Source organism: Streptomyces sp. TAA204, assembly GCF_000424965.1.
In genome coordinates this window covers 343,434-401,104 of the sequence record NZ_AUKW01000003.1, presented here as the reverse complement: position 1 = coordinate 401,104, position 57,671 = coordinate 343,434, and the positions used below count along the sequence as shown (strand labels likewise).

Sequence of the window (57,671 nt, the reverse complement as noted above, 5' to 3'; positions counted from 1 at the left end):
GGGCGGAGCGGGTCGACAGGCTCCGCAGCAACGAGGTCGACGGCGTCTTCACCCCGCTCCGTCCCGGCGCGGACGAGGAGCCCGGCCTGCTGCCCTGGATGAAGTACTCCGACGACGTCTACCGGCAGGCGGCGGTCGGCCTGCGCGGCCCGGGCACCAACGCGACCATGTCGGAGGCGGCCGCTGCCGTCGGCCTCGTCCAGCTCGAATCCCTGGACCGCTTCACGGAACGCCGCCGCTGGATCGCCGGCCGGCTCGACGCCGTCGTGTCCGCGTTCCCCGGCACGCGCCTCCAGCGCGCCCCCGAGGGCTGCACGCACGCCTACCACCTCTACGCCTTCTTCCTCGACCAGGGCCCCGAGGCGCGGGAGCGCTGCGTACGGGCCCTCGACCGGATGGGCGTGCAGGTGGAGCTGCGCTACTTCCCGCTTCATCTGACGCCGGAGTGGCGGCTGCGCGGCCACGGCCCCGGCGAGTGCCCGGTCGCCGAGCGGTCGTGGTTCAACGCGCACGTCAACGTGCCCTGCCATCCCGGTCTGGACGACGGGCAGGTGGACGAGCTCGTGGCCGCGCTCACCGCAGCGCTCGACGAGGCGCACCAGGCAACCGCCAATCACGCATCCGCCACGGAAACGGCGCCCGCGCCGGGCTCCGGACTCACGGCCGCCGCCGTGTCCGCCAACAGCTGAGGAGGAACACACCGTGCCCTACATCGACGTGAAGATCTTCGAGAGCCGGCTCGACGAGGACAGCGAACGCGCTCTCGTGGAGCGCCTGACCGACGCCGTGGCGGACGTGTTCGGCGAGTCCGCCAGGGACCAGACCTGGGTGACCCTGACCGGTCTGCCGCCACGCCGCTGGGGCATCGGCGGCAAGCAGGCCGGCTGACGGGAGCGACTCGCGCCTGCCGGTGGACAGTTCGCGGGGCCCGGGAACGCACCACGCCCCGGGCCCCGCTCTCGCATCCGCGTGCCGCCCGGAAGCGGCACCCTCACGCGGCGCTCGTACGCATCCCCGCGATCAGCCATTCCAGCGCACGCTCGAAATCCTGGTCGCGGACCTGCTGCACGGACAGCCCGGCACGGCGGCCCACCAGCCCGCCGGGGGCGTCCATGCCCGGCACCTCGGCCACAGTCCCGGCGATCTCCGCGAGGAAGTCGTCCGCCGTTCCGCCGGCCTCACGGCCGTACTCGATGAGGCGACTCTCCATGGAGGCGAATCCGTAGGTGTACTGGAAGACGGCGGCGAGCGCCGCGGGCCGCTGATCCTCCGGCAGCGGCGAGCGGGCCACGACGGCCTGCGCGCGGTGGGAGAAGCGCATGCTCTGCGGGCCGATGTTCAGGTACTCGCCGTAGCAGCGGATGGCCCACGGGTGCGCCACCATGACGCGGCGCCAGGCGCCCGCCAGCGCGCGCAGCTCGTCGCTCCAGTCGCGGCCCGCGTTCAGGTCGGGCAACTCGACCTCACCCGCGACGGCGTCGAGCGCGAGCTCCAGCAGGTCGTCCTTGTTGGCGACGTACCAATACACGGACATCGGGGTGACGTTGAGCTCTCCGGCAAGGCGCCTCATGGAGAACCCGGCCACTCCGTCCGCGTCCAGCAGCCGGACCGCCACTTCCACGATCTTGTCGCGGCTCAGGTTGCCTGCCCCGACTTCGTCGTCGCCGCCCCGCCGCCGCCGGTCGGCGGGGGCCGGAGTGAGCCACACGCTCTTCCGTGGCTGCGCTGCCCGCTTACCGGCCACATCGACCCCTTGCTGTGTAGTGGATGTCACATGCGCTCCAGGTTACGCGGCCGATTCCGCACCCGGTGGTACGGCCGGGTGCGGGCTGGGGGAAGCCCGCACCCGGCCTGTTCCGGGGGATGGTCGGGATGCCGAGGGTCAGGAGGCGTCGGACGGGGGCTTCGGCGCCCGGTCGGCGGCCTCGGCGGAGCCCACGGACACCGAGTCCGCCTGCTCACCGTCCACCTGATCCCTCTGAGCCCCGTTGTCCGTCTGATCCGCCTGAGCCACCTGATCCGTCTGCGAACCGGGCCCGGCCTCCTGAGTCTTGGCCGCCTCGGCCGCCGCCTCCGACTTCGCGGCCCGCTGCAGCAGCAGCCCGGCCAGGCACCCACCCGCGAAGACCGCCACAGCTCCGACCAGTTGGCTGGTGCTCACGCTGGACGCGAACGCGTCGTACACCTGCTCACGCTCCGCCGCCGTCGAGGTGGCCCCGAGGGCCTCGTACAGCGAACCGGCCGCGCCGGCGCCCAACGCCGGCGGCACCAGAGCCGCGAAGCGGGCGTTGAGCACCGCACCGAGGATCGCCACACCGAGACCACCGCCGAACTCGGTCACGGTGCCCTGCACGCCGGCACCGGCACCGGCCTTCTCCGGCGGGATGGAACTCATGATGGTGTTGGCCATGGCCGGCATGGCCAGGGCGATGCCGCAGCCCATCACCAGCAGGCCGACGAACATCCCGGCGTACCCCTGACCATTGCCGCCGAGGAGCGCGACGACGGCGAGGCCGCCCGCGAGCAGTGTCATGCCGCTGACGATGGTCCCCGAGGCACCCAGCTTGGGCTGGATCTTCGCGCTGAAGCCCTTGAGGTTGAGCGCGACGATCATCAGCGCCAGCGGTGCAATGCGCAGGCCGGCCTCCAGGGGGCCGTATCCCATCACGAGTTGCAGGTGCTGGGTGAGCAGGAAGAGCGAGCCCGCCATGCCGAAGGCGACCAGCAACCCGCCGGCGACGGCACCGTTGAAACGGCGGTTGCGGAAAAAGCCCATGTCCAGCATCGGGTACGGGATGCGCAGCTCCCACAGCACGAAGAGGGTGAGGACGGAAAGTCCCACCACGGCCGGGAGCAGCACCCCGGTCGAGGTCCAGCCGCTGTCGGGTCCCGAGGTGATGGCGTAGACGACACCGACCATGCCGATCGTGGAGAGCACCGCGCCGACGAGATCGGGGCGCTTGCCCTGGGGGTTCTTCACCTCGGGCACGAGCTTGGCGACCGCTGCGATGCTCACCGCCGCGACCGGGACGTTGATGAGGAAGATCGACCCCCACCAGAAGTGGTTGAGCAGCCCGCCGCCGAGCAGCGGCCCGCCGGCGAAGCCGACCGAGCTCACCGCTGCCCACACGCCGATGGCCTTGGGCCGCTCCTCGTTGTCGAACGCCTGGGTGATGACCGCCAGCGTGGTGGTCATCAGAAGCGCACCGCCGACGCCCATGCCGGCCCGGGAGGCGATCAGTTCGGCCGGCGACTGGCTGAACGCGGCGATCAGGGAACCCGCGCCGAACAGCAGCAGCCCCGTCAGGAGCGCCTTCTTCAGGCCATACCGGTCGCTGAGGCTGCCCGCGGCGAGCAGCAGGCCGGACTGCACCAGCGCGTAGGCGTTGATCATCCACTGGATCTGCTCGGTACTCGCGTCCAGGTCCCTGGTAAGGGAGGGGATGGCGACGTTGAGCACCGTGTTGTCGAGCAGCACGACGAGCTGGGCGAGGCAGACGACACCGAGGATCACCCACCGCTGCGGGTTGCGGGCACTCGGCTCCGCGACGGCGGCGTTGGTTTCTGACACGAGGCCTCCCGGCGGAGAGAACAGTTGCGGTAGCGGTTCGTTGTACAGCGTCGAGTTTATTATGCACTGTATAACGTCTCTCGTGCACCGTATAACTCGCCGTGTCTCCGGCGACTTGAAAACGGGCCCGAACTGCGTCCGCCCGCCCAGCACTTGACTGAGCGGGCGGCGGAGCGCCGAGGTGCCGTGGCGCCTCACAGCGGGTCGGACTCGGACACCTCCCCGTCGAGCTGGAGCCAGCGCGTGATGCCGATCTCCCGCAGGAACGGCACGTCGTGGCTGGCCACGATCAGCGCTCCCTCGTACGACTCCAGGGCGTCGGTCAGCTGCTGCACGCTGGCCATGTCCAGGTTGTTGGTCGGCTCGTCCAACAGCAGCAGCTGCGGCGGCGGTTCGGCCAGCAGCAGGGCCGCGAGCGTGGCCCTGAAGCGTTCGCCGCCGGAGAGGGTGTCCATCCGCTGATCGGCGCGCCTGCCCCGGAAGAGGAACCGTGCCAGGCGGGCGCGGATCGTGTTGTCGGTGGCCGAGGGAGCGAGTGCAGCGACGTTCTGCGCCACCGTCAACTCCTCGTTCAGCACGTCGAGTCGCTGCGGCAGGTAGCGCTGTGGGACGGCCGCTTCGACAGTGCCCGAGACGGGGGCGAGCTCGCCGACGACGGTACGCAGCAGCGTCGTCTTGCCCGAGCCGTTCCGGCCCACGAGAGCGATCCGTTCGGGGCCGCGTACCTCCAGGTCGGCACGGGCTCCGTAGCGGGTCTCCAGGTCGTGGAGCGCGAGCACGGTGCGGCCCGCGGGCACAGAGGTCTCGGGGAGGTCGATGCGGATCTCCTTGTCCTCCCGTACCGCCTCCTCCGCCTCTGTGAGGCGCTCCTTGGCCTCCTCCAGGCGGTCGATGTGCATGTTGCGGTGCTTGCCCGCGGCGACCTGGGCCTGCCGCTTGCGCTCCTTCATCACCACCTTGGGTTCGCGTTTGTTCTCATACATCTTCTTGCCGTAGCGCAGCCGCCGGTCGAGCTTGATCCGGGCATCCGCCAACTCCCGCTTCTGGCGCCGCAGATCGGACTCGGCGACCCGGACCATGCGCTCGGCGGCCTCCGTCTCGGCGGCCACGGCCTCCTCGTAGTCGGTGAAGTTCCCGCCGTACCAACGCACTTCGCCGGAGCGCAGGTCGCCGATCTGGTCGACCAGCTGCAGCAGTTCGCGGTCGTGGCTGACGATGACCATGGCGCCGCGCCAGGACTCGACGGCGTCGTAGAGCCTGCGGCGTGCCGCCAGGTCGAGATTGTTGGTGGGCTCGTCCAGCAGCAGCACATCAGGGCGGCGCAGCAGCTGCGCCGCCAGGCAGAGCAGCACGGACTCGCCGCCGGACAACTGGTCGATCCCGCGGTCCAGCGTCACATGGCCGAGGCCGAGCCGGTCGAGGGTGGCCCGCGAGCGCTCTTCGACGTCCCAGTCGTCACCGACCAGGGCGAAGTTCTCTTCGCTGACGTCTCCCGCCTCGATCGCGTGCAGCGCGGCGCGCACGGAGGCGACGCCGAGGGCTTCCTCGACACGCGCCGTCGTGTCGAGCACGAGGTTCTGCGGCAGGTAGCCCAGCTCCCCGTTGACCTTCACCGACCCGCCGGCCGGGGCCAGTTCGCCGGCGATCAGGCGCAGCAGCGTGGACTTGCCGGAGCCGTTGACCCCGATCAGGCCGGTTCGGCCAGGGCCGACGACGAGGTCGAAGCCGGTGAAGACGGGTGTGCCGTCCGGCCAGGAGAAGGTGAGGTCCGAGCAGACGATGGAAGGGGTCGGCGTTGACATGCGCAGCCTCCGGTTGGATCGCGGTCTGGGGAGCTGGAAGACACCGGGACTGCGACATCGAACGAAGGCCGTGGGAGGGAACCCGCAGAGTCCGGCCGTTTCGCTCCGAGAGGACGCACGACGCCCGTGTGACCACGGGCACGGTGTCGCGGAACCTCACAGGAGCAACGGACTTCTCCAAGCGACGGCGGCAGGAACTTATACATCGTATACCTGACGTACGGATCACGCAGCTACCCGTCGGCCCGCCCGGATCACCGCGGCCGGCAGGGGAGACCGAACGAGCCCTGTCCGGAGTCGGTGCCTGCTCCTCACCCCCGCGCCGCCGGGCGGTGGACACCGAACCGCACGGCCCGATTCCCGGCGCACTCCTATGCCCTGGGCTCAACGGGCCCACCCACCACTTGCCGGGCGGGCCGGGCATGACGCCGTCGACCGCCACGACGTCAGCGGATGTGGCAGGCGGGCGACCGTTCGGCGGTACGCCAGGTGAGACCGGGACCACCCCGTGGCCACGTGTGGACCCGTCATCCCGCCCTCCCTGCTCTGACAGTGATGACGTCCGTGGTGACGCCGATGGCGGGTCCGGCCCGTGCTGTGACAGTGCGGATGATGCGGTCGCTCTTTCACGGCGCTCGGCTTCTTGAATCCGCGACTCACACAGCCAACCCGTGGCAAGATAGTATCGCCAGCGATACTATCTCTTACGTAACCATGTGAGGTGACGGTCATGCGCCGGTTCGTCGGCCGAAGGCGCGAGCTCCAGGCCTTGGATGCCGCACTTCGCGAGGTTCACGAAGGCATCGGCACAGCGACGCCCGGCCGCTGCATCCTGCTGCGCGGGCGGCGCCGGGTGGGGAAGTCGAGCCTCGTCGAGGAGTTCCTGGAACGGTCCGGCGAACCGAGTCTCTTCTTCACCGCGGCCGGCAGCCCCGCCGAGGACGAGCTGCGGGAGTTGCACGATGCCGTGGCCGCGTCCACGCTGCCGGACCGGGACCAGTTCGCCGAGGAGGTGCCCACCCAGTGGAGCGCCGCCCTCCGGCTGCTCGCCGACCTCCTGCCCGACGACCGTCCGACCGTGATCGTCCTCGACGAGGTCCCGTACCTCATGGACCGGGTCGACGCGTTCGAGGGCATCCTCCAGCGGGCCTGGGACCGGCACTTCTCCCGCAAGCCGGTACTCCTGCTCCTCATCGGGTCGGACCTCTCGATGATGGAGGCGCTGAACAGCTATGAGCGCCCTTTCCACCAGCGGGGAACGGAAATGGTGCTCGGCCCGCTCAACCCTGCCGACCTCGCCGACCTGCTGGACCTGGAGCCTGCCGAGGCGTTCGACGCCGCGCTGGTGACCGGCGGCCTCCCGCTGATCTGCGCCGAATGGCGGCCCGGCGCCCCGCTAGGGGAGTTCCTGGCCGAATCGCTCGGCAACCCCATCTCCGCCCTCCTGGTATCCGCTGAGCGGTCGCTCTCCGCCGAGTTCCCCCCGCAGGCGATGAGCCGTGAGGTGCTGCGCGCAATCGGCAGCGGGGAACGCACCTTCACGAATATCGCCCGGGCTGCCGGCGGCATCGCCCACACCACGCTGACCCGGGCCACGGACCTCCTGACACGCAAGGGAGTCGTCGCCGCCGAACTCCCGCTCTCACTCCGGCCGTCGAAGGAACGCCGCTACCGGGTCGCAGACCCCTACCTGCGCTTCTGGCTGGCGTTCCTCGAACCGCACATGCCCGAGATCGAACGCATGCGGGGCGATCTCACGCTCGGCCGCATCCGCGAAAGGTGGACAAGCTGGCGCGGTCGGGCCGTCGAACCACTGGTCCGCGAATCGTTGGCCCGCCTGCTCCCCGACAGCGGGCTGCCCGCCTCACCAGCCGTCGGTGGCTACTGGACCCGTGGCAACGACCCCGAGATCGACTTGGTCGGCGCCGACCGCGCGCCCGTCGCCAAGCAGCTGCACTTCCTCGGCTCGGTGAAGTGGCTGGAGCAGAGCGCCTTCGACGGCCACGACCTGGCAGCCCTCCACAAGCACCGGGCGGCACTCACGGACGACCCCGTCCCACTACTGGCCGTCTCCCGTAGCGGAGTGTCCTGCGCCGGACTCCAGGCTGCTTACGGTCCGGAACAGCTGCTCGCGGCATGGCGCGACGTCTGACAAGGAGGAGGTCCGCCAGGCTCGCCGATTCCTGGACGATGCCAAGCTTCACGGGCACAAGTACGCGATCGGCCCCGTGCTCGGCTTTGCCGCACGTCAGCACGAGGGACGAGTCGCGCTCTTCACTTCGGACACGGCCGAAGTGGACGAACTGGTCGCGGAGCGAAGCGTCGAGGCGGTCTGACGTGTGCCCGCGGCACCAGCCGACACCGACCCGGTCACCTCTCACCGCGGCCTGGTCGCGGAGCGGCGAGCAGGGAGGCGGTTCCGGGCTGTCACCAAGGCCCCGACCCACCTGCGGGCGGGACCTGGAGGTGCACATGAGTCGCACAGTGACCGACCTGGATGACCAGCTCCTGGCCGCCGTGTCTCAGGCACCGGGTACCGGCAGCAAGAAGGGACGGCTCCCCACCTCGCCCTCTCGGCGCGGGTGTTCAGTCGAGACAGAACTCGTTGCCCTCGACGTCCTGCATCACCAGGCACGACTCGTTGTCCTCATCGGCGGTCAGCAGCCGTACGCGTACCGCGCCGAGCGCGACCAGTCGTGCGCATTCGGCCTCGAGCACGGCCAGGCGCTCCTCACCCACGAGCCCGGTGCCGACCCGCACGTCGAGATGCAGCCGGTTCTTCGCGACCTTGTCTTCGGGAACGCGCTGGAAGAACAGCCGCGGGCCCACACCTGACGGGTCGACGCATACGGACCACGATCCCCGCTCCTCAGGCGGCTGGGAGCGGTCGAACTCCTCCCAAGTGGCGAACCCCTCCGGGGGCGGCGGCACGACATACCCCAACACCTCGCACCAGAAACGAGCGACGCGTTCAGGGTCCGCGCAGTCGAAGGTGACTTGGAACTGTTTGATCGACGGCATCGCCGCACCGTAACAGGGGCTCTGTCACTCATCGAGCGCTTTATCGTCCGGGCGGGGACACGTCCTTGATCTCGACCACGTCCGCGAGGTCCACCGGCGAAAACACAACCAACACCTCGGATCGGTCTTCCGGTTGGGGCCGTGCCGCAAAGATTTCGACGAGGTCTCTCCTCGATCGCCCACGTCCGGTAGGTGTGGAGGGTGGGACTGCTGGGACGGCCGTCACGAGATGCCCGGAACGGCGGGCCCGGGGAGGCCGCCGCCCGGCCGACCCCGTGTCCGGCACGGGCGTCGGACACGGCCATCCGGAAGCAGTCCGGCGACGAATGCAACGAGACCCTGTCCGTACGGGCCGCCGGCCCTGACCCTCCGCGGAAGTGACCCCCATGCGCCCCGTGTCCCCGACCACTCGACGGGCGGCATCGTCCGCCCCGACCGCAGACCCGGACGGCAGAGCAGCGGCCGGAGCCGAAAGCCTCGGCTCCGGTCCGCAGCACGGTGGTTCGCCCGAGCCACCGGTCGGCTCCTTCTGTCGCGCCCGGCGTTCCTGACGGCGCTGACATGGCGGACGCGGAGCGGAACACGGGCCGGACGGGAGACGACGTCCAGCTGGTACGGGAGAGTTTCGAGCGCGTACGCATGCGCGCCGACCACGTGGTGAAGTACTTCTACGCGCATCTCTTCTCCAACTGCCCTGAGTCACGGGCTCTTTTCCCCACCGACATGAACGAGCAGTTCGACCGTCTCTTCGGTGCGCTGGGGCACGTCGTCTCACGGCTCGACGATCCCGGGCTGCCCGACTACCTGGCGCGTCTCGGCCGGGACCACCGCAAGTTCGGAATCACGCCCGACCAGTACGACGCGGTGGGCCGGAGTCTCATCGCGGCCGTGGGTTTCGGCTGTGGCCGCACCTGGGACGGGCCCACCGAGGCGGCATGGTCGGCCGCGTACGAGGCGGCAGCCCGCGCCATGCAGCAGGGCGCCGATCAGGCGGCGTCCCGGGCGGAACCGGCGTGGTGGGACGCCACTGTCGTCAGCCACCGGCTGCACAAGGACCACACGGCAGTGCTCGAAGTCCTGCCGGGCGAGCCCTATCCGTACCGGGCGGGCCAGTACGCCACCCTGCACAGCCCCCTGCTCCCCGGCGTCTGGCGGCCCTACTCCCTCGCACGCACCCCGACGCCCGGTGCTCCGCTGGAGTTCCACATAGCGCGGGCCGGGGGCGGCCGTCTCAGCCCTCTGCTGTGCGACGGTACGGGCGCCGGCGACCGGCTCCACCTCGGGCCGGCCTCGGGCGCCGCGACTCTGGGGGACGTCCCCGACGGACACGGCATCACGCTGATCGCCGCCGGCAGCGGCTGGGCGCCGATGAAGGCGCTTCTGGAGTCCGTCGTCGAGCGCGAGCCACGGCCCGCTACGCGGGTGTACCTCGCCGCCCGCAGCCGTCAGCACTTCTACGACATCGACGCGATGACCGAGTTCGCCGACCGCTGCCCCGACCTGGAGCTGTCCTGGTGGTGTCCCTGGTCCGGGGAGTCCCAGGACGTCGCCGACCAGCGTCTGCGGGCCGCGCTGGCCGCGCGTGACGGCTGGGAGCACCAGCACGTCCGGCTCAGCGGGCCGGCCCCCTTCGTCACCGGCATCCGCGCCCTGCTGCTGGACGAGCTCGGCGTCCTCCCCGGACATCTGCGGCACGATCCCCTTCCTCCGCGCGCCGCCGAGAGGAAGCAGCACACCACCCACGCCGAGTACTTCCTCTCTCCGCGGCCGGTGCCCTGGATCGACCCGGCTCAGCGCGCCGGCGCGGTCGAGGCCGACGCGGAGACCTCCGATTTCTCCACCGGCTGACTCCGGCCTCCCGGGGCCGCCTCCCGCGCGCGGACGAGCGTCTCGAACCGCCGGCAGCGGATCGAACAGGACTTGCCGGGCGCAGTCAGCTTCGCGGCGTGTTGTGACTGGCGACTGCACAGGTCACGCCTACGGTGAGTTACTGCCTGAACACGATCAGTGGTCGGTTCGCTGGTCGCGTCAAGCCTCTTTCGGAAGTGGAGAAGGAAATGCGCAAGCTTCGCGAAGCCGCACTCGTGGCCGCCGTGGTCGGCAGCGTCAGCATGTTCGGCGCCGGCGTCGCCTCCGCCGTCGAGCAGGTTCCCACCGTCACCTGCAACCAGGAGTCCGACACCAGCACCGAGAGCTCGGGCGGAGGCGTGGCCAGCGGTGGCGAGTCGACCTCGACCACCACTCCGCAGGTCTGCGGCCTGGGCAACGAGGGCAACACCAACACGGCGGGCGACGCCACAGGCGGTGAGGCCGGAACCTCGGCCATCTCGGTCAGCCTGGCGGAGATGGCTCCGTGACCTGAGTCGTGCGACCGATCGACCCGAGGGGCCGAGTTCTCGACTCGGCCCCTCGGTTCTGCTCACCCCACGCCGTCACAGCAACTGCCCACCTTGCCGGCGAATCGGCCTCACCGTGGAGCAGATGAACCGGCACTAGAGGGCAAAAGTCATGAATCGGCGTGTTGCTCACAGAACAGGGAAAATCCCCTAATACCGTTCGTGACTGCCTACATGCGATCAATCACTGATCGTGTCAAGCCCTCACGGAAGTGGAGAAGAGATGCGCAAGCTTCGCGAAGCTGCTCTTGTGGCCGCCATGGTCGGTAGCGTCAGCATGTTCGGTGCCGGCGTCGCCTCCGCCGGCGGAAACGGCGAGATCCCGACCGTCGCCTGCGAGCAGGACGCCGACGCCAACAACGTCGTCGTTCAGGACGGCGAGCAGAACGTCGAAGGCGGCGTGGCCAGCGGCGGCGACGGAACCTCGAGCGCCACCCAGCAGATCTGCGGCCTCGGCAACGACGAGAACGCGAACACGGCCGGCGACGCCACCGGCGGCGCGGGCGGCTCGGCAGGCATCGCGGTCACCCTCGGCTGATCTGAGCGACAGCGGAACATTCGTGCAGGGGACCGGGGACCGACCCGGTCCCCTGCACTGCGTCGCGGGGTGGACAGAGGCACCAGGGTGAATGCGGTCCGGCGAACGTCGCCACCGGGCCTGCCGGGCGGCCGGGCGGCGTGACAGGACATCACCCAGCGCGGTCAACAATCCCTGACGAACCGGCGTGTTACGGACAAAATTCCAATCTGCGCGAATAGCGTGTGCGACGACTCACGTGCGATCGCTCACTGATCGTGTCAAGCCCTCACGGAAGTGGAGAACTAATGCGCAAGCTTCGCGAAGCTGCACTCGTGGCTGCCATGGTCGGCAGCGTCAGCATGTTCGGTGCCGGCGTGGCGGCCGCCGGCGGCCACGAGGAGCCCCCCACCGTCGCCTGCGAGCAGAGCGCCGACGCCAGCAGCACCGTCACGCAGACCGGTGACGAGAACGTCGAAGGCGGCGTCAGCAGCGGCGGCGACGCGACCTCGCGGGCCACCCAGCAGATCTGCGGCCTCGGCAACGACGACAACACCAACACGGCCGGCGACGCCACCGGCGGCGCGGGCGGCACCGGTGCCATCAGCGTCAGCCTGCTCGACGGCCTGCTGTGACCTGAGAGACCGGCAGTCGTTCGCAGGGGCCCGGGCTGATCCAGTCCGGGCCCCTGCGGCGTGTCCGCGGCCGACAGCGTGGGCGACTTCCGTCGGCACCCGCTCACTCCGGCCCGCACGGAATCCCCTCACCCGGATCTCTTCGATGAGCAATTCGGACAAACGGCGTGTTGCGAATGGGAATCTCCATCGGCGCAATACCGTGTGTTACTGCATATCTGCGTTCAGTGACTGACCGCAACAAGCCCTCACGGAAGTGGAGAAGGAAATGCGCAAGCTTCGCGAAGCTGCACTCGTGGCTGCCATGGTCGGCAGCGTCAGCATGCTCGGCGCCGGCGTGGCGGCCGCCGGCGGCCACGAGGAGCCCCCCACCGTCACCTGCACCCAGGACGCCGACGCCAACAGCGTCGTGACGCAGACCGGTGACGAGAACGTCGAAGGCGGCATCGGCAGCGGCGGCGACGCGACCTCGCGGGCCACCCAGCAGATCTGCGGCCTCGGCAACGACGACAACACCAACACTGCCGGCAACGCCACCGGCGGCGTGGGCGGCGACGGCGGCATCACCGTCGGCCTGCTGTGATCTGAGAGACCGACAATCGCCGCAGGGGCCCGGGCTGATCAGCTCGAGCCCCTGTGGCGCGTCTGCACCGCGCCGGCAGACGGCACCACGAAGGAGACGGGGAACTCCGGCATCCGGCGCCGCAACGGGACTACTCGGAATTACCTGCGCGAGCGCCCGTTCCGCCTAATCGGAACAAACGGCGTGTTGCGGGTGAAAAGAACCGGACGCGCAATACCGTGTGTTACTGCCTGGATGCGATCGATTGCTGATCGTGTCAAGCCCTCATGGAAGTGGAGAAGAAATGCGCAAGCTTCGCGAAGCTGCACTCGTGGCCACCGTGGTCGGCAGCGTCAGCATGCTCGGCGCCGGCGTCGCCTCCGCCGGCGGGCACGAGGAGGAGCCGCCTCCCACCACCATCGTCTGCAACCAGAGCGCCGACGCGAGCAGCACGACGACGCAGACCGGCCTGATCAACGTCAACGGCCCCATCGCGGGCGGCGGAAGCGCGGACTCCGGCGCGGTGCAGCAGATCTGCGGCATCGACAACGACAACAACACGAACGAAGGCGGCAACTCCGCCGGTGGCGACGGCGGCTCCGCGGGCATCGCCGTCACGCTGCTCGAAGCACTGCCTGTCATCTGAGCAGAGCCGTACGGAGCGGTTCAGGAAGCGGGCCTTCACGGGCCCGCCTCCTGAACCGCTTCTTCGTGTCCGGGCCCGTTTCCGAGCCCGAGCCCGAGAAGCGTTACGCGGCGGTCCTGAAGCGGTCCAGTTCGCCGTGCGGGTCCAGCACGTACTTGCGGCTGGCTCCCTTGTCGAACTCGGCGTAGCCGCGCGGGGCGTCCTCCAGGGAGATCACCTGAGCGTGGACGGCCTTCGCGATCTGCACGCGGTCGTGGAGGATCGCCATGGCGAGCTGCCGGTGGTACTTCATCACGGGGCACTGGCCGGTGGTGAAGCTGTGGCTCTTGGCCCAGCCCAGGCCGAGGCGCACCTTGAGCGATCCGGTCTGTGCGTCGTTGTCGACGCCGCCGGGGTCCTCGGTGACGTACAGGCCGGGGATGCCGAGGGAGGCGCCCGCCCTGCTGACCTGCATCAGTGTGTTGAGGACGGTGGCGGGGGCCTCACCGGCGTCCTTGCCGTGGCCCCGCGCCTCGAAGCCGACGGCGTCGACGGCCGCGTCCACCTCCGGTTCTCCGATCAGGTCCTCGATCTGGTCCTCGGGGGCTCCGCGCGTGAGGTCGACCGTCTCGCAGCCGAAGGAACGTGCCTGTGCGAGCCGCTCGGGGTTGAGGTCGCCGACGATGACGACCGCGGCGCCCAGGAGCTGCGCAGATGCCGCCGCCGCGAGACCGACCGGCCCGGCGCCCGCGATGTAGACGGTGCTGCCCACACCCACACCGGCGCTGACGCAGCCGTGGTAGCCGGTGGGGAAGATGTCCGAGAGCATCGTCAGGTCCAGCAGCTTCTCCCGGGCCTGGTCGCGGTCGCGGAATCGCAGCAGGTTGAAGTCCGCGTACGGCACCATCACGTACTCGGCCTGGCCGCCGACCCAGCCGCCCATGTCCACGTACCCGTAGGCCGACCCGGGGCGGGCGGGGTTGACGTTGAGGCAGATGGCGGTCTTGCGCTCCTTGCAGTTGCGGCAGCGTCCGCAGGCGATGTTGAAGGGGACCGAGACGATGTCGCCGTTCTCGACGAACTCGACGTCCGGGCCCCTCTCGACCACCTCGCCCGTGATCTCGTGGCCGAGCACGAGGTCGGAGGGGGCGGTCGTGCGGCCGCGCACCATGTGCTGGTCGCTGCCGCAGATGTTGCTCGCGAGGACCTTGACGATCACTCCGTGGCGGCAGTGGCGGCCCACGTTCCGGGGGTCCACTCCGGGACCGTCGTGCACTTCCAGGTCGGGATAGCCGATCGACTGCACTTCGACGACGCCGGGTTCGACGTAGGCCACGGCCCTGTTTCCAGTCATGTAACTGTCCCTCCGACCACGCACATGGATGCCATCGTCCCTTTTGTGGCAGTTTGGGGTACAGGTGGGCGCCCTGCCAGCCCGGACCCGGAAGACCCCCGCGACCTGCGCGGACGCGGTGGATGCGGTCGGCAAGGGCCCGGAGCGGACCGGCTGAGGAGTGGACCGGCTAAGGGGCGGGCTGACAGCGCGGGCACCACACCGTTCCCCGTCCGGCGACGCGTCCCCGGCACAGCTCCGTGCCGCAGCGCGGGCACCGGGCGTCAGGGGCGTCACGGTGCCCGGTCAGCCAGGACGCGCGGGGCGGTACGCAGTGGGCCCGCAGCGACGAGCGCAGCACGCGGCGCATGTCCGTGTACAGCCGGGACCGCTCGTCGCCGGTGAGCTCACGGGCCTTGCGGGCCGGGTGGAGCCGTGCGCGCCAGAGGATCTCGTCGGCGAGCAGATTGCCGATCCCCGCCAGTACGGACTGGTCCGTGAGGGCGGACTTGAGGCCGCCGCGGCGCGGGGAGAGCAGCTCGCCGAACTCGCCAGGACCGACCGCCGCCGCGTCGGGGCCCTGTCTTTCCAGGGTGCGGGCGAGTGCCGCCTCGTCGGCCAGCCAGAGTCCCTTGAGCTTGCGCTGGTCGCGGTAGCGGAGCTGGCGGTCGCGGTTCACCGTGAGGACGACCCGGTCGTGGACGTGCGTCTCGTCGGCGGGGCGGCAGCACAGCAGGCCGCCGGTCATGCCGAAGTGCAGCAGCAGCGCGGGGCCGTCGGTGCGGGCGATCAGCCACTTCCCGTGCCGGCCGGGCTCCTTGAAGCGGCGGCCCTCCAGCTCCCGGCGCAGGCGCCGCGCGCTCACACCGTGCAGGACGTCCGTGTCGTACACCTCGACGTGCCGGATGAGCCTGCCGCGGGCGCAGGAGTCCAGAACCTCGCGGAAGCCTTCCACATCGGGCAGTTCGGGCATCCTTCTCGACCGCCAATCCTCGGTGCCGTGGCGGCAGGTGGGCCGGTGCGGTCCGCGGTCTCTTCCGAGCGTATCGGCGGCCGGTGCCTCCGGCATGCGGGGCACGGGCGGGTGCGGACGGGCGGGCGGGCCGACCGGGCGCGGGCGCGGCCGGGGAGGAGCGCTTGCCGGCGGAGACGGACGCGGCCGGGACCACCGGCTCGCGGAAGGGGGACGCAGAAGGGGCACGCGGGAGATGCACGCGCCCAGGAAGAGCGGAACAGCCCGACCGCCGGTGTGCGGAAGGGCTGATCCGGCTCACCGGCTCCGCTGCGGGCTCTCGCGTCCCGTGCCGGCACAGGGAGTCGGGCCTCAAGTGGCCGTGACGTCGAGCGCGGACGAACGCTCGTCAACGCTCACGGTCTGCCGGCGCCTGCGCGACGCGGGGCGGGCGTGATGTCGCTCGAGAGGAGCGACAACGGTGGTGCAGAACCTGTCGACTGCCTGATCGACACTGCGGATGAAGCCGGACTCCGCGTTGCCGCGGCTGCCTCCCATCCCCTTGAAGAGGGAAAGCCGGAAGCCGACGATCTGGGCACCCTCCTTCGGGAGGATGTCTCCAGGCTCGGGCCGCAGCCTCTCCAGGGTGCCCCGCGGTCCGGCGGCCCCGCCTGACACGAGTGTTTCCACATGTACATCGGCAGGGGCATCGGCCAGTTGCCGGACCAGACGTTTGGCCCAGGTGAGCGGATAGCCCTGCTCGGGAGCCGGCAGGTCGATCGACGTGCGCAGCTTGCCCGTCCGCAGATCAGCCGTGAGGGCGAGGACGCCCCGCATGCCCTCGATGCGGAACTCGGCGTAGAGGCAGCCCCGTTCGCAGAGCCGGTCGGCCAGGGCAGCGCGGCGCGCAATGGGGTCCTTGCTGCGCGTACCGCGCTGAACAGGCAGGACCTTCAAGCCGAGTTCACCGCCAAGACGCAGGCAGACCTGCCTGACCAGACGTTCCCAGCTCTCCACGACCTCCGTGGCCCGCGGGTCACCTCGGCTGAGGGTCTCTTCGTCGATCCCGTTGCGGACCGGCACCCAGGCGGGACCCATGTTCTGGAAGCCGTGACAGCCGGAGTTGTCGTGCCGCAAGTAGTGCAGCAACTCCTGGAGCAGCCAGGCGTGGGCGGCGTTGCTCACCCCTTCATGAAGGATGAGCATCTGAGCCTGGTGTGCCACTTCCGCCCAGGACAGATGCCACACCGAGACCTTGTGCTTCCGGCGTCCGTCGCTGCGGACGTCGACCATCGGGCACCCGTCCAGTGCGACATCGTTGGACAGCGTGATCATCGCCTCGTACCCACGCCTGGCGGCGATGTCGACGTAGTCCTGCACCTGCTGGGGGCGGAGTGGGGTGCCGTTCGTCTTCGTCTCGACGAGAGCGGTCCACAGTTTGCCCGCTCTCTCCACCCGTATCACGCCGTCCGGGCGCTGGGGCGAGTCACCGCTGGGGAGCGAGACCTCGACGAAGGTCTCCATACGGCCGGCCGGGGCGCCGAAAGCGGCGGTGAGCCGGCGTCCGAACTCCGGCACCTGGGCCATCACCGACAGGAGCACGGAAGTCGCCCGGGTCTCCCGCTCCCGGTCGCTCTTCAGCGAGGAGACGGGAAAAAGACGCGCGGGACGCCAGGCGTCGTTCTCCGCGAGGGTCCTCTTCCCGGTCTTCGGCAGTGTGATCTTCTTCCGCGCCGTGCGTGGCCGCCCGGCTGGCCGCCTCTTCGACTCCGGTGACGGCGATTCACGCGCCGGCGCGGCGGGAGCGGGGATCGTGACCGACAGTTCGGTGACCGTGGTCTCACGTACCTCCACGGTCATCGCTGTGGGTTCCGGGGTCGTACGGACTTGTGGTGGTGCTTCCGCCTCATCGTTCTCGTCGTCGTCGACGTCGATGCCGAAGTCGGTCGCCAGTCCCGCCAGGCCGCTTTCGTACCCCTGCCCGACTGCCCGGAACTTCCACTGCTCTCCCCGTCGGTAGAGCTCCCCGAAGACGAAGGCGCTCTCCGCGGCGGCGTCCGTGATGGAGAAGCCGAGCAGCCGCTCACCCGTACGGTCGGTCAACGTCAGCCGTAGATCGTCCAGTTCACCGAACTGCGCACCCCCGTACCGGCTGGCCGCCACGATGACGTGCGCGACGTCCGGCTGCATCGCACTGAGATCCAGGCTGATGCGGTCCTCGCTGCCGTCGTCGGTCGGTGTCTTGCCGAGGACCTGCACACTCCCGTCGGGAGCGCTCGGGTTGTTGTAGAAGAAGAAGTCCGAGTCCCCACGAACTCTTCCGTCGGCTCCGAGTAACAGCACGGAGACGTCGGCGTCCCCGTCGCCCGCGTCGCTGCTCCAACTCAGCCCGACCCTGACCGAGTCGGTGTTCTCACTCAACGTCGCCAGACCGATGTTGGCGCCTTTGACCATCTCGTGCATACGGCCCCCAGAATGCACCGCCGCTCCGGGAACACCCGCACGGCATGTCCTTTGTGCGTCAATTCATCGCACTGAGTGCGTGGATGAACATTAGCGCCCGGATCACACTCTTGACATGGAGCGGGGCGAATCAGCCCGGATGTTCCGCCGCCGCGTCAGTTGCCGCCACGTCAGTTGAGGACGCCGCTCGGCCGACGGCCCCCGGTGGCGTCGGCCGAGGTGTACCTCGCGGCCGACGCGGCGGCGTGCCTCTGCGGCCTTCCCGCCGAGCCCAGGGCGCCCAGCAGGAAGCCGGCGGGAATGCTGACCAGGCCCGGGGAGTGCAGGGGGAAGAGGCTCCAGTCGGCGTACGGCACCAGCGCGTCCGGGGTGCCCGAGACGGCCGGGGAGAGGGCCAGCAGCACGACGGTGACCAGCGTGCCGCCGTACACGCACCAGCGCAGACCGCGGAGTGTGAAGCGCCGCCACGTCAGGCCGTAGGCGAGGGCGGGCAGCACCACCGTGGCGGCCTCGGTGAAGGTGAGGGTCAGCCAGAACTGCGCGTCGGCGCCGCGGCCCGCGACCGCGAGGGCGACGCAGACGGCGCCGACGAGGATCAGGACGGACCGCGCCCGCAGGTGCCCGTGCGCGGAGCGGTGGCCGTCCGGGGAAGCCCGGTCACGGCCCATGTCGTGGACGATCGCGGCGGAGCCGGCCAGCAGCAGCACCGAGGCGGAGGCCAGCACGGTGAGGAAGGCCGCACAGGAGATGAAGGTCAGCAGAACGCCCGGGGCGTCGCGGCCGGTGGGGTCGCTGCCGTCGAGGGCGGCGGCGAGGAGCAGCAGGTTGTTGCCTCCCTGCGGCCCGGCCTCGCTCAGCCCTGCGGCGCCGACGATCGCCTGCATGCCGTATCCCAGGACCGCGGCGGCGACGCACAGGAGGCAGCTGGTCACGACCGCCCAACTGGTGGCGCGCCGGGCGCCCTCCGCCGTGGGTGCCGTCGACAGGCGCATCACCAGATGCGGCACGAACGCCGTACCCGCCAGGATGGTCAGGGCGAGGCTGAGGGTGTCGATCCGTCCGGTCAGGCCGGTGCCGAACAGCTGCCCGGGTGCGAGATATGCGTCGCCGGCGCCGCTTCCCCGCGCGGCCTGGGAGAGCACCTCGCCGTAGTCCCAGTCGAACTGGGCGAGCACCAGCACCACCAGCAGCGGGGCGATCAGCAGGAACGCGATTGTCTTGCCGATCTGGAGCAGCGTGGAGCCGCGTACGCCCGCCATGGCGGCGCAGCACAGCATGAGCACGCCGACCAGCACGATGCACACGATCTCGCCGCTCTCGCTCGTAAGTCCCATCAGCGCGGCGGTGATCTGCCCGATCGGGACGAGTTGTGCGACCAGAAGCGGGACGGAGACCATGAGCGTCGCCGCGCCGGCGGCCCGGCGCGCGGGTCCGACGGGCAGGCGGCGTGCGAGGACGTCGCCCAGGGACCAGCCGGGCCCCTCGGGCAGCCGTTCGGCCAGCCACACCTTCAGCAGCAGCGGAGAGAGGGCGGCGGCGACGACGAGCAGGACTCCGTCGTAGGAGGCGACGGCGACGACGCCGCAGAAGTAGAGCACACCCGCCGCGGAGATGAAGTCCCCTGTCAGGGCGAGACCTCGGCGGAGCGGACCGCCCGGGGGCTGCTCCGTGTAGAAGTCGTCCCCGCCCTCGTTCAGGTCCGGGCTGGTCAGCATGGAGACGAAGAGGCAGCCGGCGACGAAGACGAGGAAGAGGGAGATGGCTGTGGCGCGGTCGCCCGCGAGTGCGCTCACAGCGCCGCCCTCTCTCCGAACGCCCTTGAGCGGTCGAAGGCGCTGAACGGGGCGCCGCCGGGGCCGCCCCGGGCGTGTCCGTCCGTGCCGGTCGCCGTGCCGGATTCCGTGCCGGATTCGGTGCCGCCCAACGCGCCGTTGTGGCCTTCCCGTTCGCGCCTCGACACCCGCCGCGCCAGCGGGTCGACGTGCCGCCGGGCCCGGCGGTCGTGGAGGAGGACCCCCAGGAAGATCACCACCACCTGCGCGGCGCCGGCGAGTTCACCGACCTGAAAAGTGGTGCCCACCGGGCTGGTCAGCAGCTGCGGTACGAAGCAGGAGGCGAGGGCGTACAGCAGGAAGCTGCCGAGCACGGAGCCGACTCCCCTGCGGATCAGGCTGCGCCGTTCGGCGCCGAGGGCTTCGCCGGTGGAGCCTGAGTGTGTCCGCGGTGCCCGGCGGTGGTGGTGAGAGGCGGTGCCGGGTCGACGGCGCACAGTCAAGAGAGCTCCAGCGAGGGTTGCGGCAGCAGCCTGACGCACCGGGGGGCTCGGGGAGGCTGCGCGAAATGCCAGTGAGTTACCAGTGGTTACTGACGGTTCGCCGGATTCTAGGGCGACGGAAGGTGATCAGCCAAGGGCTGTGTGTGAAGGGGCCGGTGAAGGTACGGTGCGCGGGCGTCACACGCTCTTCGGCCCCGGGGTCCTCGGCCTGCGGCAGGCGGCAGGCGGTCGGGCCCGCGGCCCGTGCCCGCGGCTCGTGTCCACGCCCCGGGGCCCGGCCTCCTTTCGCTACGCCCGTACGTGCTGCCCCTTGCCCAGGGCCACGATGCCCTCGTCCGAGAGGGTGCAGTACTCGGCGTCCTGCTCGCTGTTCACGCCGACCGTGGCGCCGGAGGGCACGACCACGTTCTTGTCGAGGATCGCCTGCCGCACCACCGCCCCGCGCCCGACCCGTACTCCGGGGAGCAGCACCGCGCCCTGCACGACCGCGCCTTCCTCGACCACCACCCCGGGCGCCAGGACCGACCCCGTCACCTGCCCCGCGATGATGCCGCCCGCGCTGACCATCGACTCGCTCGCGATGCCGCCGGCGACGAACTTGGCCGGGGGCAGCTGCGCCTGGTTGGTGAAGATCGGCCAGTCGCGGTTGTAGAGGTTGAAGACGGGTTCCGTCGAGATCAGGTCCATGTGGGCGTCGTAGTAGGCGTCGAGGGTTCCCACGTCCCGCCAGTAGCCGTGGTCGCGTTCGGTCTCGCCGGGCACCTCGTTGTCGTCGAAGTCGTAGACCTGGGCCTGTCCGCGTGCGGTGAGCATCGGCAGGATGCTGCCGCCCATGTCGTGCACGGAGTCCTGGTCCTTCGCGTCCTCTCGCAGCGCGTCGAGGAGGACCTGCGTGGAGAAGATGTAGTTGCCCATCGACGCGAACACGTGCTCGGGGTCGTCGGCCAGTACGGGCGGGTCGGCCGGCTTCTCCAGGAACTCGCTGATCCTCTGGCTCCGCGGCTCCGTACTGATCACCCCGAAGGACTCCGCCTGTTCACGCGGGACCTTGATTCCGGCGACGGTCACGCCCGCGCCGCCGTCGATGTGCCGGCGCAGCATCTGCCGCGGGTCCATGCGGTAGACGTGGTCCGCCCCGAACACGACGACATAGTCGGGCTGTTCGTCGTGGATGAGGTTGAGGGACTGGTAGATGGCGTCCGCGCTGCCCATGAACCAGCGGGGGCCCAGCCGCTGTTGCGCGGGTACGGGCGTGACGTAGTCGCCCTGCAGCCCGGTCAGACGCCAGGTCGTGGAGATGTGCCGGTCCAGCGAGTGCGACTTGTACTGGGTGAGCACACAGATCCGCGTCACTCCGCCGTTGACGAGGTTGGACAGCACGAAGTCCACCAGCCGGTAGACACCCCCGAAGGGCACCGCCGGCTTGGCGCGGTCCGCGGTGAGCGGCATCAGCCGCTTGCCCTCGCCGCCCGCCAGCACGATGCCCAGCACACGTGGTCCTGCCGCCATCCCGACACCTCCGCTGTTCTGTTCACCGCCGGGCGCCTGCCCGGCAGTCGTTCACGCCGTCACCCCACCACGCCGGTACCGCACTGCTCGTACACGGCACGCCGCGCTCACCGGCGTCGCGGTCCGGCGTCGCGGACAGTAGCCACACCCCAGATCCCGTAAACCCCTTGTACGCCTGATCGCGGAGCGGCAAACGTCACCGCCCGCGCGGGACTGCACAGAGGCGGGGGTCGCGAAGACGCTGCTGCCGCGCGAGACTGCGCGCTCAAGGGGCACGGGGCGACGCGCAACCCGCGGCACCGGACGGTGCGCGCCGCACGGCACCGCGCAGAGCGGGAGCGCGCAGGGCGAGGAGGACGGATGAGCGGGGCGGCCGAGGAGAGGGGACGCGTGCTCGTGGTCGACGACGACGCCGCGATCCGCCGTTCACTGCGGCGCGGACTGCGCCTGAACGGCTTCGCCGTCGACCTCGCCGAGGGCGGACACAGCGCTCTCTCCCGCGTACGCCGGCAGCCCGCCGACGTCGTCGTACTGGACATCTCCATGCCCGGCCTCGACGGCATCCAGGTGTGCCGCACACTGCGCGAGGACGGCAACGACGTACCGGTACTGATGCTCTCCGCGCGCGACGAGACCGCCGACCGGATCGCCGGGCTCCAGGCGGGCGGGGACGACTACCTGATCAAACCGTTCGCGCTCCAGGAGTTGGTGCTGCGCCTCGACGCGCTGCTGCGCAGGCGTGTCCCGGTGGCGGGGACGGCCGGTGCGGGGGCCGGCGACGCCGTCTCGGATCCGTCCGGGTCCGGGAGCCCGCCGGGTGCGGGGGCCGCCGCCGAAGCGGGCACCGTATGTGCCGGCGGCCTCGCCATGAACCCCGCGACGCGGGAAGTGCACCGCGACGGTGAGCCGTTGCAGCTCACCCGCCGCGAGTTCGAACTGCTCCTCGTCCTCGCCCGTAACGCGGGCATCGTGCTGACCAGGGACCAACTGCTGGAGCGTGTCTGGGGCTACGACTTCGAGGTGCGCACCGACGCCGTCGACACCTTCGTCAGCTATCTGCGGCGCAAGACCGAGAGCGGCGGCAGGCCCCGGCTGCTGCACACCGTGCGGGGCGTGGGCTTCGTGCTGCGCGAGGAGAAGTGGGGGAGAGAGAGGTGAGGATGAAGCTCTCCACCCGGATCGCCCTGGCCGTCGGCGTCGTTGTGCCCCTGCTCGTGCTCGCGTCCGGCTGGCTGCTGTTCACGCTCGTCGCCCGCGACATCCACGCGGAGCAGGACGCGCATCTGCGTGAACGGGCCGTCGCGGCGGAGGCGGACGCCCGCCGGCTGCTGCGGGTCAGCGCGGCCGACCGTCCCGCCGCCGAGCAGCTGCGCGAACGGCAGCTGTACAAGTCGGCTCTCGACGTGGGCATCCGCGTCACCGGTCGGTTCGGCACCGTCTCCGGCGGTCCGCAGCCCGATGAGGCCACGCCGCTGCCGCGCTCCGCACCGGACCCGGTCACCGTCCGCGAGCGGGGCAGCGGCGTGACCGAGGGGCTGCCGGGAAAGCAGCGCGTGAAGAGCTGGCGTGTGCTCTCCCTGGACGTGGAGGGCAGGCGGCCCGGCGTGGAGGGCACGCTGTGGCTGTTCTCCCCGGACACCACGGGAGCGGCCCGACTCGCCTTCGTGCGCGACCGCGTGGTCGTCGTCGCGCTCGTCGCCGCGCCGGTGTCCGGGCTGCTCGCCTGGGCCGCGGCGTCCCGCGCCAGCCGTCCGCTGCGCAGGCTCCAGCAGCGCACCAGCGGCCTCGACCCCCGATCGGACACCTCCCGGCTCGACCACGCACCCACCCGGATCACCGAGGTCGACGACCTCGCCGAGACCCTGCGTACCGTGCTCGCACGCTACGACGAGCAGGCCGCCCGTACGGCCCAGGCGCTGGCCACGGCCCGCTCCTTCTCATCAGCGGCGGCACACGAGCTGCGCACGCCGCTGATGAGCATGCAGACCAACCTGGAGATCCTCACCGCACATCCCGAACTGGCGGGCGGCGAACGGGAGGAGGTGCTGGAGGATCTCCAGCAGGAACACAGCCGGCTGCTGGGTCTGCTGGTGATGCTCAGGGAGCTGGGACAGGGCGACCTCGTCGAGGCGGAGGCGTTCGGGCCGCTGGATCTGTCCGACGTGGTCGAGGCGTCCGCGGCGGACGCCCGCCGTCGCGACCCCACGGCCGACATCGCCGTCGGCGGCGCCGGGTCCGCCTTCCCCGGGCCGTCCGCGCAGGACATGACCGGGGAGGGCATGACCGGGCAGGGCATGACCGGGGAGGGCATATACGGGCAGGGCATGACCGTGCACGGCTGGGAGCCGGGGCTGCGCTCCCTGCTCGACAACCTCCTCGCCAACGCCCTCGCCCACGGACGCGGCGACGAAGGACGTGCCCGCGTCGAGGTCGGCCTGCGAGGGGAGACCTCACCGGCGGGCCCGATCGCCGTACTCACCGTCGACGACCACGGGCCGGGCATACCCGCACAGCGCCGGGCTGCCGTCTTCCGGCGCTTCCAGCGCGGGACGGGCAGCACCGGCTCGGGACTCGGGCTCACCCTCGTCGCTCAGCAGGCCGCGCTGCACCGGGCGACCGTCGAGATCATGGACCGCCCGGCCGGCGGCAGCGGTACACGCGTCGAGGTACGTGTGCCGCTCGCGCACCGCGAAGGGCCCGCAGCCGGGCCGCGTCTGCCGGCGGAGCGCGACTGGCTGATCGGAACTGTCTCCGGTCCACAGGGAATTCACAAAGACGGTCTCTAGCGTCCCAGGCCGCGCGGTCGATCCGACTCGTGCTGTGCCACAGAGGTAAGGAGACATCTCGTGAGGAAGCTCAAGGCCACCACCGTCGCACTCTCCACCGTCGCCGCGCTGCTCGCCACGGGCGGCGCCGCCACCGCCGTCGCCACGGCGGGCGACGACGCGGCTCCCGCGTCGGCCGAGGCCGGCCGGGCGGACGCGTCGCAGAAGCAGGGCCCGAAGAAGGACGGTGCCAAGAAGCTCTGCAAGCGCGCCCCGAAGATCGACAAGAAGATCGACCGCGTGCTGCGCAGGATCGACGGGGACGCGAAGAAGCGTGGCTCCCTCGACAGGCTCGAGAAGCGCATCGACAACGCGAAGAAGGAAGGCCACGACACCGTCGCGGGCTTCCTCGAGGAGCGCCTCAAGGACCGGCGTGCGCTCGGGCCCAGGCTCAAGGACCGCAAGAAGGGCCTGGCCAAGGTCGAGGCCTGGTGCGAGAAGCAGTACAAGCCGAAGGACGAGGACAAGAGCGAGGGCGAGAACGGAGGCAGCAGCGAGAGCTGACGGCCTCCCGGACGCCCGGTGCGGGACCGTGCCGCGCGGGTGGCCGCACGAGTGCCGCGGCGTGACGGGCGTCCGGTGGGCTCCTCCGCATCACGGGGGCGGGAGAGCCCACCGGTCCGCCTGCCGTCACCTCAGGCGGTGTCCGGGAGGCTCCCCCGGGACCGTCCCGGCAGACCCGACCGCCCCGACCGCTCCGGCAGCCCCGAAGACCCCGGCCGCAGAAGGACGCGAGCGGCCGAAGTGCCCAGCCCTGTGGGGATGTCGACGCGCTGCCGCGTGCCGCCGTGGAGACGCCGCAGGTCCTCCTCGCGGTAGCGGCGGCAGCCCTCGTGCCAGGTCATGATGCCGCTCAGCCAGTTCTCCAGGTCCCTCACATAGCCGTCAAGGGTGCTGCGGGCCTGAGGCGGCAGGTCGAAGTCGTCGTAGAGAACGGGAAGTTCGTGCGCGACGACGTGCTGGAACTGGTTCATGCGCGACGTCATCAGGTCGTGCACGACGGCGAGACCGGCGGCGTAGTCGCAGTCGAAGAAGTTCTGCACGACGAGAATGCAGTTGTGCACCTCGCCCTCGTACTCGATCTCCTTCTGGTACGAGAAGACGTCGTTGGTCAGGGCGGCGTAGTCGGCGGCGGCGTTCTCCAGCGAACGCATCGGCCCGCTGGCGTAGATCTCCTGCGGGATCTGCTCGCCGTGCGAGAGACGGCACAGGCTCATCGTCAGGTCGGACCCGAAGGTCATCCGCCGCATCTCGATGTAGTCGACGGGGTCGGGGATGCGGTTCTGCGCCTGGTTGGCCAACTCCCAGAGCCAGCTCGTGGTCATGTCCTCGATGGACCGGCGCAGGGCACTGCGGCCCTCCGGGGTCATCGGACCCGCCGTACGGGCCCACAGGTCGGCGAGTGAGCGCTCCAGTGCGTCGGCGGGCGGCGGCGTCGCGGTGCCTTCGAGGGGCATGAAGGCGGGGAGCCGCTCGGTGGCGGCCTTGGCGCCCGCCAGGTCCCGTGTACGTCCGTAGACCTCCGGGTAGTAGTCGTCGCCGTACGTTCCCCACGCCAGCCAGCCGGAACTGAGGTCGAGTCCGGCGGGCGAGGCGTCGGGGTGGATGCCCGCGGCGCACAGCGGCAGGTCGATGTCGAGAAGCCTGCGCTCGTCCCACACGTGCGAGAAGGGCACCCCCGGCTGCGGCTGGAGGATGCCCATGCGGTGCGCCCACTCCACGAGGTTCCGCCGGGCACCGTCCAGGTGCGGGCTGAGCCGCGTGGTGAACGGCATGTGGAAGTCGGGCAGCCGGGAGGGCCCGACGCGCCTGTACGGCACGTGGGTGAAGGCGCGGGCCCGTGCCGTCTCGGCACGTACGGTCGTCGGCGCGGCCGGCCTGCCCGGGTACGCGGCGGACGAGCCCAGCCCGGTCGGCCGCAGCGGGACTGACAGCGGGGCGGAGGGCGCCACCGGCGTCTCCTCACCCCCCACGGCTCTGCCTGCCCCGCCGGCTGAGGTGCCCCCGCCGACTCCGCAGCCCCGGCTGACCCCGCCGGCCGCGCCGACCGCGTCTGCCTCACCGGCCCGGCCGTCCTCGCGGGCCGCGCCGCCCCCGGCGCCCCCGTTCATGTAGCGGCTGGAGCGCATGTGCCATTCGTGGCCGCCCGACTGCCAGTCCTGCAGCCCTTTGACATAGCCGAGCACGCGCGCGCAGGAGGACGGGTCCAGGCCCTTCTCGGCGAGCAGCGGCGGGAGTTCGGTGAGTGCGGTGTTCTCGAACTGCTGGAGCCGCGAGGTGAGCAGGTCGTTGACGGCCTCCGCCGCCTCCTGCGTCGTACATCCCAGGAACGTCTCCAGGACGAGCACGCCGTTGCTGTTCTCCCCTTCGTCCTCGACCTCCCGCTGGTACGAGAAGAGGTCGTTGCGCAGGTGCACGCCGTCGGAGAAGGCGTCGCGGAGCACGCACATCGGGCGTGAGTCCGCGATGGACGCGGGCACCTCGGCGCGGGCCACGTACTCCACGAGCCCCGCCGACCAGGGGGCGCCGCCCACCTTTCGCCGCATCTCGATGTACTCGACGGGGTTGGGGACGCGGTGTGCGTTGATGTTGGAGAGTTCCCAGAGGGACTCGTTCAGCAGGTTCCTGGTGCTCTCGGCGAAGCGGGCCCGCCAGGCGGCGGACATGCTGGGGACGGTACGGGCCCACAGGTCGGCCAGACCGGCCTCGACGGGGTTGGCCGGTTCGGGCGTGCCCTCCGCCGGGTCCAGAGGCATGAACGCCGGAAGCCGGTCCAGGTACGCCTTGCCGCCCTCGCGGTCCTGGGAGCGTTTGAAGGTCTCCAGGAAGTGGTCGTCGAAGAAGAAGACCCACACGTACCAGTCCGTGACGAGGCACAGGTCGGGGGCCGAGGCGTCGGGGTGGGTGCAGGCGCAGAGCAGGGCGTAGTCGTGGGCTTGGAGGTCGCTGAGTTCCCAGATGCCGGAGCCCTCCAGCATGCCCGTCTCGCGGGCCCATCGCGTGGAGTGCTCGCGGGCCTCCCGCAGATGCGGGTTGAGCCGCGCGGGATACGGCATGTAGAAGTCCGGCAGTTCAAAGGGCTGTGTCACTGGTGTCCGGCCTTTCCCGAATCGCCCCTGCGGCACGGCGGTCGAGCAGGCGGCAGCCCAGGCGCGTACCGCTGTTCCTGACGCTGTGCCACCCGGTCGGCTCAGCACTACCCGGGCCCTGTGGGCCCTATCCGCCCCCGAAAACAGTCATACAAGCACACCTCAGGGCTGGGCTTCACCGCTCTCAACTGGCCTTTTCCGTACGGGACTCGGACCGGACTCGGACTTCACGACGACCGCGCCGTTGCTCTCACGGGGTTCTATACACGCGGTGTATACATGACGTGTATAGTCGGCGCGGCGATCAAGCCCCAACAGGAACGCGGAAGGGCAGGACATGTACGGCAAGGCATTCGCGCCCGAATACCAGGGCGCCCTCGGCTCGCTGTCGGTCAACTCCTCACTGGCCGACGTACTCGCCCGCGGACAGAAGCAGCTGCGCTCCGCACAGCGCGCCGGGAGCGCGGCCGAGGAGGCCCGGTGCGGACTCGCCGTCGCCGAGGCGCACCGGCGGCTGGGCAACGTGGAAGAGGCCGGGACGGCCTGGAAGGCGAGCTACCGCACGGCGCGCGCCGCGGACGACCCCGCCGCGATGGCATGGGCCGCCTGGAGCGGCGGCACGCTCGCACGCCAGTGCGGCGCGATGACACTGGCCCGGCGGCTGCTCGCCCTCGCCGCCGAACTGGGCGAACGCGCCGGCAGCGTACTCGCCCGCGGTTACGCCCTCGCGGGCCTGGCCGAGACCGGCCGTATCCAGGGCGACTACGAGGCGGTCGACGCCCTGCACGAACGGCTGCTCGCCGAGGCGCGGGAACGCGGCGAGGCACGCCACACGGTGTGGGCCCTCGAAGGCATCGCACAGATGCGGCGCAACTCCGGGGACCACGACTCGGCACTCGCGATGTTCGAGGAGGCCGCCGAGATCGCCGGACAGGCCGACGACCACCGGGGACGGGCCTGGGCGCTGCGCGGCGTCGCCGACCTTCTCTCCGTACGGGACGGCGACACCGAACGCGCGCTCGCCCTGCTGTCCGAGGCCGCCGGACTCTGCCGCGCCATGGACCTGCGGTCGGCCCTGGCCTACAACCACAAGATGCGCGCCAACGTCCTCTACCGCGCCGGCCGTCACGCGGCGGCCCGGGAGGTGTACGAGGACGCGCTGGCCCGGTTCCGGGACATCGGTGAGCCGCGGGGCGAGGCACTCTCCCGGCTCGGCCTGGTCAAGTCCCGCGCGCGGCTGGGCCGCGCGCCCGCCCGTACGTCCGCCGAACTCGAGGAGCTGCGCGGAGAGCTGGAGTCGATCGGCCTGCACCACGCACACCGTCTCGTCGACGACGCCCGCGCGGAGCTCGGCGTCGCAGTGCCCACCGCGACCACCGCGCCCACCGCGCCCGCCGCCTCACAGCACGGCACGGGCGGAGCGCTGGCCGCCTGAGCGGGTGCCGCGACGCGCACGGCTCCCGTGGCCGGGCCCTCGCGGCAGGGCTCCCGCGAAGGAGCCCCCGGCGTCTCTCACAACAGGGCTCTCGCGAAAGGGCGTTCAGGAAGGGCGTTCAGGAAGGGGCTCTCACGGCGGGGCCTGCCCACGGGCCCGGTGTTCCGCCAGCAGCTCCGGAAGGTCGGAGAGCCGGTCCAGCCCGCCGACCGCCCGGGCCGTCCGGTGGTTGTGCGACAGGCGCTCCCGGTGCCGTTCCAGGAAGGCCCAGTAGCCCACGGTGTAGGGGCACGCGTGCTCGCCCGTACGCTCGGTCGGCCGGTACGCGCACGGGCCGCACATGTCGCTCATCCTGCGGATGTACGCGCCGCCCGTGGTGTAGGGCTTGGTCGTCATCCGGCCGCCGTCCGCGTACTGCGACATCCCGATGACGTTCGGCAGCATCACCCAGTCGTAGCCGTCGACGAAGCAGCGGTGGAACCAGTCGGTGACCGCGGCCGGTTCCCAGCCGTCCTGCAGGGCGCGCGAGCCGAGCACCATCAGCCGGGGAATGTGGTGCGTCCACCCGGTGTCGCGCACCTGGGCGAGGACGGTGGAGAGGCAGCGTGCGGTGACGGCGTCCGCGTCGAGTCCGAGGAACCAGTCCGGCAGCGGCGCGGTGTGGCGCAGCGCGTTGCTGTCGCGGTACTCCTCGCCGAAGTGCCAGTACAGGTGCCACACGTACTCGCGCCAGCCCGCGATCTGACGCACGAAACCCTCGACGCTGTTGAGCGGCGCCTCGCCCCGGCGCCAGGCACGCTCCGCCCGCTCCACGCACTCGGCCGGGTCCAGCAGCCCCAGATTGAGCGGAGCCGACAGCAGGCTGTGGCTGAGCACGGGGTCCGCGGCGAGCATCGCGTCCTCGTACGGGCCGAAGTCCGCGAGCCGGTGCCCGAGGAAGTGCCGCAGCGCCGCGAGCGCTTCACGCCGGGTGGCGGGGAACCGGCGGGGGCCGTCCCGTCCCACGAAGGAGACCTCGCCGTCGCGCTCCCATCGGTCCAGGTCCGCGCGGACCTCTTCGTCGACGCTGTCCTCCGAGGGCCGCCACGGCTCCGGAACGTCCAGGACCGACGCCTGCCGCGGCGGAGGCTCGCGGTTGTCGCGGTCGAGATTCCAGCGTCCGCCCGCGGGGGCGTCCCCCTCCATCAGCACGCCGTGCCTGCGGCGTACCTCGCGGTAGAAGTCCTCCAGCCGCGTCGCGGCGCCGGAGCCGGCTCCGGCGGCCCAGTGCTCGAAGTCACGGTGCGGCACCATGAAACCGCGCGCGGGCAGCACTCGCACCCCTTCGAGGCTTCCGACCAGGTCCCGCGCCCGTCGGGACGTGGGGTGGCAGACCGTCACCTCGCGGGACGGGGCCGCCTCGCGCAGGCCCTCGCGGTACGTCTCCGCCCGCACATAGGTCACCCGGTCGCCCAGTTCCGCGGCCCGGTGGCGCATGGCGGAGAGCACGAGATGGGCCTTCGCACGGTGGAATGACCGCCGGCGCAGCACGGAACGCGCCTCGATCATCACGACGGGGGCGTCGCGGTCCGGCCCGTCCTTCCCCGGACGGAGGAAGTGCGGGCCCAGCTGATCACCGAAGAGCCAGTGCGTACGGGCGTTCATGGCGGACGGCTCCACTGCGAGGAGAGAAATCAGCGGTGGCGGGAAGGCGGGAGGCATGAGGACGCGAAGAAGGCGACGAATCAGTACCGCTCAAAGTAGGCGGAACCGACCGGGCCCGAGTACGCGGCACGCCACAGGGACCGCAGGTCACACGGCGCTCCTCACCGTCCCGCCGGAACTGACGCACCGCCGGCCCGGTCCGTCGGAAGGCGAGTTTGCGAGCCGTGGCCGCGCGATTACAGTGATGCCGATGCCCCTCCCCTCCCCACGCCCCGCTCAGGCGTCCCGTCGGTCACGGTCTTTCCTGGAGGTCCGGTGAGACAGCAGACGGAGCAGCCGAACTCGACTCGTGCCCCACTCCCCGCGGCCGTAGCCCCGGCGCAGCCGGACACGAGACCGCCCGAGGCCGACAGCGGCCACCGGAGCGGCGCGGCGGCGAAGCCCGAGAAGCCCGCACAGCGTGATCCGTTCTTCGACAACGCGAAGTATCTGGCGATCGTGCTCGTGGCGCTGGGTCACGCGTGGGAGCCGCTGAGGGCGGACTCGCGTGCCGCGGGAGCCCTCTACGTCTTCGTCTACACCTTCCACATGCCGGCGTTCATGGTGATCTCCGGCTACTTCTCACGGGGCTTCACGGGCAAGCCCCACCAGCTCAAGCGGCTGGTGACGGGGATCGCCGTCCCGTACGTGCTCTTCGAGGTCGCCTACACCCTCTTCAAGCGCTGGGCGGACGACGACCCGGGCTATCCCATCAGCCTGCTCGACCCGTGGTATCTGACCTGGTTCCTCGGGGCGCTGTTCATCTGGCGGCTGACCACGCCGCTGTGGAACGCCGTTCGCTGGCCCGTGCCCCTCGCGCTGGCCATCGCCGTGCTCGCCTCGATCTCCCCCGACATCGGCGACGACCTGGACCTGCAACGCGTCCTGCAGTTCCTCCCGTTCTTCGTCATCGGGCTCTTCCTCAAGACGGAGCACTTCGACCTCGTACGCAGCCGCAACGCCCGGCTGATGTCCCTGCCCGTGATGCTGGTCTCGCTCGTCTTCGCGTACTGGGCGGTCGAGCGGATGAACGCCGAGTGGTTCTACCACCGCGACAGCGCCCAGGAATTGGGCGCACCCTGGTGGGTCGGCGTCATCATGACGTTCGCGCTCTTCGGCTGCTCGATGCTGCTCACCGCGTGCTTCCTGGCCTGGGTGCCGCGCCGCCACATGTGGTTCACCGCGCTGGGCGCCGGCACGCTCTACGGCTACCTGCTGCACGGCTTCTTCGCCAAGGGCTCCCGCTTCTGGGACTGGTACGAGGCGGACTGGGTGCACACCCCCCTGGGCGCCATCGGTGTCACGGCCATCGCGGCAGCGGTGATCACCGTCTTCTGCACGGCTCCGGTGCGCCGTGCGTTCCGCTTCTCCATGGAGCCGAGAATGAACTGGGCCTTCCGCGACGACCCGGCAGCGGAACGGCGCCGGATGGAGAGCAAGTAGCACCCGTACGGCTCACCGGCGACGGCGCTCCGGTCACGGCACGCCGGCCACGGCCGACGGGAAGGTTCACGGCGGGGCCCGGACCAACAGCGGTCCGGGCCCCGCCTCTTGACGTCCGTCCTGCCCCGGCAGCCGCACGCAGCGGACTGCGCCGCACTCGTTCCCAGCCGGCCCCGCGCCCGCTAGCTTTCCGGTACGACATGTCCGCAACCCGGACACGGATCGCACAAGGCCGCCCAGTGCCGCCTCCCGCCGCACGCACCGGAAGGACCCCGACAGTGCACGTACCGCCTCCGACGACCGACCTCCCCCCGCGCGGCCCCGCCCGCCGGGCGCGGACACGCCGGTCCCTCGCCGCGTTCGCGGCGGCCGTGACCGCCGCCCCGCTGCTCCTCACCGCCGCGGCCTCTCCCTCCGCGGCCGCTCCAGCCACAACGGGCACCGCCGCACCGGCACCGGCCCCGTCACCGGCCTCTGCGGCCGACGGCGCCGCCGGGGAGGGCGGGAAGCTGGCGAAGAAGCTGGTCCGCCGGACGGGCGCCGCGGGCGCCCTGCGGCACATGCGGGTCATGCAGGCCGTCGCCCGTGCAGGCGACGGACACCGCGCGGCCGGATCGCGCGGACACGAACTGTCCGCCAAGTACGCGGGCGCCGTGCTGAAGGCCGCCGGGTACGAAGTCACCTTCCAGAACTTCGACTTCATCTACCGCGAGACCCTCGCCGAGGAGCTAACGATCCGCACGCCGGACGAGCGTGAGCTTCCCGTCAAGGTGATGACGTACACGAAGAGCACTCCCGAGGGCGGCACCGAGGCCGCCGTGGCGGCGGTCCCGGTGGACGAGGACGGCACCACCGGATGCACGGCGGGGGACTACGCCTCCGGTGACTTCGACGGCCGAATCGCACTGATCCGGCGCGGCGGCTGCACCTTCGCCGAGAAGCAGGCAGCGGCGGCCGAAGCCGGCGCCGTGGCCGCGGTGATCTACAACAACGAGGACGGCGCGCTCGAGGGAACCCTGGAGGACCCCGCCAACGGACGCATCCCGACGGGCGGCATCAGCAAGGAGGACGGCGAGGCACTGGCGGCGGAGGCCGAGGCGGGCGAAGTCACCGCGAACGTGGAGCTGCGTGAGCTCCAGGAGGAGCGCAGCACCCCCAATGTCATCGCGGAGACCCCCGGCGGCGACCCCGGCAACGTGGTGATGCTCGGCGCCCACCTCGACTCCGTGGACAAGGGCCCCGGCATCAACGACAACGCGTCGGGATCGGCGGGAATCATCGAGACGGCGCTCCAGTTCGCCAAGGCGGGCGGCACCAGGGGTGACAGCGGCAACAAGGTGCGCTTCGCCCTGTGGACGGCTGAAGAGGTCGGGCTGCGCGGCGCCGAGCACTACGTCTCCGAACTCTCCGGCGCCGAACGCGACAAGATCGCGCTCTACCTCAACTTCGACATGATCGCTTCCCCGAACTACGGCCTGTTCGTCCACGACGGTGACGACTCCGACGGCGAGGGCGCGGGCCCCGGCCCCGAGGGCTCGGCCCAACTGGAGCGCGACATCGTCGACTTCATCGCCTCGCGCGGGGAGGAGTCACGCGGCGCGGACTTCGACGGACGCTCCGACTACGGACCCTTCATCGAGGCGGGCATCCCCGCCGGAGGCTCCAAGACGGGCGCCGAGGGCATCAAGTCCGAGGAGGAGCAGCAGCTTTGGGGCGGCGAGGCCGGCGCGGCGTACGACGGCTGCTACCACCAGGAGTGCGACGACCTCGGCAACATCGACGAGAAGGCGCTCGACCTGAACGTCAAGGTGATCGCGAACGCGGTCGGCCGCTACTCACGGGACGTCAGCGACCTGCCCTGACGGCCCCGCGGCACCCCCGCGCCCCTCGACGGCGCTCCGGCGTACGGTGCCCGCCCGCGCGTGACTCCTCGTCCCCCTCGCGCGGCGCGGGCACCGTACGCGTGAGCGCTCGGCACGGAACGCGCGCTCGGCAAGCGCTTCACCCGGCCGCGCCATACGACAGGCCGTGCCCTCGCCCGGGGCCGTGGCCGGCAACGGCCCCGGGCGAGGGCACGGCAGGCGACAAGAGCCACAGGAGGCTGCGCCCGGAGCGGCTGGCCCGGTAGGCTTTCCGTGTGATCTTCAAGCGAATCGGAAACGGGCGGCCGTACCCCGACCACGGCCGGGAAAGCACCCGCCAGTGGGCGGATGTCGCCCCACGCCCGGTGCGCCTGGACCAGCTCGTCACCACGAAGGGCCAGCTCGATCTCGAGACGCTGCTCGCCGAGGACTCGACCTTCTACGGGGACTTGTTCGCGCACGTCGTGAAGTGGGGCGGGGACCTCTATCTGGAGGACGGCCTGCACCGTGCCGTGCGGGCCGCTCTCCAGCAGCGACAAGTGCTGCACGCCCGCGTGCTGGAACTGGACTGAAAACGTCCGCTTTTCACTAGCCCTTTCAGGGTCGGCACGCCACAATCACTGATCATCTAGTAGGCATTGCGTTCATATCGCATTACGCTGCGCTCATGAGCATGCTGACTCCCCCCGGCATGGGCGGAAAGTACCGAATCACGGGAAATCGCTATCCCCGCATGCGCCGCCCCCGCAGCCGCCGCAGAATCGTGCTCGCGTCGATCACAACCGTTTGCGCCCTCGGTGTCTCGGGGTGGGGAACGCTCCAACTCATCGACATCTTCTCGGGCGGCACCCCCGCCAGCGCCTCCAGCGACCACGCCAGGGGCGGGGACTGCGAACCGGGCACGAAGCCGGGGAGCGCGGCGGACGAGAAGGGGCAGAACACTCAGGCCGGCAGCGTGGGCAAGGACGTGAAGCTGCCCGACCCGGACTCCATCAAGGTCAACGTCCTCAACTCCACCGACCGCAGCGGCCTGGCCAAGTCCACGGCGGACGCACTGAAGAAGCGCGGCTTCAGGATCGGCGAGGTCGCCAACGCCCCGGAGGAGTTCAGCAAGAAGGTCAAGACCGAAGGCGTACTGCTCGGCGCCCCCGGCGAGGACGGCGACGCGCGCCTGAAGGTGCTGGGCACCCAGTTCAAGGACACCGACACCCGCTTCGACGACCGCAAGGGCGACGACGTCGACCTGATCGTCGGCGAGGGCTACGAGAAGCTGGTCAAGGAGAAGGAAGCCGACGCCGCTCTCACGGCACTGTCGGACCCCGCCCCGTCCCCCTCCACAAGCCGCTGCGCGGACTGACGGCGCACGCCGCGTCCCGCGACAGGCCGGGCGCCACGCAGGACGCCGGGCGCCGCTCCCACGGCGGACCGGGCGGGCTCGCTCAGCCCGCCGTCCCGTACATCCGGTCTCCCGCGTCACCGAGACCGGGGACGATGTAGCCGTTCTCGTTGAGCCGCTCGTCTATCGAGGCCGTCACCACCGTCACCGGGGCCCCCGCCAGCTCGCGCTCCATCGTCTCGACGCCCTCCGGGGCGGCGAGCAGGCAGATCGCCGTCACATCGTCCGCGCCGCGCCGGATCAGCTCGCCGATCGCCGCGACGAGCGTCCCGCCGGTGGCCAGCATCGGGTCCAGCACATACACCTGACGTCCGGACAGGTCGTCCGGCATCCGGTTCGCGTACGTGGACGCCTGCAGCGTCTGCTCGTCCCGGATCATGCCGAGAAAACCCACCTCGGCGGTTGGCAGCAGCCGCACCATCCCGTCCAGCATGCCCAGGCCGGCACGCAGGATCGGCACCACCAGGGGGCGGGGATACGACAGGCGCACGCCGGTGGTGTCGGTCACCGGTGTGCGGATGTCGACGTTGTCGGTGCGCACGTCTCTGGTCGCCTCGTACGCGAGCAGGGTCACCAACTCGTCGGCCAGGCGCCGGAAAGTCGGCGAGTCGGTGCGCTCGTCGCGCAGTGTCGAAAGCTTGTGCGCCACCAGTGGGTGGTCGACGGCATGGATCCGCATGACCCGACAGTATCCGAGCGCCCGTCGAGCTCGAATGGCGTACCCCCGCGCAGCGAGGGAAGGTGGGGAGGTATGCCGGAGGTGTACACATGCCTGACCCGCTCGACCCGGGAAACGCCGGGAACATCCCCGCTGTGAGCGACGCGGGCCACACCCGCGCCCGCGAGATCAGCGCCGCACGCAGGGCCGCGCGGAGCAGCGGCGGCCCCACCGAGGGGCGCGCTTCCCGCGCTCCGGACGACGCACAATCCCGTACGGCCGGCGGTGCCGACACGGACCGCCTGCGCCGGCGTGCGCGCTTCCTGCGGGAGCGCAACGAGGCGAAGGAACTCCGTGAGCGCGTGCAACCCCGCCGTGCACGCAGCGCGCGCATGCGGCAGGCGCTGTTCATGCGCACCTTCCGCTGGTGACCGGGCGGCCTGCCTGTCCGGCGGCCCGACGGCCGTACGTCCGCCGGACGGGCACCGGCCGAAGTGCCGCGGAGACGGGAGGCATCAGGCGGGGAGACGGGAGGCGGAGAGGCGTCGGCCGGTGAGCGGCCACGCGGCACCGGGGCAAACCGCAACACGTGGTGATGAAAAAATCACTCTGCGTCCGTTCTGGCGGGTCCTGGGGCGAGATCTGCACAAACACCCGCACGACGCACTGTCGAAGACCCTTCGCACAGCGCCGGTTTCTGCCACGATTCCGATGGGGCGGGGCGAAGTCCTCGTCAGCAGCCATCGGGCACCTCAGATACCAGTGGGAGAGTCACGGTGTATTTCGCCGCACTGCTCGCGCGCACCGAAGACGGGTGGGAAGCGAGCGACACGGAGCTCGACGATGTGGAAACCCTGGCCGACCTGGCCGACCTGGCCCGTGAAGCCTCGACCGACGACGAGCCGGTGCTGGCCTGCATCGAGCAGGAGGGTGCGTGGTTCGGAGTCGTGAGGGTCGAGGGCGAGGAGGACCCGCGCGTCTTCGTCTCGGACGCCGCCGCTGCCATGCGCAGCTCGTACGGCGAGATCCTGCTCTCCGACGAACTGCTCGGCCGCGAACCGGAGAACATGGATGCGCTGGAGCAGCTCGTCGACCTCGACGGCACGGAGGACGGCGAGCCGGAAGCGAAGGAGGTCTCCCCCGGGGGAGACGACGCGGAGGGAACGCCGGACAGCGCACCCCCCGGCCCCATCGGGGACGCGCGTGTTCTCGCGGACCTCGGCATGGAGGACAAGATCCTGCTCTCGCTCGCCCCGGAGGACGCGCTGAGCGAGATCGCCGACGCGCTGGGCTGCACGGACGTGCTGGAGGCCGTGCGGTAGTCCGGCAGTCCGCGCGCGGTAGGACACTGGCTGCATGAACGACGCCTCCCCCGTGCCCGACCCCGTCCGCGACCGCTGGAGGGCGCCGATGCGCCGCGCCCTCGAGGAGGCCGTACGGGCACGGGGGACGGGCGACGTACCGGTGGGCGCCGTGGTCCTCGGCCCGGACGGAACGGTCCTCGGCCTCGGCCACAACGCCCGTGAGGCGAGCGGCGATCCGACAGCACACGCGGAGGTCGTCGCCATCCGCGCGGCGGCCGGCACGCTCCACGACGAGTGGCGGCTGCACGGCTGCACCCTGCTGGTCACCCTGGAGCCCTGCACGATGTGCGCGGGCGCGGTCGTGCTCGCCCGCCTGGACCGCCTCGTCTACGGGGCACGGGACACCAAGGCGGGTGCGGCGGGCTCGTTGTGGGACGTCGTACGGGACCGGCGCCTCAACCACCGGCCGGAGGTGATCTCCGGCGTACTCGCCGACGAATGCGGGTCCCTGCTCACGGACTTCTTCCGGGGCTCTCCCGGCGAGCGCTGACGCACGCAAGCACGTCCGGCCTCTTGCGGACGTCCCCTCCGGATTTCGGCCCACGGCACCCGTTGGGCTAGAGTTCCTCTCGGTAGCGTGTCCGAGCGGCCGAAGGAGCTCGCCTCGAAAGCGAGTGAGGGGCAACCCTCCGTGGGTTCAAATCCCACCGCTACCGCAGGTCGGAAGGGCCGGATCCCCTCGGGGGGTCCGGCCCTTCCGCGTGCTCCGCCCCGGCTCTTGTCCCCTCTGCCTCGCGGACGGCGGCAGCGACCTCGGCCGGGATCCGGCCGAGGTGCTGCTACTGCGGGCTCAGCTCTCGACCGGCCACTCCAGCGGCTTCTTGCTGAAGCCCCGGCTCAGTTCGACGGAGGCTGCCTTCTGGCCCTCGGGTATGAGGAAGGCGGTGCAGGTCTTCTCCGACTGCCCTGCGCTCAGCTTCTTGTCGGTGTCGGTCGCCGGGCAGTTCGGCCACTTGGCGTCGCCCAGGATGACGATGAGAGCTTTGGTGCGCTCACCCTTGTCCGTCTTGACGACCAGCTTGTCGTCCATCTCGCCGACTTCCATTGCCCTGCCGCTCTTGTGGGTGAAGGTCGCCCACACGTACACGGGGACCTTGGGGTCCTCGTCCTTGTCCTTCTTCAGGCCGGAGCTTTCCATGTCGGCTTTCGTCCCGGTCTGCGCCTTCGTGGGCGTGACCGTGAATTCGGCGCCCTTGGACTTCTGCATGGTGCTTTCCTGCGGCGGGCTGGCCTCCCCCAAACGGTAGGCCGTTCTGCCGTCCGACGACTTGGAACCGGAGCCGGCTTCGGAGCCGGAGGAGTGGGAGCCGGCGTCGTCGCGGTTCTTCTTCGACGAGCCCGAGTCGTTGCATCCGGCCAGCGTCACAGCCAGCGCCAGGGCGCCCACCGCTGCCGGGACAGCACGAGTCCACGTGCGCATGTCTTCTCACTTTCCCCGTTGAGTTGTTGTTCCCGTGGCCCGGCGCGGCGGCTGGTCCCCCGCGGCCGGGCGTTCAGGCGCATGATCCTGCCAGAGCGGAAAGGCCCGCTCGCGGGAGGGGTCGGTCCGCGGCAGCGTGCCCACCAGCGCGTCAGCGGACCGTCCACGCCCCTGACGCTCACGACGGTGACGCGGCGGGCCGGGGCCCGGGGCGAGCGCTCACGCGTGCGCGGAGGCCGGGCTCTCGCCGCCGGAGCGGCCGCCGAGACGCCGGCCCGGACGCCGGCCAGGACGCTGCGGCGGCGCGGGCGCCGAGGGGCGATCCCGTGCCGTGGCGAGTCCCGCCGGAAGCGGACCGAAATCGTGGCGGCGCAGGTCAATGGGCCCTGGTTGCGACGACTTTGTGGCAGTAAGGGCAGATCACACCGCCCGTACCGGTGGTTAGACTCACCCGACTGCGATCAGGGGACCCCAGGCGGCCGCGGGAGGCACGAGATGGCGCAGACGAAGAAGATCATGCTCTACGCGGTCACCGTCTTCGCGCTGTATACGATCATCACTTCCCCCGCCCGGGCGGCCGACCTCGTCCAGATAGGTTTCGAGGGCATATCGAGCGCGGCGCAAGGCGTGGGCCACTTCATGACGGAGCTGGTCAACTAGACCCCCCGGCGACTCCGGTCGTCCGCTCGGCATTCGGCCCTCGCACGTCACCGGTGCGGGGGCCGTGCTCTGTGGCGGCCCCCGGTGCGCACGTCCGCGGCCGCTCCGGCATACATGCTCGAAGTCCCGCCGCAGTCCTCAACTCCTCACCAACACGGCACTTTACGGTGCTTGCGCACATTGCACATGTCTTGTGATGCTATGACCGCTTTTGGCTGTTGCGTGAAGCAAACCCGACCCGGACCCGTGAAGAGGTGGTGGCTGAGTGGCGGCGACCCAGACCCGCGAGAGCCGCAGCGCGGAGGCCCGGGCGCTGACCCAGGAGCTCTTCGAGCAGCTGGCCGGGCAGGAGCCCGGCACCGCGGGACACGAACGGGTGCGCACCGCACTCATCGAGGCCAACCTTCCGCTGGTGCGCTATGTCGCGGCCCGCTTCCGAAGCCGCAACGAGCCGATGGAGGACGTCGTCCAGGTCGGCACCATCGGGCTCATCAACGCCATCGACCGCTTCGACTCCGAGCGCGGGGTGCAGTTCCCCACCTTCGCGATGCCGACGATCATCGGTGAGATCCGGCGCTACTTCCGCGACAACGTGCGCACCGTGCACGTGCCGAGGCGGCTGCACGAGATGTGGGTCCAGGTCAGCAGCGCGACCGAGGACCTGACGACGGCGTTCGGACGCTCACCGACCACCGCGGAGATCGCGGACCGCCTGAAGCTCGCCGAGGAGGACGTCCTCGCCTGCATCGAGGCCGGACGCTCCTACCGCGCAACGTCGTTGGAGGCGGCACAGGAGCGCGAGGACGGCCTGCCGGGCCTGCTGGACCGCCTCGGCTACGAGGACCCGGAGCTGGACGGGGTCGAACACCGCGATCTGGTAAGGCATCTGCTCGTCCAGCTGCCGGAGCGGGAACAGCGCATCCTGCTGCTGCGCTACTACCGGAACTTGACGCAGTCACAGATCAGCGCCGAGCTGGGGGTGTCGCAAATGCACGTTTCGCGACTGCTGTCGCGGAGCTTCGCGCGACTGCGGGCCGCCAATCGAATCGAGGCATAAGCGGACAGAGGCACGCGTTGTGGCGACCCAACTGCCTCAGCTATGCAGTTTTATCGACATGAGGCTACGTCGTGTTGCCTACTTGTGACATTCTGCAAGAGCTGCGTTTGCGGCGACGGCGCTTCCGGTATGCAGGGGGAGGTGCCTCCCTCTCCGGAGGGTGCCGCAGCGATCCGTCCGCGACCTCAAGGGGGTGGCATGTCCGTAGAACTGGGCAGCTCGAAGGTGCTCAACGAGAACACGACCGACGACGTCGACGCCTTGGGAGCCCCCGAGGCCCCCGCAGACCACGATGCCATCGACACGCGCACCCTCTCCCGCTCCCTCTTCCTCCGGCTCGCCGCACTCGACAACGACGGCACCGAGCGGACGTACGTACGCGACACCCTCATCGAACTCAACCTGCCGCTCGTGCGGTACGCGGCGGCCCGTTTCCGCAGCCGCAACGAGCCGATGGAGGACATCGTCCAGGTCGGCACGATCGGCCTGATCAAGGCGATCGACCGCTTCGACGCGGAGCGCGGCGTGGAGTTCCCCACGTTCGCGATGCCGACGGTCGTCGGCGAGATCAAGCGCTTCTTCCGCGACACGTCCTGGTCGGTGCGGGTGCCGCGCCGGCTGCAGGAGCTGCGGCTCGCGCTGACGAAGGCGAGCGACGAGCTGTCGCAGACCCTGGACCGCTCTCCCACCGTGACCGAACTCGCCCAGTGTCTCGGGGTGTCCGAGGAGGACGTGGTCGACGGGCTGGCTGTGGGCAACGCCTACACGGCCTCCTCGCTGGACTCCCCGTCCGTCGAGGAGGACGGCGGCGAGGGATCGCTCGCGGACCGGCTCGGTTACGAGGACAGCGCGCTGGAGGGCGTGGAGTACCGCGAGTCGCTGAAGCCGCTGCTGGCCAAACTGCCGCCGCGTGAACGGCAGATCATCATGCTGCGCTTCTTCGCCAACATGACGCAGTCCCAGATCGGCGAGGAGGTCGGCATCTCGCAGATGCACGTCTCGCGGCTGCTGACCCGTACGCTCGCGCAGCTGCGCGAGGGGCTGATCGCGGAGGAGTGAGCCCTGCGCCGCACCGGGACATGCCGCCCGGACGTACGGCGTACGGATGTGCCGCGTACGGAGCCGTGCCGTACGCACGCATCTCCCGGCGCTGGAACCCCCGGCACGGAGCCGGGAACGGCTGACGAGCCACAGACCCGGCCGGAGACGGCTCGGCGACCGGAAAGCGCGGGGACACGCGCGGCGAGCGCCCCGGGCACCGCCGCCGGCCGGCCAGGGCCGCAACACGGGCCGCTGCCCGGCCAGTCGGAGCCGCGGGCCCGGCCTGCCCGCGGGGCGGCCTCAGCCCACGGCCGGTACGCACGCGGACCGGCCGCTTCAGCGTGGGACCGTGAGAACGCTTCGGCGTGGGACCGTCAGAACAAGGCGAGCCAGATGGCCGCGGCCACCACCGCGACGGCGGCGGCGACGCCGACGATCAGTCCGGTCCTGGGGCCCGAGGAAGCAGGCTGCGGCGCGGGGTGCCGCCTCGCGCTCGCACCACCGCCCGTCTCCTCGTCGACGAACGCGCGGAACATCTGCGTGCTGCCGGCCGGGTCCTGGGAGGGGTCGGGACCTTGCGGGGCATGAGGGTTGTGAGCCATGGGGCAGGACCCTAGCGAACCCTTCCGTCCTCGGCAGCCCCGGCCCGGCCGCGCCTTCCGGCACAGCGCGGCACTCCCCGGGAGCAAGATCAGCTTTGCTGATTCTTTGCCTCCGGATACGCCCACTTCATTTGCGTACGGCAACTAAGGGTTTATGGTTGCCCGAAGCAACGATAAGCAGGGGTGAGATGGCTGCACGAGCCGCACGCGGGAGCTACGAGGAACTGGCCCGGCACCTTAGCGGGATCGGTGCCGTCAGGCGAGAGATGGCGCGTGGATTGCCACATGACTGTCCGCCCGCCTCCGCCGGTGTGCTCACACTTCTGCACAAGTACGGCGAGATGCGCATGGGCCGGCTCTCGCAACTCATGGCCACGGACATGTCGGTCACGAGCCGTCACGTCTCACACACCGAGGAGCGCGGATGGGTCGAGCGGCACCCCGACCCGGAGGACGGCCGCTCCCGGCTGCTCCGCCTCACCGAACGGGGAAACCGGCAACTGGAGACCCTCTCCGAGGCCACAACCGAGGCCCTGGAGAACGTTCTTCACGACTGGACGGAGGAGGACATCGCACGGCTGAACGAGATGCTGGAGCGTCTTCGGGAGAGCTTCGGCGACAGCCGTGCGCGCCCCGCTCAGCAGGGCCCTCCACAGACCACCGCACGGCACTGAGGAAGAAGTAAGGAAGAGAATGGCCACGACCACACCGTCCGGTGTGCAGGGCACCGGCGCCGGAGGCGGAGCGGGGAACGCGTCCCGCACGCAGCCGCCTGCCTCCTTGGGGCCGGACGGCACCGCACCCATGACGCACCGGCAGATCATGGAGGCGCTGTCCGGGCTGCTGCTCGGCATGTTCGTCGCCATCCTGTCCTCGACGATCGTCGCGAACGCCCTGCCGAAGATCGTCGCCGACCTCGGCGGCGCCCAGAGCTCCTACACCTGGGTGGTGGCCGCCTCACTGCTGACGATGACCGCCTCCACCCCCCTGTGGGGGAAGCTGGCGGACCTCTTCAGCAAGAAGGCGCTGATCCAGACGGCGATCGTCATCTTCGTACTCGCCTCGGCCAGCGCCGGACTGGCACAGAACACCGGCATGCTGATCTCCTCGCGCGCCGTGCAGGGCATAGGCATGGGCGGTATCTCCGCCCTCGTCCAGACCGTGATCGCAGCGATGATCTCCCCGCGGGAACGCGGCCGTTACACCGGCTACATCGGCGCCTCCTTCGCGGTCGCCATGGTGAGCGGTCCGCTGCTGGGAGGCGTCATCACCGACACCAGCTGGCTCGGCTGGCGCTGGTGCTTCTACGTCGGCATCCCCTTCGCCGTGATCGCACTGGTGGTGCTCCAGCGGACGCTCCGTCTCCCGGTCGTCAAGCGGCAGGTGAAGGTGGACTGGACCGGTGCCTTCCTGGTGGCCGCCGCCGCCTCGCTGCTGCTGGTGTGGGTGACCTTCGCCGGCGACAAGTACGCCTGGTTCTCGTGGCAGAGCTACGCGATGGTGGGCGGTTCGCTGCTGCTGGCGCTGCTGTTCGTCCTCGTGGAGTCCAAGGCCGCCGAACCGATCATCCCGCTGCGGCTGTTCCGCAACCGCACGATCGCGCTGACGTCGGCCGCCTCGATGTTCGTCGGCATCGCGATGTTCGGCGCGACGGTCTACCTCGGCCAGTACTTCCAGCTGGCGCGCGGCGAGTCACCGACGATGGCCGGTGTGATGACGATCCCGATGATCGTCGGCATGTTCCTCTCCACCACCCTCTCGGGGCAGATCATCGCCCGTACGGGCAAGTGGAAGCTCTGGCTCTGCTCCGGCGGCCTGCTGGTGACCGCCGGCATGGGGCTGCTGGGCACCCTGCGGTACGACACCGTCTACTGGCACATGGCCGTCTTCATGACCCTGCTCGGCCTCGGCGTCGGCATGATGATGCAGAACCTCGTGCTGGCCACGCAGAACGTGGTGGGCCCCGCCGACCTTGGCGCCGCGAGCTCGACGGTGAACTTCTTCCGCTCCCTCGGCGGCGCCGTCGGCGTCTCCGTGCTGGGCGCGGTGCTCGCCCACCGCGTCGCCGACCACGTCGACGCGGGACTGGACAGACTCGGCATCCAGCACGGCGGCCCCACAGGCGGCAGCGGCAGCGACATCCCCGACCTCTCCGAACTGCCCGGCCCCGTACGCGAGGTCATCCAGAACGCCTACGGCCACGGCATCGGCGACATCTACCTCTACGCCGCACCCTGCGCCCTGCTGAGCCTGCTGCTGGTGCTGTGGATCAAGGAGATGCCGCTGAGGACGACGTCGGCCATGGAGCAGGCACACGGGGAGCCGGACGGCGGCACCGGCGCGGACGGCCGGCAGCAGAGCGTCCCGGACGCCTCCGCCGCCGCTGCCGCCGCGGCGTGGCACTCGGCGCGGCAGGAGCAGGCACACGGCGGCCCGGACGGGGCAGGGCCGTGGTCGGCGAAGGGCGCCGAGGAGACCGACCTCTCCTCGCTCTCCCAGCACTCGGTGCGCGGCGTCGTCCGCAACGCCGAGGGCGCCGGGGTGCCGCGGGCCGCGCTGACTCTGATCTCGCTGACCGGAAGCCAGCTGGGACGCTGCGTGGCCCGGGCCGACGGACGGTACGGCGTGGACACCCCCGGCCCCGGCAGCTACGTGCTCATCACCGCCGCGGACGGCCACCAGCCGCAGGCGTCCACGATCACCGTCGGCGAGGAGCCCCTCCTCCAGGACGTGCTCCTGCACGCCACCAGCGCGCTCGCCGGCCACGTACGCGGCTCCGTCGACGGACAGCCCGTGGGCTCGGCGATGGTCGTCGTCACCGACGACCGGGGCGAGGTGCTGGCCACCGGACGCACCGGCGAGCGGGGGGACTTCAGCTTCGACGAGATGGTGCCCGGCACCTTCACCCTCGCCGTCAACGCACCCGGGTACCGCCCCTCCGCACAGCCAGTCGAGGTGGCGGGGCAGGGCGTCAGCCGTGTCGAGGTCGAACTGGCCGCGGGCGCCCGCGTGCAGGGCGTCATCCGGGCGGGCGTCGACCGCAGCCCGCTGCCGGACGCACGCGTGACGCTCGTCGACGCGGAGGGGAACGTGGTCGCCGTCGCCACCACCGGCGAGGACGGCGCGTACGGCTTCACCGACCTCGACCCCGGTGACTACTCGGTCATCGCCACCGGGTATCCGCCGGTGGCGTCCGCCCTCAATGTCGACGGTCACGGCGAGGACGCCTACGACATCGAACTGCACCACCCCGGCGAGTGAGCCACCCGCCGTCCGGCACCGCCCCAGGGGTGCCCTCCCCGTACGCGGTCCGCACGGGGCGGGCCGGTGACGGCCTTCCCGCCCCGCGGCGGCAGAAGGAAGACTGGGCGGCGGGCACGGGACGGCTCGCCGGTCCCGGTCCCGGTGCCCGGTCTCGCGGCCCGGTCCTGGAACCAGGGAGCGGTGGCCCGGGGCCTGTCACAGGCCGGACGACAGACCGTGCCTGAACGAGAAGGAGCGAGATCGAGACATGGCAGGCACAGGCGTGCGGGCGCAGATCCACACCCGCGAGGGTTGGCCGGTACAGCACGCCGTGCTGACCGTGACCGACATGACGGGCGAGCAGGTCCTCCGCGTCGAGGCGGACCCGGAGGGCCTCATACAGAGCGAGGAGGCGCTGCCCGCCGGACCGTACACGGTGATCGCGACGGCTCTGGGCTACGCTCCGGCCGCCTCCACCGCGCTGGTCACCGCCTCCGGACGGGTCGACCTGGGCACGCTGGAACTGGTGCGGCAGGGGGGTACCGAACTGCCGCCGCCCGGGCCGTGGACGATCGATCCGGTCCACTCGACGGTCGGTGCCACGGCACAGCACCTGGGCATCTCCAGCGTGCACGGCCGCTTCGAGAAGTTCTACGCCCGCGTGGAGATCGACGAGGAGCCGGAGCGGTCCTGGGTCGAGGCCGTCATCGAGGGCGCGAGCATCAACACCGGCAACCCCGTCCGCGACGCGCACCTGCGCTCCGAGGACTTCCTCAATGTGGACAAGCACCCACAGCTGACCTACCGCAGCCACGCGGTCGAGCCCTCGGGCACCGACCGCTGGGCGGTACACGGATGGCTGGCGATGCACGGCGTCGTACGGGACGTCACACTCGACCTCTCCTACCTCGGCTACGGCCCCGACCTCTGGGGCGGCGTACGGGCCGCGTTCAAGGCGACGGCCGAACTCAGGCGCGAGGACTTCGCGATGAACTACAACCAGATACTCGCGGCCGGCATCGCGGCGATCGGGACGAGACTGAAGATCGAGCTCGACATCCAGGCGGTGCAGGGGGAGACGCTGCCGGACTACGGGTGAGTCCTGCGGAGAGCCTCCGCAGGCAGCGCGGTCACGAGTCTGCTGCGGGGGCTCTGGCCGCTTTGCCCGGCGCCGCACGCCGACGCGGCGCCGCTCCGGCGGTCCGGCACTGCGCCGGGCCACCGGAGCGGCGGTGTCACCCCTATGGGGTCAGCTGTTCACGTAGGACATGTAGGTGTCCCAGTTCCAGTTCGGGCCCGGGTCGGTGTGGTCGTTGCCGGGAACCTCGTTGTGGCCCACGATGTGCGCGCGGTCCTTGGGGATGCCGTGCTTGTCGCACAGGTGCTTCGTCAGCGCGGCGGAGGAGCGGTACATCGCGTCGGTGAACCACGCCGGGTCGTCGACGAAGCCCTCGTGCTCGATTCCGAGACCGGAGGCGTTGCCGCTCTTGGCGTGCCATGCGGTGTCGGCGTCCCGCACCATCTGCGTCACCTCGCCGTCGGAGGAACGCACCACGTAGTGGGAGCTGACGTCGGACTCCGGGTTCTTGAACCAGCTGATCGTCCCGGCGTAGGCGCCCTGGGTCACATGCACGATGACCTGCGAGATCGCCGCAGTCCGGCCGGTGTTGTAGTTCGAGGGGTCGGCGGCGTTCCAGATCGCCGGCGGGTAGTCGTCGCTCCTGGTGCCCGGGGCCGAGACGTCGGCGAGTCCGCCCCGCTCCGGGCTGACCTTCTGCGGCGAGAGCCTCACCTTCGAAGTGCCCCCGGCCGGGATGCCCTCGTTGACGAACTCGTAGGCGGCGTCCGCGTACAGGCGCTTGAGGGAGGCGCTCTCGGCACCGCCGTAGCCGGCGACCGCCGGGTACCACGCCTCGATGCGGTCACGGTCGGCCGCCTTCAGGCCGGCCTTGTCGGCGAACGCCCGGAGGACCGCCGCGCCGCCGCGGATGTTCGCGGCGTCGTTCTCGCGCAGGTCGGTCACCGACTCTCCGGTGATCTTCGCGGCCTGCTCCAGCGTCTGCCGTTCGGGGTTGCTGACGAGGTGCATGACGCCGAAGCCGTTGTCCTGGCTCGGCTTGCCGTCGTGACCGTCGAGGCGTGTCTCGGCGTAGCCGACGGACACCAGCAGGTCGCGCGGTACGTCGAACTCCGAAGCGGCCTCGGTGAAGGCCTCGTTCATGGTCGGCCCGGCGCCGGCGGGGGCCGCCGTCGCGCTCTGCCCGACGGCGCTCAGGGACAGGGCGATCGCGCCGCAGACGGTCGCGGTGAGGGCTCTCTTGCGTGTGTTCATGGGGCTGGTCGCCTCTCTGCAGTTCCGGCGCGTGGTGGGGGGATCGAGCTCTGCGGTACCGGCCGGCACGCCGGATCTCGGCCGGTACCTGGTGGGTCGGCGTGGTACGCCCGTGCGTCACGTCCCGGTGGGGGGCAGCGGGACGTGACGCCGCCTGTGCGCCGCGCTGCACGTGGCGCCCCGGCGACAGGACCGTACGGAGAGCGGGAAGGGGACCCGCTCCGCGAACGTCAGCCCGTCAGGGTGTGCACGGCAGGGTGACGCCGCGCTCTGCCATGTAGGCCAGCGGGTCGTCACCGAAGCCGGTGCCGCCGTCGATATGCACCTCGAAGTGCAGGTGCGGGCCCGTCGACTGGCCCTCGTTGCCCACGGAGGCGATCCGCTGGCCTTCGGTGACGGTATCGCCGACGGCGACGAACCGCTCGAACATGTGGCCGTACTCGGTCACTGAGCCGTCCGGGTGCTTGATGCGGACCCACTGGCCGTAACCGCTGGCCGGACCGGACTCGGTGACCTCACCGGGACCGGCCGCGAAGATCGGCGTACCGATCGGGGCGGCGAGATCGACGCCGTCGTGGCCGTCGTGGTACCCCTGGCTGATCTCCGCCGCGACCGGGCAGGCACCCGGGTAGGCGGCCTTCTCGCCCGCCGCTGCGCTCGCGCTCGACGGCAGGGCCACCAGGGTCGTCAGGGCACAGCCGCAGGCGGCGGTGAGAGCGATCAGCGCGCGCTTGGTGCGTCCGCTGTGGGGACGGGACATCGGCATTCCTTCCACGGATGAAGACGAATTCCGTGCGAACGCCAGTAGAAGAGACCGGCCATGTACGCGACAACCCTGTTCGCTCAACAAGTGGCTTTTTCTCGGCGTGGTGAAGAAAAACGGCGGTGCGAATCGTCCACAGGCACGCGAATTCGGACCACTTCTTTTTTGGTCCAACCAGTGAAAGAGATCCGCGTCTCACGTTCTGGACCGAACTGCCGTGCCGCCGGGGACTGTTGGCGTACGGAATCCGTGGCGGGCCGGACCGCCGGACCGGCCGCTCACCGGACCTGCCGTCACTCGAGGACGGCCAAGCACCGCAAATGCCCTGTATTTCCCGGGTGAAGCGAAAGAACGCCGAAGGCCGAAAACCCCCGGAATCCACCGGACGCCGCACCTCCGGTACGGGAAATCGCGCCCTCCCGGCGAATCACCGACCCGCCTGCCCGCCCGCGCCGAGATCAATCCAACCGGTGACCGTCTCCCCCACCGGGACGGGTTCGACGCCATTCTGCATGAGCAGACGGCGAACGGCCGCGTTGTCCGGAGTCGTACTCACGAACAACGACTCGAACTCCTCGGCGCCCGCGAGGTCGACGAGCCGGCCCAGCACCGCGCCACCGACCCCTCTGCCCCGCTGGGACCTTGAGAGCCACAACCCGGCCTCCGCGGCACGCCTCTCCGTCTCCAGCACACCGAGCCGGGCGGCGCCTGCCACGGTTCCTCCCACGGTGACGGCGTACGTGATCTCCACCGGCGCGGCCGACAGCGACCTGGATCTGTGGAACCGCAGGAACGCCGCCCGCCGTTGGGCCGTCCACCCGGCGGGGCCCTCCACCGGGGGCATCACCTCTGCCGGGTCCGCGCCCTCGACCGCGGCGTCCAGGAGTTCGCGGAGCGACTCCTCGTCGAGCGGCCGCAGGGTGACGTCGTCGCGCATGGACGCACTCTGCCCGCGGCACGGAAGAAGCCCCTCGGGAAATCCCGAGGGGCTTCTTCACAGCGCGCGCTCGGCAGGATTCGAACCTGCAACCTTCTGATCCGTAGTCAGATGCTCTATCCGTTAAGCTACGAGCGCTTGACATCCGGCTGTTGAGCGGCCGGGCTGCGTTGCGGGAACAACATTACATGACCGGTGCCGAGAGGCGAAATCTGTTTGCCGCACCCCCGCTGAGCTGCGAAAAGGCCCCCTGAGCACTGGCCCCGGACGCAAAGAACCCCGGCCGCGGAAGCCGGGGTTCCGTGATCGCGAAGATCGGAAGCGGAGGCTGAGGGATTTGAACCCTCGATCAGGGGGTTACCCCGAAACCGCATTAGCAGTGCGGCGCCATAGACCAGACTAGGCGAAGCCTCCAGACGCACCTCGCTCGAGCGAGGCGGCGTGTGCTTGATGATGGCACAGCCTCACCGGCTGTCTCCAATCGGCCCCTACCGTACTCGGTCACGGTACCGGCGGGCAAAGCGAATGACAGCCCGACCGTCGATGACCGGGAACTATCCGCGACTTGACGCCCCACGCGGCACGGCACCCCCGGTGCACCGGAAGAGGCGGCGGAGGCCGGGGAGAAGAGGGGCCGGCGGACGTGAGATCGGAACGACGGGGAAGGCGCACCCTGCCCGACCTGCCGAAGACCCCCGGCAGGCGTACGCACAGCGAGGAGCGAAGTTGACGGCGGAGGAAGAGGCACCCGGAGCCCGCAGAGCGGCCACGGGCAGGGACAGGGGCACGGGCAGGGGGGCGCGGTGCCCCCGCCGCCCGCCCGCCGTCCCTCTCCCGTGCATCCCGGCCTCACCCGCAGGCGCTGCCCTTAGACTCCCCTCTAGTGAGACGCCCGGGATCAGCGGCACACTGGCAGCCGTGACCGGACGGAGCAGAAACGGGCCGCTGGTCACCGGCACCGTGGTCATCAGGGAGGAAGGGTCGTCGTGAGCAGCAGGCCATCACGAGGCGCTGCTCGTCTCGCCGCCATACTCGATGCGCTGCCCGATGCGTTGCTGCTGGTCAACTGCAACGGAACGGTGGTGAACGCCAACACCATCGCGCTGGAAGCGTTCGAGACCCCCGGCACCGCACTGGTGGGGCGAGGGCTGCTCGACCTGCTGCCCGAGTTCGACTCGAAGCGGATTCCGGGTTCGATGCGCAGGCCGGACGACGCCGCCGCCGAGATCCAGGAGCGCCAGCGGCCGACCCGCATGGTGGCCCGGCGCACTGACGGCAGCGACTTCCCCGTCGAGGTCACCAGCGCGAATCTCGAGGACGGGCGCACGCCGTACGCGTCCGCGTTCGAAGCCGCCTTCGCGGACCACGGTCCGGGCTCCGGCAACTCCTACACGGGCGACGAGCTGCTGATGCTCGTCGTACGCGATCTGACCGGCACCCTCGACACCGAGGCCGAACTCGCCCGCCAGCAGCGCCAGACCGAGATGATCCTGCGTGCCGCGTCCGAAGGTGTCGTAGGGGTGGACACCGAGGGGCGCATCGTTCTCGTCAACCCGGCGGCGGCCCAGATCCTCGGCTACCGCGCGGGCGACCTGGGCGGCCAGGAGCTGCACCCGCTGCTGCTCCACTCGCGGCCCGACGGAAACGCCCTCCCGTACGAGGAGACCACCCTCAGCGACACCCTCAAGTCCGGGCGCAAGCACCGGGTGCGTGCCGGGCAGGTGCTGTGGGCGAAGGACGGGCAGCCGGTGCCCGTCGACATCACGACGGCACCCGTGCGCGACGGCGAGCAGCTCGTGGGCGCCGTGGTGACCTTCAGCGACCGCCGCGCCTACGAGTCGCTGGCAGGCAGGCACGAGCAACTGCTCGCCGTGCTCCAGGAGTCGCTGCGCGGCCCGCTGGAGCAGCTGCGGGACGACCTGGGCGGCCTGGCCGCCGACCCCGCGGGACAGCTGTGGCCCGAGGCCAACCAGATCCTGCACCACCTGTCCGCGGGCTACGCGCGGATGACGACGCTGATGGACAACGTGCTCGGCTATCAGCGCCTTGACGCGGGCCGCGAGAAGCTGCGGCGCGAAGTGGTCTCCCTGGACGGGGTCGTGGCGAACGGCGTCGAGGGCGCCGTGGAGCTGATCGGGCCGGGGCGCGCGCAGTTCGCGGTGCACGCGCCGCCGATAGAGGCCGAGGTCGACGCTGAGCGGCTGGCGACGGCGCTGGCCCATCTGATCGCGGACGTCGCGGGGGTCGACGCCACCGGCAGCGCCCCTGCGGCCACTCCCGGGCTGGACTCCACGATCGTGGTCGCGGCGGCGCAGCGCGGTGACGTGGTCCGGATCGAGGTGCGCGGGCCTTACAGCGGCGGCAATCCCGTCCACGAACCGATCGTGCGCGGCATCGTGCGCCGGCACGGCGGTGTCCTGCAGACACACGAGGTGCCGGGTGCGGGAGGCAGCGCGTACGTGCTGGAGGTGCCTGTCTCAGCGGACGGGTCCGGCGGCGGGGCGGAGGCCGGAGCTCCCGGTATGGACGCTGGGGGCAGCAGCACCGACGGCAGTGGCGGCGGCAGTGTCGGCGGCAGTGGGGCCGGCGCGAACGGTGCCGTCCCGCGTGCTCGCGAGGGCCAGAACGAGACGACGGTGATGCCCGTTCCCGCGCAGCCGGTGCGCGGCACGGAAGCTCAGGCCGGCGACGGCGAGTTGTCCGCTGCCGGCGCGTGGACCGGGTCGGGTGACGTGACGGGCGGCCCGCAGGCCGCCGGCCTCCCGAACCAGTTCCAGGCGCAGCCGGGCGCGCCCGGAGCACCGGGCCAGCATGCGTATGCCGCGCAGGAGCGGCAGTCCGAGCAGGCGCACGCGGTGGCCGTACCGTCCGCGCCCGAGGAGGAAGGACGTCCCACCGGCCGTCGCCGCGGACGTCCCAGCCCTGCCGAGGCGCAGGCACAGGCACAACCTCAGGCACAGGCACAGGCACAGCACGAACAGACAGCCGCCGCGCACGATTCCGGTGCGCGGGGCGGCGCGCTGGAGCTGCCCGCCGCCGGCGGCGACGCGGGCGGCCCTCCCGGTGAGGCCGTGCCACAGCAGGCGGGTGCCGGGCGGCGCTCCCGGCGCGCTCTGGCATCGCCGGCGCAGGCGGGTACGGACGCGGAAGCGGAAGGTGCCGTGCAGGCTGCTGGTGCCGGGCAGGTCTCCGCGGGTGCCGGCGAGGCGGCTCCCGGTCAGCAGGTGCCCGCTCAGCCGGGTACGGGCCGCCGTGCGCGCCGTCCCGCGCAGGAGCAGCCCGTTCAGCCGGCTCAGCCCGTCGGGCCCGTTCAGCCCGAACAGGCGGCTCAGCCCGTGCAGCCGGCTCAGCCCGACCAGGCCGGAACGGGCGGAAGCGCGGCCGAACCGGGCGGAGCTGAAGGCGAGGGCGACTCGGCCGGAGGTGCCGGCGGCTCCGGCGGGCGCAGAGCCCGGCGCCTGGCCCGTGCCCAGGCGCAGGGGCAGGCGGGGTCGGAGCCGCAGGTACAGGCCGACGCCCGGGCTCCGGGGCAGACCCCGCAGCCCGAAGGCGAACCGGCAGCGCAGGGTGTGCAGTTCGCGGCACCGCCCGCGCAGCCGCTGCCGGGACCGGCGCAGACCGGGCAGGTGCAGGGGCAGCCCGGACCGGCCCCAACAGGGCAGGGGCAGCAGCCCACGGCGTTCGCGCTCCCTCCGGGACAGGCGGCCCCGCAGCCGGCCGAGGCGGTCGCCGCCGGCAACGCGAACGGTTCGGCTGCCGTGAGCGCCGCTGCCGCGGCGGCGGGCGGGGAGGGCGTGCCCCCCTCGCAGCCGCGCCCGGAGGTGGCAGCCGCGCAGAACGGCGCGGCGCCGCCGTCCCCGGTTCAGCCACCGGTGCAGTCCCCGGTGCAGCCGCCGCAGTCCGGTCAGCCCGAGGCGCCGCCCGTACCGGAGGCGGAGCCCGAGGAGGAGGAGCAGCAGCCCGAACCGCGTGCCGTCGAGCATTCGGTGGTCGCCGCCAGTCCGATCCTGGGCGGTGGTCCGCTGCCGCAGAGCTCCCCGCAGCCGCAGGGCCTGCCCATGCCGGGCGCGCCGGGCGGCTCCGAGGGGCAGTCCCCGTACGAGACGGGGCACCATCTCGTACGCACGCTCGGCCAGGGCGTGCCGTTCACGCACGGTGGCGGTGAGCAGCAGGCCGGGCCTGCCTCTCCGGGGCCGCCCGCCGGGCCCGCTCCCACGCCTGCGCCCACGCCGCCGACGGCCATACCGTCCACCCCGTCCACGCCCGGTTCCGGCAGGCGCCGCAGGCTCGCGGCACCTCCGGGGGAGGCCGACGAGGGCGCGTCCGGCCCGCAGTCCGGTCAGCAGCAGCCCGGTCAGCAGCCGCAGCCCGGCGGCTCTCAGGCATCCGGGCAGGCTCAGGCGCAGGCTGCGGCTCCGCCCGCCCGCGAGTTCACGATCGAGGCACCGGCGGCGGGCGCCGCTGAGGGCCCGGAGCCACTGGACGGCCCGGACAGTCCCGTCGAGGTGACCGACGGCCGTGGAGTGCCCGTGCCCCCGCAGGCCGTCGACGACGAGCTGCCGCCGGAGCCGCTGGACAATCCGCGGCGGCTTCTCGTGTGGCCCGAGCCGGACGCCTCCACCCGGCAGGCCCTCGACGAGCGCGGCTACCGCCCCGTCATCGTGCACTCGCGCGAAGAGGTCGACGCGCAGAAGGCGGCCTATCCCGCCGCGCTGTTCGTGGACCCCCTCACCGGGCCGATCACACGGACAGCGCTGCAGTCTCTGCGTACGGCGGCGATCGCGGCCGAGGTGCCCGTGCTGGTGACGGCCGGGCTCGGGCAGGCGACGCGTGAGGCGGCGTACGGCGCCGATCCGGCCGTGCTCTTCAAGGCACTCGCGCCGCGGGACAGCGAGCAGCACCCGCCGCGTGTACTGCTGATCGAGGAGCGTCCCCCGATCGTGGGTGCGCTCGCGGCGTCGCTGGAACGGCGCGGCATCCAGGTCGGTCACGCTCCGACGGACGAGGCCGCGGTGAACGTGGCCGCGCAGATGCGCCCCAATCTGGTCGTGATGGACCTGATGCAGGTGCACAGGCGGCGTACCGGAATCATCGACTGGCTGCGGGCGAACGGCCTGCTCAGCCGCACCCCGTTCGTCATCTACACCTCCGCCGACATGAATCCGGCGGAGCTTCCCCGGCTGGCGACCGGCGAGACGGTGCTCTTCCTCGCCGAGCGCTCGACGAACGGCGAGGTGCAGCGCAGGCTCGTCGATCTGCTGACGCGGATCGGCGCCAACTGACCTGCACCGTCGCGGGCATCGGTCTCCGCGCGTTGACCGCACGGGAGGGGAGGACACCTCGGGTGCCCGCCCCTGTCGTACCCGTCCCCGTTCCCGTGCACAGCCGGCGGCCGGCGGTCGGCAGTTGGCGGGGCGGTCGGCGGTCTGCAGTTGGCGGGGCGGTTCACCCAGCGGAGCCGTGCGGACCGTCCCACGGCCTCACAGCTGCGTGACGTCCAGCTCCCCCGCCGCGTACTGCCCGCGCAGCACCTTCTTGTCGAACTTCCCCACGCTCGTCTTGGGCACCGCGGGCACCACGGCCCACCGCTCCGGAAGCTGCCACCGTGCCACCCGCCCGGCGAGGAAGGCCCGCAGCTCCTCGTAGCCGACGTCGCCCGCGTCCTCCTTGAGGACGACCGTGGCCAGCGGACGCTCGCCCCACCTGTCGTCGGGCACGGCCACGACCGCCGCCTCGGCGACGGCTTCGTGCGCCATCAGGGCGTTCTCCAGCTCGACCGAGGAGATCCACTCGCCGCCGGACTTGATGACGTCCTTGGCCCGGTCGGTCAGCGTCAGATAGCCGTTCGGGGTGATCACGCCGACGTCGCCCGTGCGCAGCCAGCCGTCCGGGCTGAACTTGTCGTCCGGGCGCAGCGGTTCGTCGGTGGCGCCGCCGTAGTAGGCGGAGGCGATCCACGGGCCGCGCACCTCCAGTTCGCCGGGTGAGCGTCCGTCCCACGGTGCGAAGGAGCCGTCCGGAGCAGCGAGGCGTGCCTCGACCGAGGCGGGGAAGCGGCCCTGGCTGATGCGGTACGGCCACTCCTCCTCGGCGCTCAGCCCGGCCGGCGGGTGGGCGAAGCTGCCCAGCGGCGAGGTCTCCGTCATGCCCCAGGCGTGGCAGACGCGGACGCCGTGGTCCTCCTCGAAGGCCCGCATCATCGCGGGCGGACAGGCGGAACCTCCGATCGTCACCAGCCCCAGGGACGATATGTCGCGCGGCTTTTCCGCCAGTTCGGCCAGCAGGCCCTGCCAGATGGTGGGTACCGCCGCCGCGTGCGTGGGACGCTCCGACTCGATCATCTCGGCGAGCGGTCCGGGCTGCAGGAAGCGGTCGGGCATCAGCATGTTCACGCCGGTCATGAACGTCGCGTGGGGCAGACCCCAGGCGTTGACGTGGAACATCGGCACGACCGGCAGTGTGGTGTCGGCGTCCGTGAGGCCCATGGACTGGGCCATGTTGACCTGCATGGAGTGCAGATACACCGAGCGGTGCGAGTAGACGACGCCCTTGGGGTCGCCGGTGGTGCCCGACGTGTAGCACATGGCGGCGGCCTGGCGTTCGTCCAGCTCGGGCCAGTCGTAGGTGGTGGGCCGCCCGTCGAGCAGCGACTCGTACTCGTGCACGGACGGCCGGCAGCCCTCCAGCACGGAGGTGTCGCCGGGGCCCACGACCACGACGTGCTCGACCGACTCCAGTCCGGGCAGCAGCGGGGCGAGCAGCGGCAGCAGCGATCCGTTGACCACGACGACGCGGTCCGCGGCGTGGTTGACGATCCACACGAGCTGGTCGGTGGGGAGGCGGAGGTTGAGGGTGTGCAGGACGGCGCCCATGGACGGAATGGCGAAGTACGCCTCGACGTGCTCGGCGTTGTTCCACATCAGGGTCGCCACCCTGTCGTCCGGCACGACGCCCAGCTCGTCGGACAGGGCGTGCGCGAACTGGGCGGCGCGGGCACCCGTTTCCCCGAAACTCCGCCGGTGCGGCTCGCCCTCTCCTGTCCAGGTGGTGATCTGCGACACGGAGTGGACGGTCGAACCGTGACGCAGGATGCGCGATATGAGCAGAGGTACGTCCTGCATGGTGCTCAGCATCGGGGGAGCCTCCGGAGGGCCGGTTACGCATGGGTAATCGTGGCGCTGATTGTGCGTGCGTACCGGCCGGTATGTCACTACCCCGTCGGTGAATTCGCCACCGCGGAGTTCCGTGGGCGTTCTGGGGGCGTTGCGTGCGTGTTCCGTGGAAGCCCCCGTACGTGCGCCACGTGCGCCACGTGCGCCCCGCCGCCTCGCCGGACGGTCACGCGCCGCCCCGGAGCGTGACCGGTACCCCCCGAACCCCCGAACCCCCTGCCGCCGTGCGGCCGGCCGGCTCACGCGGCGGCCAGTTCCCCGTCCGCCTCCCGGGCCGCGGAGAGCTTCCCGCGGGGTGCTGCGGGGACGCCGAAGACGTCCGACGCGAGCTGGGGGTCGTCCCTGAGCTTCACCAGCGCGCGGGAGACCGCGCTCTTGACCGTACCGACGGAGACCCCCAGCACCTCCGCCGTCTGCACCTCGCTCAAGTCCTCGTAGTACCGCAGTACGACCATGGCGCGCTGCCGCGCGGGCAGCTTGAGGATGGCGTGCCACAGCGCGTCCCGGTCGGCGCGGGCCTCGGCGGGGTCGGGGCCCTGCACGGGTTCCGGTTCGGGCAGTTCATCGCAGGCGAACTCGTCCACTCTGCGCTTGCGCCACTGCGACGTGCGGGTGTTCAGCAGCGCCTTGCGTACGTAGCCGTCCAGCGCACGGTGGTCCTCGATGCGCTCCCAGGCCAGAAAGGTCTTGGTGAGGGCCGTCTGCAGCAGGTCCTCGGCATCGCACGGATTGGCTGTGAGCGAGCGGGCGGTGCGCAGCAGCACCGGACCGCGCGCCTGCACGTACGACGTGAACGTCAGCGGCGTCCGAGTCGAAGAGGTGGTCCCGGCAGACCGGGCAGTCCCAGGCGAGGTCATGGCTCAACGCTAGGAGCGGAGGCCGCCGGGGGGATCGCCCCAGGGTCGCGAAGGTGCCTCCGCCTCTGGGCGTAGAGGTGGGGTCCGCCGCACCTCCGTAGGGTGGACCCCGTACGCCGCAGGGATCAGGGTGACTCAGGGGCGCGCATCCGGGGTGCGCGCCCCCGGGCC

General features: G+C 71.0%; 46 protein-coding genes, 3 tRNA genes and 1 pseudogene (1 of these 50 only partly in view). 28 read left to right on the top strand and 22 right to left on the bottom strand.

Features of this window, described 5'->3' with window-relative positions; translation table 11 throughout:
* Positions 1–689 carry the 3' portion of a DegT/DnrJ/EryC1/StrS aminotransferase family protein gene (locus tag H343_RS29395; RefSeq protein ID WP_078505134.1) on the top strand. It extends 622 nt beyond the left edge of the window, so the window shows 689 of its 1,311 coding nt (coding positions 623–1,311); the start codon falls outside the window, past its left edge; the stop codon is at positions 687–689.
* Positions 690–702: 13 nt separating this feature from the next.
* Positions 703–888, top strand: a complete 186-nt coding sequence (locus H343_RS0107445) for a tautomerase family protein (protein WP_028430624.1) — start codon at positions 703–705, stop codon at positions 886–888.
* A 103-nt stretch (positions 889–991) separates the two neighbouring features.
* Here H343_RS0107445 and H343_RS0107440 read toward each other — a convergent pair whose 3' ends face one another.
* From H343_RS0107440 to H343_RS0107430, 3 genes are all read right to left on the bottom strand, one after another.
* Positions 992–1,774, bottom strand: a complete 783-nt coding sequence (locus H343_RS0107440; RefSeq protein ID WP_486586815.1) for a TetR/AcrR family transcriptional regulator — start codon at positions 1,772–1,774, stop codon at positions 992–994.
* A 108-nt stretch (positions 1,775–1,882) separates the two neighbouring features.
* Positions 1,883–3,571: an MFS transporter gene (locus H343_RS29390; RefSeq protein ID WP_051264696.1), complete on the bottom strand. Its 1,689-nt coding sequence runs from the start codon at positions 3,569–3,571 to the stop codon at positions 1,883–1,885.
* Positions 3,572–3,765: 194 nt separating this feature from the next.
* Complete coding sequence (locus H343_RS0107430; protein WP_028430622.1) at positions 3,766–5,373, bottom strand: ABC-F family ATP-binding cassette domain-containing protein; 1,608 nt, start codon at positions 5,371–5,373, stop codon at positions 3,766–3,768.
* 730 nt (positions 5,374–6,103) lie between these two features.
* Here H343_RS0107430 and H343_RS0107425 point away from each other — a divergent pair.
* Complete coding sequence (locus H343_RS0107425) at positions 6,104–7,525, top strand: AAA family ATPase (protein WP_028430621.1); 1,422 nt, start codon at positions 6,104–6,106, stop codon at positions 7,523–7,525.
* Positions 7,526–7,959: 434 nt separating this feature from the next.
* Here H343_RS0107425 and H343_RS0107415 read toward each other — a convergent pair whose 3' ends face one another.
* A complete protein-coding gene (locus H343_RS0107415) occupies positions 7,960–8,394 on the bottom strand; it encodes a VOC family protein (RefSeq protein WP_028430620.1) in 435 nt (144 codons plus the stop codon).
* Positions 8,395–8,955: 561 nt separating this feature from the next.
* On the opposite strand from H343_RS0107415, the gene H343_RS0107410 reads away from it, so the two are divergent.
* The 6 genes from H343_RS0107410 (at position 8,956) to H343_RS35510 (ending at position 13,150) form a co-directional block, all read left to right on the top strand.
* Entirely contained in the window at positions 8,956–10,242 is a 1,287-nt protein-coding gene (locus H343_RS0107410) for a globin domain-containing protein (RefSeq protein WP_051264694.1), read from the top strand.
* Between the two features lie 209 nt (positions 10,243–10,451).
* Positions 10,452–10,751 (top strand): hypothetical protein, encoded by a 300-nt coding sequence (locus H343_RS0107405; RefSeq protein WP_028430618.1) that lies wholly within the window; start codon positions 10,452–10,454, stop codon positions 10,749–10,751.
* A 262-nt stretch (positions 10,752–11,013) separates the two neighbouring features.
* On the top strand, positions 11,014–11,328 hold the full coding sequence (locus tag H343_RS0107400) for a hypothetical protein (RefSeq protein ID WP_158679521.1): 315 nt from the start codon (positions 11,014–11,016) through the stop codon (positions 11,326–11,328).
* Positions 11,329–11,642: 314 nt separating this feature from the next.
* Positions 11,643–11,942, top strand: coding sequence for a hypothetical protein (locus H343_RS0107395; RefSeq protein WP_158679520.1), 300 nt, complete (start codon positions 11,643–11,645; stop codon positions 11,940–11,942).
* A gap of 268 nt (positions 11,943–12,210) precedes the next feature.
* On the top strand, positions 12,211–12,525 hold the full coding sequence (locus H343_RS33510; protein WP_051264692.1) for a hypothetical protein: 315 nt from the start codon (positions 12,211–12,213) through the stop codon (positions 12,523–12,525).
* Between the two features lie 283 nt (positions 12,526–12,808).
* Positions 12,809–13,150: a hypothetical protein gene (locus H343_RS35510; RefSeq protein WP_028430615.1), complete on the top strand. Its 342-nt coding sequence runs from the start codon at positions 12,809–12,811 to the stop codon at positions 13,148–13,150.
* A gap of 103 nt (positions 13,151–13,253) precedes the next feature.
* On the opposite strand, the gene fdhA is transcribed toward H343_RS35510, so the two are convergent.
* The 6 genes from fdhA to glgC form a co-directional block, all read right to left on the bottom strand.
* The gene (fdhA, locus tag H343_RS0107380; protein ID WP_028430614.1) at positions 13,254–14,483 is read right to left on the bottom strand and encodes a formaldehyde dehydrogenase, glutathione-independent; all 1,230 of its coding nucleotides are present in this window, start codon (positions 14,481–14,483) and stop codon (positions 13,254–13,256) included.
* 169 nt (positions 14,484–14,652) lie between these two features.
* A complete protein-coding gene (locus H343_RS0107375; RefSeq protein ID WP_028430613.1) occupies positions 14,653–15,435 on the bottom strand; it encodes a DNA-formamidopyrimidine glycosylase family protein in 783 nt (260 codons plus the stop codon).
* 351 nt (positions 15,436–15,786) lie between these two features.
* Positions 15,787–17,877, bottom strand: a complete 2,091-nt coding sequence (locus tag H343_RS0107370; protein ID WP_028430612.1) for a TerD family protein — start codon at positions 17,875–17,877, stop codon at positions 15,787–15,789.
* Positions 17,878–18,047: 170 nt separating this feature from the next.
* Positions 18,048–19,670 carry a sodium:solute symporter family transporter gene (locus H343_RS29380; RefSeq protein ID WP_051264690.1) on the bottom strand — a complete coding sequence of 541 codons (1,623 nt, stop codon included), beginning with the start codon at positions 19,668–19,670 and terminating at the stop codon, positions 18,048–18,050.
* The gene (locus tag H343_RS33505; RefSeq protein WP_051264688.1) at positions 19,667–20,146 is read right to left on the bottom strand and encodes a DUF485 domain-containing protein; all 480 of its coding nucleotides are present in this window, start codon (positions 20,144–20,146) and stop codon (positions 19,667–19,669) included. Before H343_RS33505 ends, H343_RS29380 begins: the two co-directional genes overlap by 4 nt.
* Positions 20,147–20,440: 294 nt before the next feature.
* A complete protein-coding gene (glgC, locus tag H343_RS0107355; protein WP_037902728.1) occupies positions 20,441–21,661 on the bottom strand; it encodes a glucose-1-phosphate adenylyltransferase in 1,221 nt (406 codons plus the stop codon).
* Between the two features lie 360 nt (positions 21,662–22,021).
* On the opposite strand from glgC, the gene H343_RS0107350 reads away from it, so the two are divergent.
* Genes H343_RS0107350 through H343_RS0107340 form a run of 3 tightly spaced genes read left to right on the top strand, consistent with a single transcriptional unit; the run spans position 22,022 to position 24,990 of the window.
* Positions 22,022–22,819 carry a response regulator transcription factor gene (locus tag H343_RS0107350; RefSeq protein WP_028430610.1) on the top strand — a complete coding sequence of 266 codons (798 nt, stop codon included), beginning with the start codon at positions 22,022–22,024 and terminating at the stop codon, positions 22,817–22,819.
* Between the two features lie 2 nt (positions 22,820–22,821).
* Positions 22,822–24,447: a sensor histidine kinase gene (locus H343_RS0107345; RefSeq protein WP_028430609.1), complete on the top strand. Its 1,626-nt coding sequence runs from the start codon at positions 22,822–22,824 to the stop codon at positions 24,445–24,447.
* Between the two features lie 60 nt (positions 24,448–24,507).
* A complete protein-coding gene (locus H343_RS0107340) occupies positions 24,508–24,990 on the top strand; it encodes a hypothetical protein (protein WP_028430608.1) in 483 nt (160 codons plus the stop codon).
* A gap of 131 nt (positions 24,991–25,121) precedes the next feature.
* On the opposite strand, the gene H343_RS35825 is transcribed toward H343_RS0107340, so the two are convergent.
* On the bottom strand, positions 25,122–27,575 hold the full coding sequence (locus tag H343_RS35825; protein WP_486586814.1) for a terpene synthase family protein: 2,454 nt from the start codon (positions 27,573–27,575) through the stop codon (positions 25,122–25,124).
* Positions 27,576–27,912: 337 nt separating this feature from the next.
* Between H343_RS35825 and H343_RS29365 the strand changes: the two genes are divergently transcribed.
* The gene (locus H343_RS29365; protein ID WP_051264686.1) at positions 27,913–29,010 is read left to right on the top strand and encodes a tetratricopeptide repeat protein; all 1,098 of its coding nucleotides are present in this window, start codon (positions 27,913–27,915) and stop codon (positions 29,008–29,010) included.
* A gap of 132 nt (positions 29,011–29,142) precedes the next feature.
* On the opposite strand, the gene H343_RS0107325 is transcribed toward H343_RS29365, so the two are convergent.
* Positions 29,143–30,654 carry a cryptochrome/photolyase family protein gene (locus tag H343_RS0107325; protein ID WP_028430607.1) on the bottom strand — a complete coding sequence of 504 codons (1,512 nt, stop codon included), beginning with the start codon at positions 30,652–30,654 and terminating at the stop codon, positions 29,143–29,145.
* Between the two features lie 315 nt (positions 30,655–30,969).
* Here H343_RS0107325 and H343_RS29360 point away from each other — a divergent pair, with 315 nt between their 5' ends.
* The 4 genes from H343_RS29360 (at position 30,970) to H343_RS0107305 (ending at position 35,355) form a co-directional block, all read left to right on the top strand.
* The gene (locus tag H343_RS29360) at positions 30,970–32,136 is read left to right on the top strand and encodes an acyltransferase family protein (protein ID WP_037902726.1); all 1,167 of its coding nucleotides are present in this window, start codon (positions 30,970–30,972) and stop codon (positions 32,134–32,136) included.
* Positions 32,137–32,414: 278 nt separating this feature from the next.
* On the top strand, positions 32,415–33,998 hold the full coding sequence (locus H343_RS29355) for a M28 family metallopeptidase (protein WP_051264685.1): 1,584 nt from the start codon (positions 32,415–32,417) through the stop codon (positions 33,996–33,998).
* 275 nt (positions 33,999–34,273) lie between these two features.
* A complete protein-coding gene (locus tag H343_RS0107310; protein ID WP_028430606.1) occupies positions 34,274–34,570 on the top strand; it encodes a type II toxin-antitoxin system VapB family antitoxin in 297 nt (98 codons plus the stop codon).
* A gap of 95 nt (positions 34,571–34,665) precedes the next feature.
* Positions 34,666–35,355 carry a LytR C-terminal domain-containing protein gene (locus H343_RS0107305; RefSeq protein WP_078505128.1) on the top strand — a complete coding sequence of 230 codons (690 nt, stop codon included), beginning with the start codon at positions 34,666–34,668 and terminating at the stop codon, positions 35,353–35,355.
* Positions 35,356–35,437: 82 nt separating this feature from the next.
* Here the strand turns inward: H343_RS0107305 and upp are convergent, their stop codons facing one another.
* Positions 35,438–36,073, bottom strand: coding sequence for a uracil phosphoribosyltransferase (gene upp, locus H343_RS0107300; protein WP_028430604.1), 636 nt, complete (start codon positions 36,071–36,073; stop codon positions 35,438–35,440).
* A 167-nt stretch (positions 36,074–36,240) separates the two neighbouring features.
* Between upp and H343_RS29350 the strand changes: the two genes are divergently transcribed.
* The 4 genes from H343_RS29350 to H343_RS0107280 all read left to right on the top strand — a co-directional run bounded on the left by H343_RS29350 (position 36,241) and on the right by H343_RS0107280 (position 38,072).
* Entirely contained in the window at positions 36,241–36,483 is a 243-nt protein-coding gene (locus H343_RS29350) for a hypothetical protein (RefSeq protein WP_078505217.1), read from the top strand.
* A gap of 345 nt (positions 36,484–36,828) precedes the next feature.
* Complete coding sequence (locus tag H343_RS0107290; RefSeq protein WP_028430603.1) at positions 36,829–37,374, top strand: tRNA adenosine deaminase-associated protein; 546 nt, start codon at positions 36,829–36,831, stop codon at positions 37,372–37,374.
* Positions 37,375–37,408: 34 nt separating this feature from the next.
* Complete coding sequence (gene tadA / locus H343_RS0107285) at positions 37,409–37,906, top strand: tRNA adenosine(34) deaminase TadA (protein WP_028430602.1); 498 nt, start codon at positions 37,409–37,411, stop codon at positions 37,904–37,906.
* 81 nt (positions 37,907–37,987) lie between these two features.
* A tRNA-Ser gene (locus H343_RS0107280) sits at positions 37,988–38,072 on the top strand.
* 134 nt (positions 38,073–38,206) lie between these two features.
* On the opposite strand, the gene H343_RS0107275 is transcribed toward H343_RS0107280, so the two are convergent.
* Positions 38,207–38,836, bottom strand: coding sequence for a hypothetical protein (locus H343_RS0107275; protein WP_028430601.1), 630 nt, complete (start codon positions 38,834–38,836; stop codon positions 38,207–38,209).
* A 495-nt stretch (positions 38,837–39,331) separates the two neighbouring features.
* Here H343_RS0107275 and H343_RS35505 point away from each other — a divergent pair, with 495 nt between their 5' ends.
* The 3 genes from H343_RS35505 to H343_RS0107260 all read left to right on the top strand — a co-directional run bounded on the left by H343_RS35505 (position 39,332) and on the right by H343_RS0107260 (position 41,612).
* Positions 39,332–39,496, top strand: a complete 165-nt coding sequence (locus H343_RS35505) for a hypothetical protein (RefSeq protein WP_199778890.1) — start codon at positions 39,332–39,334, stop codon at positions 39,494–39,496.
* A 265-nt stretch (positions 39,497–39,761) separates the two neighbouring features.
* Entirely contained in the window at positions 39,762–40,553 is a 792-nt protein-coding gene (locus H343_RS0107265) for an RNA polymerase sigma factor SigF (RefSeq protein WP_028430600.1), read from the top strand.
* A gap of 198 nt (positions 40,554–40,751) precedes the next feature.
* Positions 40,752–41,612, top strand: coding sequence for an RNA polymerase sigma factor SigF (locus tag H343_RS0107260; RefSeq protein WP_028430599.1), 861 nt, complete (start codon positions 40,752–40,754; stop codon positions 41,610–41,612).
* A gap of 356 nt (positions 41,613–41,968) precedes the next feature.
* Here H343_RS0107260 and H343_RS0107255 read toward each other — a convergent pair whose 3' ends face one another.
* On the bottom strand, positions 41,969–42,196 hold the full coding sequence (locus H343_RS0107255) for a hypothetical protein (RefSeq protein WP_028430598.1): 228 nt from the start codon (positions 42,194–42,196) through the stop codon (positions 41,969–41,971).
* 188 nt (positions 42,197–42,384) lie between these two features.
* Between H343_RS0107255 and H343_RS0107250 the strand changes: the two genes are divergently transcribed.
* The 3 genes from H343_RS0107250 to H343_RS0107240 all read left to right on the top strand — a co-directional run bounded on the left by H343_RS0107250 (position 42,385) and on the right by H343_RS0107240 (position 46,538).
* Positions 42,385–42,870 carry a MarR family transcriptional regulator gene (locus H343_RS0107250; protein ID WP_028430597.1) on the top strand — a complete coding sequence of 162 codons (486 nt, stop codon included), beginning with the start codon at positions 42,385–42,387 and terminating at the stop codon, positions 42,868–42,870.
* 130 nt (positions 42,871–43,000) lie between these two features.
* Positions 43,001–45,457, top strand: a complete 2,457-nt coding sequence (locus tag H343_RS0107245; protein ID WP_486586828.1) for an MFS transporter — start codon at positions 43,001–43,003, stop codon at positions 45,455–45,457.
* A gap of 250 nt (positions 45,458–45,707) precedes the next feature.
* Positions 45,708–46,538 (top strand): YceI family protein, encoded by an 831-nt coding sequence (locus tag H343_RS0107240; RefSeq protein ID WP_028430595.1) that lies wholly within the window; start codon positions 45,708–45,710, stop codon positions 46,536–46,538.
* Positions 46,539–46,697: 159 nt separating this feature from the next.
* Here H343_RS0107240 and H343_RS29345 read toward each other — a convergent pair.
* The 5 genes and pseudogenes from H343_RS29345 to H343_RS0107215 all read right to left on the bottom strand — a co-directional run.
* Positions 46,698–47,771: pseudogene (locus tag H343_RS29345) on the bottom strand (N-acetylmuramoyl-L-alanine amidase); the annotation flags it as partial.
* A 238-nt stretch (positions 47,772–48,009) separates the two neighbouring features.
* Entirely contained in the window at positions 48,010–48,531 is a 522-nt protein-coding gene (locus H343_RS0107230; RefSeq protein WP_037902722.1) for a M23 family metallopeptidase, read from the bottom strand.
* A gap of 430 nt (positions 48,532–48,961) precedes the next feature.
* Entirely contained in the window at positions 48,962–49,471 is a 510-nt protein-coding gene (locus H343_RS29340; RefSeq protein WP_037902720.1) for a GNAT family N-acetyltransferase, read from the bottom strand.
* 65 nt (positions 49,472–49,536) lie between these two features.
* Positions 49,537–49,609, bottom strand: a tRNA-Arg gene (locus tag H343_RS0107220).
* A gap of 184 nt (positions 49,610–49,793) precedes the next feature.
* Positions 49,794–49,885, bottom strand: a tRNA-Ser gene (locus H343_RS0107215).
* Positions 49,886–50,457: 572 nt separating this feature from the next.
* Between H343_RS0107215 and H343_RS0107210 the strand changes: the two genes are divergently transcribed.
* Positions 50,458–54,753: a PAS domain-containing protein gene (locus H343_RS0107210; RefSeq protein WP_028430593.1), complete on the top strand. Its 4,296-nt coding sequence runs from the start codon at positions 50,458–50,460 to the stop codon at positions 54,751–54,753.
* 198 nt (positions 54,754–54,951) lie between these two features.
* Here H343_RS0107210 and H343_RS0107205 read toward each other — a convergent pair whose 3' ends face one another.
* Both H343_RS0107205 and H343_RS29335 read right to left on the bottom strand, forming a co-directional pair.
* Positions 54,952–56,604 (bottom strand): long-chain fatty acid--CoA ligase, encoded by a 1,653-nt coding sequence (locus H343_RS0107205; protein WP_028430592.1) that lies wholly within the window; start codon positions 56,602–56,604, stop codon positions 54,952–54,954.
* A gap of 278 nt (positions 56,605–56,882) precedes the next feature.
* A complete protein-coding gene (locus tag H343_RS29335) occupies positions 56,883–57,500 on the bottom strand; it encodes a SigE family RNA polymerase sigma factor (RefSeq protein WP_051264681.1) in 618 nt (205 codons plus the stop codon).
* Positions 57,501–57,671: the final 171 nt, after the last annotated feature.

Coding starts and splice junctions, on each gene's coding strand:
- fdhA (WP_028430614.1), bottom strand. CDS start 14,483: ATGACTGGAAACAGGGCCGTGGCCTACGTCGAACCCGGCGTCGTCGAA.
- H343_RS0107345 (WP_028430609.1), top strand. CDS start 22,822: ATGAAGCTCTCCACCCGGATCGCCCTGGCCGTCGGCGTCGTTGTGCCC.
- H343_RS0107250 (WP_028430597.1), top strand. CDS start 42,385: ATGGCTGCACGAGCCGCACGCGGGAGCTACGAGGAACTGGCCCGGCAC.
- H343_RS0107430 (WP_028430622.1), bottom strand. CDS start 5,373: ATGTCAACGCCGACCCCTTCCATCGTCTGCTCGGACCTCACCTTCTCC.
- H343_RS33510 (WP_051264692.1), top strand. CDS start 12,211: ATGCGCAAGCTTCGCGAAGCTGCACTCGTGGCTGCCATGGTCGGCAGC.
- H343_RS0107425 (WP_028430621.1), top strand. CDS start 6,104: ATGCGCCGGTTCGTCGGCCGAAGGCGCGAGCTCCAGGCCTTGGATGCC.
- glgC (WP_037902728.1), bottom strand. CDS start 21,661: ATGGCGGCAGGACCACGTGTGCTGGGCATCGTGCTGGCGGGCGGCGAG.
- H343_RS0107275 (WP_028430601.1), bottom strand. CDS start 38,836: ATGCGCACGTGGACTCGTGCTGTCCCGGCAGCGGTGGGCGCCCTGGCG.
- H343_RS0107245 (WP_486586828.1), top strand. CDS start 43,001: ATGACGCACCGGCAGATCATGGAGGCGCTGTCCGGGCTGCTGCTCGGC.
- H343_RS35510 (WP_028430615.1), top strand. CDS start 12,809: ATGCGCAAGCTTCGCGAAGCTGCACTCGTGGCCACCGTGGTCGGCAGC.
- H343_RS0107400 (WP_158679521.1), top strand. CDS start 11,014: ATGCGCAAGCTTCGCGAAGCTGCTCTTGTGGCCGCCATGGTCGGTAGC.
- H343_RS29340 (WP_037902720.1), bottom strand. CDS start 49,471: ATGCGCGACGACGTCACCCTGCGGCCGCTCGACGAGGAGTCGCTCCGC.
- H343_RS0107415 (WP_028430620.1), bottom strand. CDS start 8,394: ATGCCGTCGATCAAACAGTTCCAAGTCACCTTCGACTGCGCGGACCCT.
- H343_RS0107240 (WP_028430595.1), top strand. CDS start 45,708: ATGGCAGGCACAGGCGTGCGGGCGCAGATCCACACCCGCGAGGGTTGG.
- H343_RS0107375 (WP_028430613.1), bottom strand. CDS start 15,435: ATGCCCGAACTGCCCGATGTGGAAGGCTTCCGCGAGGTTCTGGACTCC.
- H343_RS29335 (WP_051264681.1), bottom strand. CDS start 57,500: ATGACCTCGCCTGGGACTGCCCGGTCTGCCGGGACCACCTCTTCGACT.
- upp (WP_028430604.1), bottom strand. CDS start 36,073: ATGCGGATCCATGCCGTCGACCACCCACTGGTGGCGCACAAGCTTTCG.
- H343_RS29365 (WP_051264686.1), top strand. CDS start 27,913: ATGTACGGCAAGGCATTCGCGCCCGAATACCAGGGCGCCCTCGGCTCG.
- H343_RS0107305 (WP_078505128.1), top strand. CDS start 34,666: ATGAGCATGCTGACTCCCCCCGGCATGGGCGGAAAGTACCGAATCACG.
- H343_RS0107410 (WP_051264694.1), top strand. CDS start 8,956: ATGGCGGACGCGGAGCGGAACACGGGCCGGACGGGAGACGACGTCCAG.
- H343_RS35505 (WP_199778890.1), top strand. CDS start 39,332: ATGGCGCAGACGAAGAAGATCATGCTCTACGCGGTCACCGTCTTCGCG.
- tadA (WP_028430602.1), top strand. CDS start 37,409: ATGAACGACGCCTCCCCCGTGCCCGACCCCGTCCGCGACCGCTGGAGG.
- H343_RS0107260 (WP_028430599.1), top strand. CDS start 40,752: ATGTCCGTAGAACTGGGCAGCTCGAAGGTGCTCAACGAGAACACGACC.
- H343_RS0107230 (WP_037902722.1), bottom strand. CDS start 48,531: ATGTCCCGTCCCCACAGCGGACGCACCAAGCGCGCGCTGATCGCTCTC.
- H343_RS0107325 (WP_028430607.1), bottom strand. CDS start 30,654: ATGAACGCCCGTACGCACTGGCTCTTCGGTGATCAGCTGGGCCCGCAC.
- H343_RS0107205 (WP_028430592.1), bottom strand. CDS start 56,604: ATGCTGAGCACCATGCAGGACGTACCTCTGCTCATATCGCGCATCCTG.
- H343_RS0107350 (WP_028430610.1), top strand. CDS start 22,022: ATGAGCGGGGCGGCCGAGGAGAGGGGACGCGTGCTCGTGGTCGACGAC.
- H343_RS0107405 (WP_028430618.1), top strand. CDS start 10,452: ATGCGCAAGCTTCGCGAAGCCGCACTCGTGGCCGCCGTGGTCGGCAGC.
- H343_RS0107370 (WP_028430612.1), bottom strand. CDS start 17,877: ATGCACGAGATGGTCAAAGGCGCCAACATCGGTCTGGCGACGTTGAGT.
- H343_RS0107255 (WP_028430598.1), bottom strand. CDS start 42,196: ATGGCTCACAACCCTCATGCCCCGCAAGGTCCCGACCCCTCCCAGGAC.